The following is a 46,596-nucleotide window of genomic DNA, read 5'->3' as shown; positions in this document are numbered from 1 at the left end:
TTTCGATGTTCCCGTGGGCTCGTTTCAGGCAGACCAAAGCCGCAGTCAAGCTGCACACGATGATCGACTTGAGAGGCTCCATACCAGTGTTTATGAGCATTACCGACGGTAGCGTGCATGACGTGAACGTGCTCGACCAAATCGTTTTCGAGTCGGGAAGCATCTATGTCATGGATCGTGGATACGTCGATTTCGCACGGCTCTATCGCATCCATCAAGCCGGAGCGTTCTTCGTCACCCGTGCAAAGAGCAATATGGCTTTCTACGTCAGCGAGTCCCGCCCGGTCGACAAAGCCATTGGCTTGCGTTGCGACCAGAGCGCCGGCTTGAAGACTACCAAGAGCAAACGGGACTACCCCGAAAAACTCAGACGCATCCGCTTTGTCGATCTCGAAACAGGCAAGAGTCTGGTATTCATCACCAACCATTTCGGTCTTCCTGCCATCATGATCGCCCGCATCTATAAGAGTCGCTGGCACATCGAGTTGTTCTTCAAATGGATCAAGCAAAACCTCAGAATCAAAGCGTTCTACGGCACCTCCGTGAACGCGGTGAAGACCCAAATCTGGATCGCCATCTGCGTTTACCTCATGGTGGCCTGTCTCAATAAGATTCATGGATTCGGCGAAAACCTTAGCCGGATTTTGCAAGTTTTGAGCGTCAACGTATTTCAGAAAACACCTATCCATCAGCTGTTTATGGATTATTGCACAAATTTTGACGAACCTCAATTACCTAATCAATTGACATTCAACGAGTTCCTAACTGGACAGTAGTGAAAACAACATATAAATTATTGTGGATCATGAGTGGATGGGGAGGTTGTCACTACGACCCTTCAACCCGTCGGGACGTGGTTGAAGGAATCCTCCAAGAGTTATCAGAAGCTGGCCTACTGTCTGATCGAATTCATCGAAGGGCTGTTGAAGCTGTGGTGCACGATTATGATTCACATCCTTTTCGAAAGGACGTGAAGAATTGCTTAGAAGAGATGCCCCGAAAATTAGATCAGACTATTGGTAAAATCAACGGTTGCCCCTGGATTAGAGGGTAGGGACAAAGCTCTTTTTCAGGTGTAGTACAAAGCCGTCCTCGAAGATCGGCCTTTCCTGGAAGAGAATCGTCATAAAAAGCAAAGTTCATTCTCGAACCAGACGACACAAACAACCCATTGAATTCGCCCGAAATTTCTAAAAATCAACAGCGAACAGTGAACGCGATCCAATAGTTGGCGACATTTATCCGCCGCTTCCTGTGAAAAAATCATACGATGGAATCGATTCTCAACTTCCTTTTGCTGGCGGGCTTCTTGTTCGTGGTGCTGCTGTTCGTCGCTTATCTTTACGTTCGTAGCCATCAAGCAAAGGATCAGCGAACAGAGAATGGTGAAAAGAACTCCAAAGAGACGTCAGGTCCTCGCGATTGATTAGTAGGTTTGAATCAGCGCCAATCCAAGGGCGGATTATCGCTGAATTTAGTGTCTGCAAAGGCCTCTAAACTGTATTTTGGTCACCTGCAAAGTCCCGTACTACTTGGACGGGAGGGCAATCATCGGGCCGCTAGGGGAGAAGCCATCGTGCGCTCGACTTTCCGCTCACTAGCTCCCAATCTGTTCATCCATGGCTAGCACGGATACCCTTGATTTTTCGGACGCACTCGACTCCATCCACCGCATCCTCGCCCTGGCGGTGGAGAAGGGGGCCAGTGACATTCACCTCAAATCCAACAAAATTCCGATCATTCGGCAGCGGGGGGCGCTGATCGAACTGGAGGGGCAGTCTCCTCTGCGGCCCGAGATCATTCAGGTTTTCATCGAGCAGACGACCCAGGGAGTGTTTCGCGACCAATGGGAGCAGGAATTTCAGGTCGATTACGCGTACCGACTGGAGGATGTCGGACGATTCCGGGTCAATGGCTTTATGCAGCGGACGCTCCCGGGGATGGTTTTCCGGCTGGTCAACGAGAACCCACCGAGCTTGGAGGACCTGAACCACGATCCGGAATTGTTCCGGAAGCTTTGCAAGCTGAAGGATGGGATCATTTTGGTTTGCGGGGCGACCGGATCCGGAAAAAGTTCCACCTTGGCGGCCATGATCAACCTGATCAACCGGGAGGAGAATAAGCATATCGTTACCTTGGAGGATCCGATCGAGTACACCTACACCGACGACAAATCCCTGATCAACCAGCGTGAAATCGGGATCGATATCCAATCTTTCGACAGCGGACTGCGGGCGGTGCTGCGGCAGGATCCCGATATCATCCTCATTGGTGAAATGCGGGACAGATCTACTTTTGAGACCGCTCTGAGAGCCGCGGAAACCGGTCACTTGGTCCTCTCGACTCTTCACGCTGCCCATTCTCAGCAAGCGATTCGTCGTCTTTTCGAATTTTTCCCGTCGGACCAGCAGGAAATCATGAAGCGGCAGATCTCCGAGGCGGTCCGTTGCACGATCATTCAGAAACTTCTTCCCGATTTGAAAGGCGACGGTCGGATGCCGGCAAAAGAGGTCATGATGGTCGATCCTTCCGTTCGTAAACTCATCGAGCTAGGGCAGTTCGAGAAATTATTCTCGGCGATCGAGGCAGGGAAAGAAAACGGCTCCCATACCTTCAACTGGGACCTCTATCAGCTGGTCAAAGCCGGGTCGATTTCGAAGGAGACCGCCCTCGCGTTTTCTCCCAATCCGAAGCAACTGGAGATGAATTTGAAAGGAATCTTCTTGAGTTCGGGCGGCCTTGTCAGCTGAACAAGGGGATGGAAAAGTTGAGACCCGGTATTTTGTTCTCTGGACAGGGAGCCCAAAGCGTAGGCATGGGCAAAACCCTTCTGTCGGAGAATCCCAACGTGGGAAAGCGCCTCGAGCAGGCCGACTCCATTCTCGGATGGGAGCTTTCGAAGATCATGTTCGATGGTCCTACCGAAGCCCTGACCGAAACTCGCGTCTGCCAGCCCGCGCTCTTCGTGCACGGGATCATGGTCTTCGAACTCCTGATGTCCAAGGGCATCATTGACGGCCCAGCCGCCGTTTCCGGTCTTTCCCTCGGGGAAGTCACCGCGCTAACCGCCGGAGGGGCGATGGATTTCGAAACCGGGCTGCGTCTCGTCGCAGAACGCGGTCGTTTGATGCAGGAAGCCTGCGAAGCGACCAAGGGCAGCATGGCCAGCGTCATTGGCGGAACCCGCGAAGCGGTGGCCGATTTCGCCGAGGAGTGTGGCGTCGAGATGGCAAACCTCAATTGCCCCGGCCAGATCGTCATTTCCGGCGTGCAGGAAGGTATCGACAAAGCGGTGAGCCTCGGGCGCGAACGTGGATTCAAGCTCGTGAAAGAGCTCGTCGTTGCCGGTGCTTATCACAGCCGTCTCATGGAGTCCGCCCGCGACCAGTTTGCTCCGTACGTCATGGATGCCGCAATCGAAGCTCCGAAATGCCCATTTTACGCCAACGTGACCGGCGCCCGCATCGAATCTCCCGAGAAAATCCGTGAAGGACTCATCGCTCAGGTGGTCTCCTCGGTTCTCTTCGAAGACGACCTTCGCGCTCTGGCGGCTGATCAGGTAGGTCCTGTCGAACTCGTCGAGTGTGGCCCAGGAAAAATTATCGCCGGAATGATTCGTCGTGTTGACCGCTCCTGGTCCGTCCGCTCCTTCGCCGAAGCGGAAGACTTCGCCGTTCCCGCCGCTAGCTAAAGAAACACTTCTTCGCGGCCTCCCACTATTTTTTTATGCGTTCTACCGACACTATCCGCAATTTTTGCATCATCGCGCACGTTGACCACGGCAAGACGACGCTCTCTGATCGTCTGCTCGAGTTAACCAGCACCGTTGAGCTGCGGAATATGAAAGAGCAGCTCCTCGATTCCATGGATCTCGAGCGGGAGAGGGGAATCACGATCAAGAGCCATCCTGTGTCGATGATCTATCAGAAGGACAAGGAGGACTATCTCTTTAACCTCATCGACACTCCCGGGCACGTGGATTTCTCCTACGAGGTTTCCCGGAGCTTGGCGGCTTGCGAGGGGGCACTCTTGCTCATCGACGCAGCCCAGGGAATCGAGGCGCAGACGGTGGCCAACGCCCACTTGGCCGTGGCTCAGGGGCTGGAGGTGATCCCGGTGATCAACAAGGTCGACCTTCCCAGTGCCGAGCCGGAGCGGATTATGGAGCAGCTGGAGGACGTTCTCGCGATTCCCGCCGAAGAAGCGATTCTCGCCAGCGCGAAATCAGGGATCGGTCTTCCGGAAATCATCCGCGCGGTCATCGATCGGGTTCCTTCTCCGCGTTGGCTGGACGAGAAGGGGACACGGGCACTCGTTTTTGACTGCATCTACGACGCTTTCAAAGGGGTGATTTGCTACGTCCGGGTTTTCAGTGGGGAACTCAAGCAGGGGAGTAGCATTTCCTTCATGGGTTCGGATGTGAAAACCCAGATCAAGGAGGTCGGCCGATTCTCTCCACACATGGTCGCGGAAGACTCTTTGTCGGGCGGTAAAGTGGGATACATCGTTACCGGAATTCGCGACGTTGCCGATGTGAAGCTCGGGGACACCGTCACCCGCATGGATGACATGGCCGGAGAAATGCTCCCGGGGTACAAGGAAGTGCGTCCGATGGTCTTTTCCGGTATTTATCCGCTGGACACATCGGACTACGAAAAGCTCAAGGCCAGCGTGGCGAAGCTGCGACTGAATGACGCCGCGTTCGTCTACCAGAGTGAAAGCTCTGCCGCGCTTGGATTCGGGTTTCGCTGTGGCTTCCTCGGGCTCTTGCACATGGAGATCATCCAGGAGCGCCTTCGCCGCGAATACGACCTCGACATTATCTCCACCTATCCGAGTGTCATCTATCGGCTGCGCAAGACCGATGGCACCGAGATGGAGATCGATAATCCCGTCTTCTTCCCGGACGCTTCCGAGATCGAGTGGATTGAGGAGCCGATGATCAAGGCCACGGTTCATACGCCGAACGATTCGATTGGCGACATGCTTGCCTTGATTTCGGAGAAGCGGGGCATCTGCCAGCAGACGGAGACAATCGATACTTCCAGGGTCATGATTACCGCCCGGCTGCCTCTGAACGAAATCCTCGTCGACTTCAATGATCGCCTCAAGAGCCTGACCCATGGGTATGGGAGTATGGACTACGAGCCGGACGGCTATGAGCAGTCTGACCTGGTGCGGATGGAGATTCTCGTCAATGGCGAGCCCATTGAAGCATTCTCGTCCATTGTTCACCGCCAGAAAGCGGAAACGCGGGGGAGGGCGCTTTGCGGAAAATTGAAGGACCTGCTACCCAAGCAACTTTTCAAGGTCGCGATCCAGGCAGCGGTCAACGGCAAGTTCGTCGCCCGCGAAACCTTGAGCGCCATGCGCAAGGATGTGACCGCGAAGTGTTACGGCGGAGACATTTCCCGAAAGCGCAAACTTCTCGAAAAGCAAAAGGAAGGAAAGAAACGGATGAAGCAGATCGGCTCGGTAAGTATTCCGCAGGAAGCCTTCGTCCAGGTTCTTCGTAGCAGCCAAGACTAACTTCCCACAAACCAGCGACAACCATGTTCTCTCCAGGAAAGAAACTTCGCAAGCAGGCCGGCGAATACGCCGATATGGCCCGCAAGATTATCAATTACCGGAAGGATCAGTTGAGCGAGAAAGCGCTGGAGGAGCTTCACGCCGTTCATGATGAATCGGCCGCTCTTTCCCGTGACAAGTCGCTCTCTCTGGAGACTCTGGAAACCAAGTCCAGAGAATGGGAGCCAGTCCTCAAGCGTCATGGCGGAAAGATTTATCCAAAGACCTTCTGGAGTGACAATTTGGAGACCTTTCTGGTCGCCGCAATTGTCGTCCTGGGGATTCGTGCATTCTTCCTTCAGCCCTTCATCATTCCGACCAACTCGATGTATCCGACGTACAGCGGAATGTATCACCAGATCTATGACGATGAGGATTATCCGTCGATCTTGGCTAAACCATTTCGGTTTGCGCTGCTGGGAGCGAAGAACCATGAGGTAACCGCGGAAAGCAGTGGGGCGGTTCGCATTCCGCTGCTATACGAGGAGACGAGTGGTGGCATCCGCGCCCGTGCTCGCTATGAGGTGGTCGATGGACGCAAATGGTTGCTGGTTCCGACTAAATTGAAGCGCTATCCACTTTTCGTCGGCAATGAACCCTCGGCCTTCGACGTTCCTTTGGACTTCGACGCCGATTCGGTTCTTATCGATCGATTCTTCCCTTATGCGAAATCCTGGGGTGAAGTGATTGCCAAGGAACGGACGACCGGAAGGTTTCGCCGGGAAGACGCTCACCACGCTTGGATTGAGGTCCCCGCAGAGCAATTTAATGCAGGTGAGACGGTTCTGAACTTTGACGTCTTGAGCGGCGATGCGCTGTTTGTGGACCGATTTACATATCATTTCTTTCCACCGGAACCGGGTGATCCAATTGTCTTCCGGACCCAATCCATCGACTATCCGCCGCAGCCGCTAGGCGAGAAATATTACATCAAGCGCTTGGCGGGAACTGGCGGAGACACACTCGAAATCCATCCTCCGGCGCTCTTTATCAACGGGGCTCAGGCAGAGGGAAATATTGCCTTCGTCGACAACGCCAAGCAGATCGATGGCTACGATGGCTACATCAATGGCGGCCCCGGGATGCAGTATTTGAATCCAGGAACTTCTTACGAGATTCCTGAAGATCATTTCTTCGCACTCGGAGATAATTCCGACAACAGTCTCGACAGTCGATATTGGGGAAGCTTCGAAGAAGATGCCGTCATTGGAAGGGCATTCTTCATCTATTATCCTTTTACCAAGCGTTGGGGTCCGGCTCAGTAACGACTCATGCGGCGTCTACGAAATCGCACTCGAGGACAAACTTCTTACTACCACCTGATTAGTCGCACGGTCGACGGCGAGAAGCTGCTCGGCGACCCGGAAAAGGAGTTTTTCCTGGAGCTCATCACTCAGGTTGCGGATTTCTCCGGGATCCAGGTCATCGCTTATTCAGTGATGTCCGATCATTCCCATGTACTCGTCGAGGTGCCACCGATTGAAGGCGAATACTCGGATTCGGAAATCGTGGCCCGGTATCAGAAATTATACCCGGAGCCGACGAATGCATTGCCATACACGGTCGAGGAGCTGGCTGAGCTCCTGGAGGAGAATCAATCAGAGGGTCAGGCCATCCGGGCCCATCTTTCCCGTCGTATGGGCGATCCGTCTTATTTCATGAAATCGGTGAAGCAGCGGTTTACGAGCTGGTTCAATCAGAAATACGACCGATATGGGCCGGTCTGGGGAGATCGATTCACCAGTGTCCTAGTCGAAGGGAAATCTTGGCCGTTGCAGGTCGTCACGGCTTATATCGACCTGAATTCCGTCCGGATGGGCCTGGTTGAAGATCCGGGCCAATATCTGTATGCGGGGTATGCCCAGGCCAAGAACGGAAATCCTGAGGCTCAAGCAGGCTACCGGGCTCTGGGCGTCGATTTCGATGTCTACGAGAAATTGCTCGCCAGCTCGAAAGAAACGGACGAGGTGCTCAAAGACCGGGAACGGATGGCGCTCGTGCTTACCGAGGGGAATGCTGAGGTCTCAATTCAGACGGCTCTGCGATTCAAAATCCGGTACTTCAATGAGGGAAAGGTTCTGGGCTCGCCGGATTTCGTCGAGAATCATGCCAAGGCCTTTGCGAGGAATCCCAAGCGCGAACGAAAAGCTCATCCAATGCACGGCGCTGACTGGAAAGGGCTGACCGTCGGGACCGGATTGAGGATGAATTTGTTTAGCTGAGGAATGCGGTCCAAACCGTCCAGGTTTGGCCAGATCGCAGAAATCGGGAAATACGGCCATTTTCGAGGATTTCGTAAATTATTGAGGATCAGCGCAAAAATAAGAAATATGCGCACAATATACATTATGTCTAATTCTTTAAAATTGGATTCTGGGTCTTATCCTCTCTTCTGACGCGATCTCATCAATCTTAGCCCATCTTGGGGTTTTCAGCAGATCCCGCTTCTGTCCCGGGATTCGGTCGCGGCTATCCATCCTCGCGGTTGGTCACCGATTCCCGCACCCTATCCACCATTTCCGTCACTTGACCGACTTCGGATACTCACGAACCCAATGCGATCGATTTGGCGCAATTCGATTTCGATGAGATCGATATTCTCCCGGATGATCTCCACTTTTGCGGATCATCGCCGATTCTGCGCTTTACAAGAATCTCTCTCCCTTGAAACTGAGCGGATGAAGATCGTTCTAGCATATTCCGGAGGACTCGATACCTCCGTCCTCGTTCACTGGCTGAAAAACGAATATAATGCCGAAATCATTACTTTCGCTGCAGACGTCGGTCAGGAGGAAGAACTCGACGGTTTGGCGGAAAAAGCCAAGGCAACTGGAGCCTCGACCCACTACACGGTCGATTTGGTCGAGGAATTTGCCCGCGATTTCATTTACCCAATGTTCCGGGCCAACACCCTTTATGAGGGTCAATATTACTGCGGCACCTCGATTGCGCGCCCTCTAATCGGCAAAGCCCACATCGAAATCGCCCGTCAGGAAGGCGCTCAGGCCGTCGCACACGGAGCCACCGGCAAAGGAAACGACCAATGCCGTTTCGAGCTCACCTACGCGGCTCTCGCCCCGGATCTCCAGATCATTTCCCCTTGGCGGAATGAGAAATTCCGGAAGGCCTTCCCAGGTCGGACTGAGATGATCAATTACTGCCGGGACAACAACATCCCCGTCGAAGCTTCCTCGAAGAAGCCTTATTCGATGGACCGGAATCTCCTGCACATTTCCTACGAAGCTGGCATTCTCGAAGATCCGTGGTTCGACCCGACGACGGAAGACAACCGGGACATGTACAAGTTGACCACGGATCCGGAGCTTGCTCCCGATACCCCGCAATATCTTGAGCTTTCCTTCGAAAAAGGCGACTGTGTGGCCGTGGACGGCAAGGAAATGTCCCCTGCCGCGGTTCTCAAAGAGCTGAACCGGATCGCCGGGATTCATGGAATTGGGCGGGTCGACATTGTCGAAAACCGTTTTGTCGGCATGAAAAGCCGAGGAGTCTATGAAACTCCTGGTGGAACAATTCTTCTTCACGGCCGTCGTCAGGTCGAAAGCCTGACCCTCGACCGCGACCTCTGTCACCTTCGGGACACCTTGATGCCCCGCTATGCGGACCTCGTCTATTACGGTTTCTGGTACGCTCCCGAGCGCGAAGCCCTGCAGGCCTTCATCGACGAGAGCCAAAAGCCCGTAACCGGCACCGTGCGCCTGAAGCTCTACAAGGGCAGCATCACCACGGTCGGACGCAAGTCGCCCTACTCCCTCTATGACGCCGACGTGGCCTCGATGGAAGGTGTGGCCAGCGATTACAACCCTGACGACGCTTCCGGTTTCATCCGTCTCCAAGGACTGCGTCTCCGGGCCCGGGCAGCCGCTCAGGGCGGAGCGATTGTCGAAAGCGAGAGCAAGCTCTCGAAGGAATAAGGTCTCTCTTTTTCCGTTTTTTCCGGCGACGGCGGTGATGAGCGACCCTCATCGTCGCCGTCGCTCATTTTGAGCCCAAACCGCGATTTCCGTCTGTGACTTGCTCAAAGGAATTATTTCGATTGATTTTCTTTACTTGCAGTCCGTGACGGCCCCGGTATCGTCAGCGGTTTTTTTAGAGGACAATTCTACCGGAAAACCACTCCAAACAGGCAAACCAACTACCAAACACTTTCAGATAAAATGAGCGACATAACCAAATATCGGAACATCGGCATCTTCGCCCACGTGGACGCCGGAAAAACGACCACGACCGAGCGTATTCTTATGCTCACGGGCCGCATTCACAAAATGGGTGAAGTGCACGACGGTGCCGCCACGACTGACTTCATGGAACAGGAGCAGGAACGCGGGATCACGATTCAATCCGCTGCGACCACCTGTTTCTGGGATGACCACCGGTTCAACATCATCGATACTCCCGGGCACGTGGACTTCACCATTGAGGTGTACCGCTCCCTGAAGGTTCTCGACGGCGGGATCGGGGTTTTCTGCGGTTCGGGCGGGGTTGAGCCTCAATCCGAAACCAACTGGCGCTACGCCAACGACTCCAAGGTCGCTCGTTTGATCTACGTCAACAAGCTCGACCGTATCGGAGCCGATTTCTACCGCGTCGTTGACCAGGTCAAGAATGTCCTCGGAGCCACTCCTTTGGTGATGGTTCTCCCGATCGGCACCGAGAGCGACCTCAAGGGCGTCGTCGATCTTCTGACCCGCAAAGCTTGGGTTTGGGACGATTCCGGCAACCCGCTCAACTACGAAATTCAAGACGTTCCGGCCGACATGGTCGACAAGGTCGAAGAATACCGCGAAAAACTCATCGAAACCGCTGTTGAGCAGGACGATGAAGTTATGGAGCAGTATCTCGAAGGCAACGAGCCCGACATAGACACCATCAAGAAGTGCATCCGCAAGGGAACGATCAACCTTTCGTTCTTCCCGACTTTCTGCGGATCTTCGTTCAAGAACAAGGGCGTTCAGCTCGTGCTCAACGGTGTCGTCGATTACCTGCCGAACCCGACCGAAGTCCCACCACAGCCGGAAATCGACCTCGAAGGTAACGAAACTGGTGAATTTGCGATCGTCAAAGACGGTGAGCCTCTCCGCGCTCTTGCCTTTAAGATCATGGACGACAAGTACGGCGCCCTGACCTTCACCCGTATTTACTCGGGAACGATTTCGAAGGGCCAGTCCGTCCTCAACACCGCCACCGGCAAGACGGAGCGCATCGGCCGCATTATTGAAATGCACGCTGACGACCGCAACGAAGTCGAATCCGCTCAGGCCGGTGACATTGTCGCTCTTCTCGGGATGAAGTCCGTTCAGACCGGTCACACCCTCTGTGACCCGAATGATCCGGCGACTCTTGAGCCAATGATCTTCCCGGATCCCGTGATCTCGATCGCCGTTCAGGCCAACGACAAGAGCAACGCTGAGAAGCTCTCCGTCGCCCTCGGCAAGATGGTCGCTGAAGACCCATCCTTCCGCGTCGAAACGGACGAAGATTCCGGTGAAACCATTCTGAAGGGAATGGGTGAGCTTCACCTCGACATTAAGGTCGACATTCTTAAGCGCACACACGGCGTCGAAGTGACGGTCGGTGAGCCTCAGGTTGCCTACCGCGAGACGATCACCAAGCCAACGACCGATTCCTACACCCACAAGAAGCAATCGGGTGGTGCCGGTCAGTTCGCGAAGATCGACTACACCCTCGAGCCTCTCGAGCCCGGTGCAGGATTCGAATTCGAGTCCAAGGTTGTCGGTGGTAACGTTCCGCGTGAATTCTGGCCCGCAGTTGAAAAGGGCTTCAAGAGCTCGATCGAACGTGGTGTCTTGGCTGGATTCCCCTGCCTCGACTTCAAGGTCACTCTCAACGACGGTGCCTTTCACGCAGTCGACTCCTCGGCTGTGGCCTTCGAAACCGCTGCCCGCGCCGCTTACCGTCAGTCGGTGCCCAAGGCCGGTCCGGAAATCCTTGAGCCGATCATGAAGGTCGACGTCTTCTGTGGCGACGACAAGATGGGGGATGTCATTGGTGACTTGAACCGTCGCCGTGGAGTCATTCTCTCCCAGGAACCGAATTCAACCGGTGTTCGCATTAAGGCGGAGATTCCGCTCAGCGAAATGTTCGGTTACATCGGAGCCCTGCGGACGATGACCTCCGGTCGCGGTCAGTTCTCCATGGAGTTCTCGCACTACGCTTCGACTCCGAAGAACATCTCCGATCAGGTCATCAAGAAGGCCCAGGAGCTGGAAGCTGCTAAGAAGTAAGCGAGTTTCCGCGTTGCGACCGTTTTTCAGCCGGTTTTAGATCGTCTGCGAAATGCGCTCGTGGCCTCCTCTACAGCTACTGTTCGCCTTGGTTTTCCTCGGCGGATCGGTAATCGCTCTTTGCACCGTGATGGGCGGGAGAAATTCTCCCGCCCATTCGGCTGTACAGGCACCAGCGGATTCCACGGAATCCGCTCCTCTGCGAATTCAGTTGGTTCTGGAATCGACCGCTCCTTTATCCCTTGAATCCGTCCGATGGGGAGACGTGGATTTCGCCATAAAGGATACTGACTCAGACCTTTGGTTTTTCAATGAGAAGGTCCCAAAATTAGCACCGCTCCAGGTCGATGGAACGGTGTCCGCAGAAGAGCTGCCCATGGCGATCATGGTTGAATTGGACCTCCCAGGGCAGCCGACCCGGGAAATTCTCCGTTGGATCAATTCGACACAGTTTCAAGTGACGCTCTATCCGTCAAATCTGGAGGGACCTGAATGAAATCGACGGCTTCTGGCACCCTCACCGTCGACGACCTCCATGTTCACTTCAAGGAAATCTGTGCGGTCCGCGATGTCACTTTTGAGATTTCGACGGGGGAAACCGTTGCCATTGTAGGACGCAATGGAGCCGGGAAAAGCACCTTCCTCAAATCTCTGGCTGGATTGATTCCAGACGCAGCAGGAGTCGTCTTATGGAATGGATCTCCCCTGACGAAGCTGATGCGTCGCAAGCTGGTCGCCTACCTTCCGCAAAGGGAGGAAATCGATTGGAGTTTCCCAGTGACGGTCCGAGGACTCGTCGATATGGGACTCTACCCCTTGGTAGGCCCGTGGGGAAGGTTCACCCAAGCCCATCGCAATGCGACGGAAGAGGCCATGGCCAAAATGGGTCTGGAGGGCCTTGAAGACCGGCGCATCGGCGAACTCTCCGGTGGACAGCAACAACGCGCCTTCCTCGCCCGTGCGATCGTCGGCGGTGCACGGATTGTCTTGCTCGACGAGCCGTTCGCGGGTCTCGACACCAAGGCCTGCCGAAGACTCTCGCAGTTGATCCGATCCCTTGCCGAAAGCGGTTCCTTGGTACTCGCTTCACACCACGACCTAAAATCAATCCCCGAGACCTTCCAACACACTCTCCTTCTTCGCACCCGACAGCTCGCCTTTGGCTCGTCGGAAGAGGTTCTCACGCCTGAGAATATTAAGACGGCGTTTGAGTGAGGGGCGGTTCTTTTACTGGAGCCGCGGATCCTTTGAGAAGACGCGGGCTAAAGCACCGCGCTCCGGGCCATCGAGTTCGTTGTCAGTGGGAGCGCGGTGCTTCAGCCCGCGTCTAGTACCCATCGGCATCTCCTCCGAATCGGATCTTTTTAGTTGCTAAATTCGGAGCAATCAAAGCAGGATACACCCAGTGTACCAGCTGAAAACAAAGCGATTTTGGCGAGGTCAGCTGCCGCACTGGGAGGTCGAATCGGGCGTTTATTTCTTTACGATCCGTTGTGCAAACACCCTACCCCAATCGATTCTCATTCGCTTGGAGGAAATCAATTCGAATATTTCCGGGATCGAACCGAGCAGTGAGAATTTCCTCCAATGGCAACGGATCTATTTTCGGACAATTGAGAAATACAACGACAGCGGCTCTGGCTTTTGTCCGTTCAAGACGCCCGAGTGTGCAAAAGCGATTGTAACTGAACTGAGAGAACTCTCGAAACGAGGCTGGACCGTCAGCGAATACGTGGTGATGCCGAATCACCTTCACCTCCTCGTAGAAACCCACTGTGGCTCCGCAGCGATGTCCCAGGTGTGGACTCAATGGAAAGGGAGAACGGCATTCCACCTGAATCAAATCTTGCAGAGAAAAGGAGCATTCTGGCAACGGGAGTTCTTCGACCGCGTCTCGCGAAGTGAATCAGAAACGGAACGGATGGTTCGTTATATTCGGGAGAATCCGGTGAAGGCGGGACTCCCGAAAATGTGGCTGGAAGATCCGTGGGCGGGAAACTTGAAGGATTGGGACTGTTGAGGAAGGGCTTTTTAGGAGGAGCAAAGTAGTGAGAGCTTCCAGCTCTCTCCCTTCCAACGCAAATCGAGAGCAGGATGCTCTCGCTACTTTCTCTTTCCGCGCTGGAGCGGGCTCTACGCGAAACCCGATCACTCCACTGTGCTTCAGCCCGCGTCCACGATTCCCTCGCCTTCAGACAAAATCAATCCCCTCCTCCCCCATTTTGTTTGATTGTCGCCGCACCTGATTTTGCTCTATCGTTTCTTCCGATGATCAAACACATCGTATTTTGGAAATTTGCGGATTTGGCGGATGGACACTCCAAGGCGGAGAACATCGAGCGGGTCGAAAAGAGCCTTCTTGCCCTAAAAGACTCCATTCCGGAGCTCCTCGAAATTGAGGTGGGTCACGATTTTAACGGATCTCCCGCCGCATTCGATCTCAGCCTCTACACCGTTTTTGCCTCCAAGGAAGACCTCGACACCTACCAAGTTCACCCGGAGCACGAAAAGGTGAAGGCTTTGGTCGGCGCAGTTACGTCGGATCGGGGAGTTGTCGATTACGAGGTCTAGACGACCCATCATTTCCGGGCCACTCATTGCCCGCTGAGCTCATGGACACCGTGAAAATGGACATTCCCAGTGAACTGATTGCCAAGTACAATCGACCAGGTCCTCGCTACACTTCCTACCCGACGGCGATTCATTTCACCGAGGAAGCTTCACCAGAGAATTTGCTGGCCTCCACCCGAGAGTCTACCGGCCCGCTGTCGCTCTACTTCCACCTACCTTTCTGTGAGACGCTCTGTTGGTTTTGTGGGTGTAACACCATCATTACGAAGGATCACGGACGGGTCGGCGATTATCGGAAACTTCTTGAGCGCGAGATGGATCTCTTTGGCGAGATCATTCAGCCCGGCCGGACGGCCCACCAGCTTCACTTTGGCGGAGGGACTCCCAACTTCTTCCCGGCTGACGAAATTGCCCGACTCGGAGAGTCCATCCGGAACCGTTTTTCCTTTGCTGAGGACGCCGAATGCTCAGTGGAACTGGCTCCTGCTCACCTCAGTGAGGATCAGGTCAAAGCGTTTGCTTCCTTTGGGGTGAAACGAGCCTCCTTCGGGGTGCAGGATGTTGATCCGAAGGTGCAGAAGGCGATCCATCGAATCCAGCCGCACGAAATGAATGTCCGGACGATGGACTGGCTGCGAACGAACGGATTTCAATCGGTTAACGTTGATCTCATCTATGGCCTTCCCGGGCAAACCGTAGACTCCTTCCGGAAGACTCTCGAAACGGTCCTCGCCCTCAATCCGGACCGGTTTGCGATCTTCAACTACGCGCACGTGCCATGGATGAAGCCGGCACAACGGATGCTCGAGCGAGCGGGTCTCCCCACTGCTTGGGAAAAGATCGAAATGCTTCGGTTGATTGTCAGCTTCCTCACGGATCACGGCTATCGCTACGTCGGCATGGACCACTTTGCCAAGCCGGATGATGAACTCGTTCGCGCGCAGGAGGAGAAATCGCTTCAGCGTAATTTTCAGGGATACAGCACGAAGGCCGGGCTCGAGATTGCCGCCTTCGGCATCTCCTCGATCTCTCAGACCGACGATGCTTATCGTCAGAACACGAAAGACCTTCTCTCGTATCGACGCTCGTTGGATGAGGGGCAGCTTCCCATCGAGAAAGGCTGTGAGGTCACCCGAGACGACCGCATCCGCCGAGATGCGATCCACCGGATGATGTGTGATCTCGAAATTGATCGCAGCGCCTTCAATCAGGCCTGGGGAATCCAGTTCGACGACTTCTTTGCTGGTGGACTGGCCGGCCTCCAAGAACTGGAGTCCGATGGCCTTCTCGAGGACGACGGCGAAACGGTTGCCGTGACGGAAACCGGGCGCCTTTTCCTTCGCAACATCGCCATGTGTTTTGACGCTGATCGTGAAGAGAAAGAAGGTCGCTACTCCAAGACCGTATAGACTTCATGAATTCTCCCCAAGACCCTCGCACTGCTTTCCTAGAGAGCGCGTCCAAAGCTGGATGGGAGATTGTTTTTGAGGATGAAAACGGATTTCAGCTGAAAAGAGGGAAACGCTATTCGAGCCCCTACGCTTCCTGCGGGTTAATTCTCTTCATCTTGGGAATCGGAGTCGTGATCTTGATTTTTGGCTTCATCGATTACCTCTCACGTAAGGACGAGCTTGTCTACATTACGAAAGATAAAGCCTTTCACGGCAATGATGCCTTGGTCAGCGTCACGACTTCTCCCTAATCTTATTTTTAATTCCGATGCTTGGCAGCTCTGAACAAACCCATTGAGGCGTCATATGATCAGGAACTCCAATGCATGCGATCCGGTCGATCAAACGAGTTTATCGTGCAGGCGTCACCGGATCGATTTCCCGACGAGAAGTTAGGTTGATTCGATGTTTCTAAAGTTCGTAGTTGCCCTCCTTCTCGTTTTTGGCGCCTACATGGCTTGGCAGGAATTTGGTGACCCCTATGCGGATCCCGGGGAGTATTTGAATACGGAACCCGCGCAACGCCTTACGCTCGCTCCGCCGAAAACCGTTAGCGGATATAAGCTCTTCCCCGTCGCGTGGTATCAGTTGGATGCGAGAGTTGTTGCGGCAAAGCTATACGACGAAGAACTATCGCCCATCGATCTAGGTGTTGTCTGGGGCAAGATGGCAGAGGATCAGCACGCCAACCGGATGCATTTTACCCACGGGAACCGATGGCTGGATTACACCGGCAACAGTGGATTGGACCGCAACACAACGAATTGGAGTATCGCCAACGTTCACATCATTCCTGCCGACCCAAAGGTTCGAAAAATCGTTACGTCCGCCAAGCCAGGTGATTTCATCTCTTTGCAAGGAAGTCTCGTCCAAGCATTTGGTGACAAGGGCGCTTGGTCCTCGTCACTCTCCCGCAAGGATCAAGGAGACGGGGCCTGCGAGGTGCTCTACGTGACGAAGGCGACCTTTTTCGACCCCAAGACCTTGGCACCGGCTACCCCCAAAAAACAGCAAACGGTGAAAGAAAATTCTTGGAGTCAAAGAACACCGGAACGTTCCCCCTCTCCTTACATACACAGGCCGCGGCAACCGACCCCGCGTCCTGAATATCCCAAAGAATTTACGTTGGTCCGGGAACTCGAAATCCCCATCGATGCAGGCAGTGTATTGATTCCGGAGGGAAATGTGATCACACTTTTGGAGAAATCAGGGGATCGCTTTCGTGTCGAATATGCTAAGTTTGAATTCTGGATCACGCAGGATACTCTCTCTCCCGAACCTGACGCACCGTAGCGCCCCACTCCCATCGGTTTTCAAAAAAAAAGAACCACAACGATAAACGAATCGACTTTATTCCATCGCAACCTATTTAAATGCGCATCATTACACCAAATCGAATTGTCCTCGGAGGATGTTTTTTGGCTTTCGGTGCCTCGTTTTTGAATACGGGCTTTCTGCTCTCGGCAGGAGCCTCCGTGAGCCACCTTACTGGAGACATCGCAAGGATTGGATCGGGGCTCTCGCATGTCACCAACTCTGAAAACGATTTGCTCATCAAGGTCACGTTGGCCTCACTCGGTTTCATCTTGGGTGCGACCGCCTCTGGCTTTCTGCTGCATCATCCAACACTTGAGTTCAATCGGCCTTATGGGCGGACTCTCTCGGTATTGGGCCTCTTATTGATTGCTGGCCACTATCTACTTCCCCATGCCCCGCTGCTCTCGATCTTGATCGCGAGTGGGGTCTGCGGAGCTCAGAATGCTCTGGCCAATCGCTATCGAGGTGTCGCTCTGCGAACGACCCATTTGACAGGACTTTTTACCGATTTCGGAATCCATCTCGGGATGAAGTTGCGGGGCCATGACATCGCCGCGTGGAAACTCTTAATTCCCTTCTTCATCACGTTTGCGTTTCTTTCCGGGGCAATCCTTAGCAGCGCCCTGTATTTCCACGGGCGGGCTAATTGGATGCTGCTGGCCGGCCTCGGATATCTCGCAGGAGGGTGCTTTTGGAGTATCTACAAGAGAACCGGGAAAGGTCGGATAAATCCTCCCCAGAGTTATTGAGCCGGTCAGGAGAAGAGGTTTTTCTGAAAACCTTCCGGCATCGGGAGGCCAATAGTTTGCCAGCCCTTTGCGGTGAGCATCCGACCTTGAGCGGTGCGCTGGAGGTAGCCTTCCTGGATCAGGAAAGGTTCGTGGACATCCTCAAGGGTTTGGACTTCCTCCCCGACTCCGACAGCAAGGGACTTGAGACCAACGGGACCGCCTCGATAATTTTCGGCGATGAAACGCAGTAACCGCTTGTCCATTTCATCGAGGCCGTTGTTGTCGATCTCGAGCATCTCCAGAGCGGCGGCGGCCGTCTTTCGGTCGAGATGTCCTTCCGAGCGCTCCTGGGCGAAGTCGCGGGCGAAAAGGATGAGATTGTTGAGGATGCGCGGGGTGCCGCGGGCTCGTGAAGCGATTTCGAGTAACCCATCGGTCTCGGCTTCCATCTCAAGCAGCCGACAGGACCGTTGGGCAATGGTCAGCAGATCCTTGCGGTCATAGTATTCGAGACGGGACTGGAGGGTGAATCGATTGCGCAGCGGCGCGGTCAACAACCCGACCCGTGTGGTGGCTCCGACTAGACAAAACCGCGGCAGGGAGAGGCGCACCGTTCGGGCGTTCGGTCCCTGATCGATCAGGATGTCGATGTAGAAGTCCTCGATGGCGGTGTAGAGGTATTCCTCCACCGTTTTGGGAATGCGGTGGATTTCGTCGATGAAGAGAATCTCACCCTCCTCCAGGGAGGTGAGGACACCCGCCAGATCGCTGGGCTTATCGATAACCGGGCCGGAGATCACGCGGACCCCTACCCCCATCTCGGACCCAAGAATGTGGGCCAGCGTGGTCTTGCCCAATCCCGGGGGACCGCTCAGGAGAACATGGTTGAGCGAATCGCCGCGGGTCTTGGCCGCCCGGGCCATGACCTGCAGCCGCTCCACCGTCTTCCGCTGGCCAGTGAACGCTGAGAAATCTCCCGGACGCAGGCGGTTTGCCTGCTCCAAGGGTTCCTCGGTACTGGCCGAGCGGAGGTAATCGGCTCCATTCTGGCCCGGAATGTCCATTCCTGACTATGCGTCGCGCCGCTGCCTATTGGCAAGCTTCGCATTCTTCGCCATTCATCATGGCTTCGAGGCTGCAAGCGGCTTTCTCTTCGGCGGTGAATTCCTTCTTCCCTGCGTGGCCACGGACTTCCTTCTTCACGCTCACGGTTGCCTTTTCAATGTTGGAGGCACCGAGGGAGCGGAGGTAGTAAGTCGTCTTCAAGCCCTTGCGCCAAGCGGCCCGGTACATGTGAGACAGAGTCTTCAGGTCCGGCGAAGCGAGGAAGAGATTCACGGATTGAGACTGGTCGATCCACTTTTGGCGGCGGGCTGCAGCGTCGATGAAGGCCTGGTACGGAACTCCGAAGGCCGTCTTGAAGAGAGACTGGAGGTCGTCCGGCATGCCGTCGACTGAGGCGAGCTCACCGTCGAAGTACTTGAGTTGATCGCGAGTTTCCTTGTTCCAGAGTCCGCGGTCCTTGAGCGCCCGGACGAGAGCGCCGTTGAGCACGACGAAGTCACCGGAGAGGTTGCTCTTCACGAAGAGATTCTTGTAGGTCGGCTCGATGCAGGGAGAAGTTCCCATGATGTTCGAGATCGTCGCCGTCGGGGCGATGGCCAGAACGTTGCTGTTCCGCATGCCCTGTTTGGCGATCTTCTCACGCAATGGCTTCCAATCGAGACGGCCCCCATGAGGGATGTCGAGCTCGATGCCACGCTCTTCTTCGAGGAGCTTGAGGGTGTCCTGCGGGAGGAGGCCCCGGTCCCACTTCGAACCCTTGAAGGTCGAGTAGGTGCCCCGCTCTGCTGCGAGATCACTCGAAGCTTCGTAGGCGTAGAAGGCGATGGCCTCCATGAACTCGTCGTTGAATTCAATGGCCTCTTGGGATTCGAAGGGCTGGTTCCGCTTGAAGAGAGCATTCTGCAGCCCCATGATCCCGAGACCGATCGGACGGTGCCGGCGGTTGGAGGTCTCGGCGGCCTTCGTCGGATAGAAGTTGATGTCGATGACGTTGTCGAGGGCCCGGACCGCAGTGCGCACGGTATCGCGTAGTTTCTCGAGGTCGAGGTTGCCGTCGTCATCAAGATGGGAGTCTAGAACGACCGAGCCGAGGTTGCAGACGGCGGTCTCGTCCTCACTGGTGTTCAGTGTGATCTCGGTGCAAAGGTTGCTCGAGTGGATGACTCCGACGTGGTCCTGAGGGCTCCGGATGTTGCAAGGATCCTTGAAGGTGATCCAAGGGTGACCGGTTTCGAAGAGCATCTTGAGCATGCGCTTCCAGACTTCAATCGCCTCGACCTTCGTTCCGCTGATCTCTCCGGCCTCAGCCATCCGCTCATACTGGACGTAGCGTTCTTCGAATGCCTTGCCGTAGAGGTCGTGCAGTTCGGGAACTTCGTTGGACTGGAAAAAGGTCCAAGTGCCCCGCTCTTCCATGCGCTTCATGAAGAGGTCGGGAATCCAGTTTGCGGTGTTCATGTCGTGGGTGCGGCGACGGTCGTCTCCCACGTTCTTGCGCAATTCGATAAAGTCAAAAAGGTCGTTGTGCCAGGTCTCGAGATAGGCGCAACCGGATCCGCGACGCTTTCCGCCTTGGTTGACCGCGACCAATTGGTCGTTGTGGAGCTTGAGAAACGGGATGACTCCTTGGCTCTCGCCATTGGTTCCCTTGATGTAGCTTCCGGTTCCGCGAACGGAAGTCCAACTGCCACCGAGTCCACCAGCCCACTTCGAGAGGAAAGCGTTCTCAGCGATCCCCCGCATCATGATCGACTCAATGCTGTCATCGACCTTGTAGAGATAGCAGGAGGAGAGCTGAGAGTGCAGGGTACCGGAGTTGAACAGCGTCGGTGTCGAGGAGCAGAAGCGGCGGTTCTTATAGAGGCCGTAGAGCTCAATGATCCGAGGCTCACGGGAATCCTCTTCGCCGATGAAGAGACCCATCGCCACACGCATCCAGAAGAATTGCGGAGTTTCCAAACGGGCCTTCTTCGCGGCCTTTTTGTCGATGATCAGGTAGCGATCATAGAGCGTTTGCACGCCGAGATAATCGAAGTCCATGTCCGCCGAGGGATCGAGAGCCGCGCCGAGGGTTTCGACATCGTACTCGAGAAGCTTCGGGTTGAGGCGTTCGATCTCGACACCGCGTCTCAGGTAGCGGCGGAATGCCTTGACGTGAGCTTCCTTGAGGGCGGTGATCCCGTCCTTAACGATGTCCCACTGGAGAACTTCTTCGTAAATGTAGGTGAGGAGAATTCGGCCCGCAAAACGGGAGAAGTCGGCATCCCGCTCGATCATCGACTTGGCGTTGAGGATGATCGTCTTGCGGAGATCGGCTTCCTTCATTTCCGGATAAACCGAGCGGCGCAGTTCGGTTTCGATTTCCTCCGCATCGAGGCCGAGGTCCAATCCGATCATTCCAAATTCGATCCGCTTTTTGAGGTCGAGGCCGTCCCAGAAGAAGGAATCTCCGTCCTCCTTGCGGACGACGATCATCGCGTCCTGCTTTTCGTCAGTTGCCTCGGTGCTGTTTTCCTCCACACGCTGACGAGCGCGGTAGGCGCGGTACAGGATGTAGGCCTCAGCCACCTTGAAGTGTCCTTGGCGCATCAGTTCTTCCTGGACGATGTCCTGAACGTCTTCGATGTTCACAAACGCCTGACCCAGAGCGAGAATCCGCTCGGTGACCCCGCGGGAAACATCGACTGCGGAGTCGGAATCGAGCTCAAGCGAGAGAAAGGATTTGCGGACCGCGACTTCGATCTTGTTGCGGTTCCAAGGTACTACTTGCCCATTGCGACGGATGAGGCGAAGCCGTGCCAATTCGGGAGAAAACTCCTCATCCGAACCATTGCCGTGATCATCGTGGTGGACGATGCGGGAGAACACGAAACTCTTTGCCACATCGTGGGCTTCGAGCTCAATGAGGGCCTTCTCGACGAGAAGGGAAACATCGTTGGGCGAAAGTGCCAGTTTGCGACCGGCTGCAGACTGCAGCTGAAGGCGCTCTCCCACTTCCTTGGCAACAAGGGCGACAAAGTTCTTATTCTTGTCTGTGAAGATATCCTCTTCCTGGCGGGATAGGAGGAGATTGGTCAGAGCCTCCCCTACCCAATCGGCGATTTCGGCCAAATTGAAGTCACGGAGGTCGGCGCCATCCTGGATTTTGACGGCGGGACGCAAATCGCTATCGTCGGGCACGAGGGCGCGCCAGTCATAGCGAGGTTTTTCTTCAAGCGGAGCACGGGCGAAACGCTTGAGTTCTTTGTCTTCTTCGATGGTGATGCGGGAGATCATGGTCTGTGGAGGAGCGGGAGGGACGGATTAGAGTTCGTCGTCGTCGACGGCGGAGAGGGAAGAGGATTTTTGGTATTCGGTGACGCGGCCTTCGAAGAAGTTTTGCTCCTTCTGAATGTCCATCATTTCGGCGAGCCAAGGGAAAGGATTCTGAATGCCGGGATTGAGCGGGTCGAGGCCTACCCCTTCGAGGCGGCGGTCGGCAATGTAGTCGATGTACTGCAGGAATTCCTCAGAACTCAGGCCCAGAGCGTTCACCGGGAGGCAATCGCGGATGAACTCTTTCTCGAGATCGACCGCTTCAGTCATCAGATCGACCATCTCTTGCTTGAACTCTTTGGTCCAGACTTCCGGATTCTCGTCCACCAAGTCCATGAGCAGATTGCGGCAAAGCTCGATGTGGTTCGACTCATCGCGCAGTGTGTAGCGGAACATCTGCCCGATGCCGGGGAACTTGTTCTGGCGGTAGAGGCTGAGAATCATGCCGAAGAGCCCGTAGAACTGGGTTCCTTCCATGCACTGCCCGAAGACAAATAGGTTTTTCGCGAAGAGCTGCTTGTTTTCGATCTGGTGCAGGTCGAGGTCACGACGGAGACCGAGAGAGGTCTTGGTGACGAACTCGTTTTTCTTCCGAATGGTGTCGATCTGCTCGAACATGGCCTCGCACTCGTGCGGGTTCACTCCGAGGGAGCTAATCATGTACAGGAGGCTGTCGGCGTGGATATTCTCTTCGTGGGCGTGACGACCGAGAACCAGCTTCAGCTCGGGAGCGGTGACCAACTCGCGAACGACGTGAATGATGTTGTCCCCCACGATCCCCTCGGCGGCGGAGAAATAGCCGAGGCCCATCATGATAATCCAGCGATCAACTTCGGAGAGTTCACTTGAGGAACGCCATTGTTCGACGTCCTTCTGCATCGGAATATCTTCCGGCTCCCAATGGTTCGCCTTCATCGTCCGGTAGAGATCATAAGCCCAACTGTACTTCAACGGGAGGAGGTTGAAGGTCATGGTCTCGCGGCCGAGAATGATCTTCTTGGCTGCAAATGCTTCTTCTGCCTTGTCTTTATCGAGAACAAAGGTGCGATCGCCGATGGTGTAAGAGGATTCCATTTTGTGAGAGTATCTTGTCGTATTTTGCGGTTGGAAAGAAAAGGCGAAGGCTACCTTGCTGGGCCCCGCTGATTGCCGGCAGTTTCACTGCACACCGCCGGCGACCGCTGCGAAAAATACACATACGGACACTGATGGTGATTTCGAAGGAAAACGGCCAGAGTGTTATGAATCACAAGGATTCCTTATGGTCAGTCAAACACTAAATACAGGAAATCATTGGAGAATGACCCCAATATGTAGTGGTCGGCCATTTTAGAGCGAAAAAAATCGCTTGAATGGAAATGTCTTCGATTCGGGAACAAATCGGCCTCAAAAGGCAGTTTTGAAACCCGAAATCCACTATCTCCAAGTCGGACAATTTCGCAACCGCGCATCGCCCTGAAGGGCAAATTATTTCCTCCCCAAATCCATCGAATCAGACGAAGTACCCCATTCGAGGCGTCTTGTCGCCGAGTCCCTGAATTTTCAAAAAAATCACTCTTGAATTTCGATTTCGCCCCTTCGGGCAACTCGCCGCTCCAAAAGTGGGACAATTCGGGTCGATTCCTTGGTCGTCAGTCGCATGATTTCAGTCGGGGAAATCGTCGCCATAAAAACAGGCCCCAGACAGCGACCAGAACCCCTCCGCTTCCAATGGAAGCACCTCCCCTGCTTACAGGGGAGGAGTCTTAACCTCCGGTCCACATAATATCCCATCCATCACCACTCCAAAACTCCCCTCCTACGAGTAGGATATCCTTGCACAAGCCTATGGCTCAGGACGGTCTCGAAAGCGCAAGAACATGGGAGCGCGGAATTCACTCCGCCCCGTGTGCCACTCAGGCCTTTCGCCTTAGATTCTGAGGAAAACTTTTCATGCGCAGCCAATCTGACGGGGCGGAATGAATTCTGCGCTCCATTTTAGGCATACTCCAACAGGACAATTCGAAGATCTTACAGGAAAACGCTAGCCTAGGAATTTGTGCGTAAGGATATGCCTTGTAACAGGGGAGGAGTCTTTCTGTAATTTTCTGACTCCCCTCCTACGAAGTAGGAGGGGGGGGACCCCCGACTATGTCGGGGGTGGAGTGGCTCCCATTCCATACAACCTCTTAAACCAGTGCCATTCCGGTCGAAATCGCTGCGACCGACGATGACGAGGAGTGGAGAAAAATAATTTGGGAGGAAAACGAGTTCGAATTTCTTACGTTTCCTATTCCTTCGATTTTCTTCTCGAACGTTTCCAAGGCTACCGTGATGCTATCCGGCTTCGTATATGCTGCAGATTTCCGGACTATCCAAGGCCTTCGGGCCACAAACGCTTTTTGAAAACGTCTCCTTACGCCTTGAACAGGGAGAGCGGGTGGCGCTGGTCGGACCCAACGGAGCGGGAAAGACTACCCTATTCTCAATGATTCTCGGCGATGCCGAGCCTGACGAAGGAATCGTAGAGCTGGAGAAAAATGCCCGGGTCGGCCATTTGCCGCAGGAAACCGCACCCGTCGGCGATGAAACCGTTATCGAGATCGCCGCCGGAGTGACTCCGGAGCACGCCGATCTACGAAAAAAGATTGGAGATTTCGAGCGCGCCGGGGAGGAAAGCGACGCCTATTACGAAGCGGTAGCTCGCTACACCGAAATTGGTGGATTTGAGATCGAGCCCCGGGCCAAACGGATTCTAGCCGGTCTCTCCTTCCGGGAAAACGATCTCGACCAACCGGCCCGCACTCTGAGCGGAGGCTGGATCATGCGGGCGCATCTAGCCCGACTTCTGACGGCAGAGCCAGAATTGCTCATGCTCGACGAGCCGACCAATCACTTGGATCTGGAGTCGCTCCAGTGGTTTCAAAATCACCTGAAGGGATATCGAGGCTCTCTCCTCTTGATCAGTCACGACCGGGCTTTTCTCAATGACGTGATCAGCGGCATTCTTGAGGTCCGGCACCACCGGATCCATTCCTATAAAGGTAATTACGATGACTACCTGGAGGAAGCGGCTGCCCGCGATGCTCAGCAGTTAGCCGCTCACCGCTCGCAGGAGCGGAAAATCGCCCAACTGGAACGGTTTGTCGAAAGATTCGGGGCCAAGGCCACCAAGGCCGCCCAGGCGAAGTCCAAGCAAAAGCAGATCGATCGCATGGAGCGCATCGAGGCCCCGCAATCCGCAGAAAAGACCATCCACGTCAAATTTCCCCAGCCCTCCCCCAGCGGCCAAAAGGTGATCACCCTGGAAGAACTCCATTTCGCCTATGACACGAAGCCCATCTATCAAGGAATCGACCTCAACGTTCAAAAAGGAGAACGGATGGTGTTGGTCGGTCCGAACGGAGCTGGCAAGTCGACTCTCCTCAAGCTGCTTGCAGGGGTTCTCACACCCACCCAGGGGGAGCGTATTCTCGGGCACAATACGAAGGTCGGATACTTTTCTCAGAGCCGTATCGAGATGTTGGATCCGCAGCGTACCGTGCTCGAGGAAGTGCAGAGTATCCGGAAGCCGGTCGGAGAAGCGATGGCGCGGACGGTCCTCGGATCCTTCCTCTTCCGTGGCGAGGCCGTCTTTAAAAAGGTTTCTGTTCTCTCCGGCGGAGAAAAGAGTCGATTGGGGCTGGTGAAACTCCTGCTCGACCCGCCGAATCTTCTCCTCATGGACGAGCCGACGACCCACTTGGATATGGCGAGTATTGATGCCTTAATTCACGCTCTTCAGGATTATCAGGGAACGCTGGTCTTCATCAGTCACGACGTCTATTTCATCCGCCAGATGGCGCGCACGGTTCTACGGGTCAGCAGTGGGAAGTTGACTCCCTTTGCTGGCGACTATGACTATTATCTGCGAAAATCGGGAGCCGAGGGTGAGCGGGCCGGTCTCACTGACTCTGGAGAGATGCAGGATTTTCGTCCTGGAGCCGATTCTTACCGAAAAAAGAGTTCGGAAGCTCCCACGGATTCCAATTCTGGCTTTAAATCCAAAGATCAGAAACGGATTGAGGCCGAACAACGCAAAGCCCGCGCGAAGATTCGAGCTGAGGTCGAAAGGCTGGAACAGAAAATCTGCAAGTTGGAGGAGGAACAGTCACGTCTTTCGCACCAACTGGAGGATCCCCTTCTCTACGAATCCGACCCGGGCAAGGTGATGGAGCTCAATCGTGAGGTTGTCGCCAATAATGAGCGACTCGATGCCCTCAATGAGAAGTGGATGGAGGCAACCGAAAGATACGAAAAAGGATGACTCCCTGAGGAGCCATCCTTTGTGCAGCAATCGTTTTGATTTGCAGAACTATTTCTTCAAATCATCCGGATTGGCGACTCCGATGACCGCCATTCCCACGCGCGGACCGGCAGCGCCAGTTGGCTGAGAAGTCAGGTCGTCGGCTCCTTGGTGAACAATCAAACCACGACCAAGGATTGAATTGGCCCCCTGAATCGAAAGTTTGGTGTCGATGAATGAAAATTCAGCAACTCCGTCTTTGTTGGCAGTGATATTGCCGAGGTCGCCCACGTGGCGGTGCTTGGCGTCGGGCCCCGCGTGCGGCTGATGATGGGGATTGAAGTGGCCTCCAGCCGAAGTGCCGTCGGCTGCGGTGATGTCGCCGTACTGGTGAACATGGAAGCCATGATTTCCTGGAGAAAGTCCTTTAATCGTTCCCCATACCTTCAATCCATCAGCAGACTTTGCAAAATAGACGGTGCCAGAAGTATCATTACCGGCTGTTGGAGTTACTACCGCGACCAGCAACTTAACGTTTCCGGCATCACTATCCGAGGCGTCGCCATGGTTGTCATGGGAATCCGCACTCTCATCGGAAGTCGCCTCTTTGGAAGCGACTTCGCCGTCACTGTTATTGGCGAGGAGACCTTCGAGGTTCAACTTGCTGTGATGCTTAATCGATTGCGGCCCCGGGCCATTGACACCCGCGGTAGCAAAAGATGCCCCGAAGAGGCAGAGCACCGCGAGTAAGGAGGAGGTTATCAGTTTTGAGGAGTTCATGTTCGATAGGATATCCACGAAGGGCGAACCCTGTCAAATGAGGTGGGTGGAAAAAGGAGCGATGGAGGTCTCGGAACCCGCCAGATAATTTTTTGTCTTTTGGTGACGCTCGCTTCGCGATTCGGGGCTTTTATCTCGGCAAACGAACAATTCGCCGCCCTGCGTTTTTGATGGAGAAATAAAAAGCCCCCGGTTTCCCGGGGGCTTGAAAGAGTCAGCCATGGAAGAAAATTAGGCTGCGCTGACCTTCGGCAGTTGGCCGGGGACATCCACCGAGTGAACGTCTTTCCGCTTCACGCGACGCAGACGAGAGCGGCGACGCAGCATGCGGTCCAGCTTGTCCACCATCCGATCAATGGAATTGTACATATTTTCGGAGGCTTCTGTAGTAATGAGAGGCTTATCGTTGATTTCGATATGGCCTTTCGCAATCTGCTCGTCCTGTCCCGTCACATTCTTATTGTAGGATAATTCAACCCGTAGACGAATGATCTGCTCCTCGTGATCGAACAATTTCTCGACCTTACGATGGACTGCGTCTTTCATCGCATCGGTGAGTTCAATGTTGCGACCGGTGACAATGACATCATGTTGCTTCATGCGTATTCCTCTTGTTTTTTGGTTTCTTGTTGCGAAGGCATTTCCTGAGGAAACACCCAAAAATTCTCAGCGCCTAAAATGAAAAAATCCGTCTCAAACATTCTTCTGTCTGTCGATCGAATCGTCATTACCGGTGGTTCTTCTGGCATAGGCGCCGCTTTACTGCAGCAACTCGGAACGTTATCCCCAGATTTTAAATTTTGCAACCTTTCTCGGTCTTCTGCAGAAAATTCTTCGCTCTCCGATCGGCTTATTTCGATCCCCTGTGATCTCTCCGACGAGGAATCTTCTCAAAGGGCATTGGAGGAGTGTCGGGAATGGCTAAAGCGAGAAGATCGTGGAGGAAAAATCCTCTTAATTAATAATAGTGGCTTTGGCGGCTATGGGGTTTTTCCCGCCCCCTCGACTGAGCGAAACTTGTCGATGATCGACGTCAACGTTGCTGGCCCTCTCCGCGTCACCGGTTTTCTTGCTGAGGAGTTAAAAAAAAGTAAAGGGGCTGTCATCAATATTGCCTCGACGGCCTCCTTTCAGCCGACCCCGTATCTATCGACTTACGGCGCGACCAAAGCCTTTTTGATGCACTGGAGTTTGGGGCTGGCCCAAGAGTGGAAAGCTGACGGGGTCCAGGTCCTGTGTGTCTGTCCTGGTCCGACAGAAACCGCATTTTTCAAAGAAGCGGGATTTAAGGACGCACCCCTGAAAAAGGGCTCCGGCCAAACTGCAGATGAGGTCGCCGAAATCACCCTCAAAGCGTTCTCTAAAGGGAAGAGCCTGGTGACTTGTGGAGTGGCGAATAAAATCGTGGCAGCGGCAGCGGGAAAGCTTCCAAAAACTTGGGTTACCTGGATTGCCGCGACAATCATGCGTCGTCTCCGCCTCGAGCGATACCAAGACTAGTCGGCCGAGAATTTCGATGAAGCATCCCCTCCGTATTTTAACGGGCACCACCGCCTCTGGAAAGTCGGACATCGCCTTGGAGTGGGCTCGTTCAACCGGTGGCTGGATTCTCTCCTGCGACGCGCTATTGTTCTACCGAGGCGCGGATATCGGGACCGCAAAGCCGAGCCGAGCCGAGCGGGAGGAGATTCCTCATTACGGCATCGATCTCTGCGAGGCTCACACCGTTTTCGATCTTCCCCGGTACATTGAACACTCTTTAGAGGTGCTGCGGCAGGCTGAGTTACAGGATGTGCCTGTCCTCGTTGCTGGAGGGAGTGGTTTCTACGCGGCGGCCTTTCACGAGCCGCCTCCCGACCCCATCCTCGTCCCGGAAGAAATTCGCGATCAGGTCAAAAGCCTGGAACAGGAAGGGGGCACGAAGTCATTGAGGGACGCCCTTCTGAAAGTAGACCCCCATCCGGATATCGATCTTCTCAATCCCCGCCGGATTGTCCCGGCACTCGAACGTTGCCTGACCACCGGACTCACGACGAAGGAATTACGAGAAAGACATCGCTCGCTCCCCTGCCCCTTTGCGGATTGGGAGCGTTCTTGGTTTCAGGTCGATCGGGATCCGTCTATTCTCGACGAGCGGATCGCTCAGAGGACCCGCCAGATGCTTGATCAGGGATTAGTCGAAGAGGTGCGGGGGCTGCGCTCCGCCGGAATGGAAGAGAACCCCACCCTCGCCTCGGCGATCGGCTACCGTGAAACCCTTGATTTCTTGGACGGCACCCTCGCGGCAACGGAATTGGCCTCCAGCATTACCACCCATACTAAACGTCTTGCCGCCCGCCAGCGTCGCTGGATACGGAAACGCATGCCCGAAGGCCGGATGGTGGAGAGTGCGGCGGAGATTATCTAGGGCCGCGGAACAGAGGTGATTCGTGTAGCCCTCGCAGGAGGGACGCCCGAGCAGCTCCTCTTCCCTCAAGATTCTTCGAGAAGCTTCTGGAGGTCCTGAAGCGTAATGGCTGGGCTTTGCCAAGATTCACCCTCTGGCTTGCCGAGAAGCTGGTTCCCGTCAGCGTCAAGAACGACTAGGTAAGGGTTGCCACGAGCGGCGTATTGTCCGAGTCCGGAAGCCCGACGCTCATCAAATTTAACAGCGGGGAAGTTCATCGATCCCCATTCCATGTATTCCTTCATTGCATCGGCGGATCGATCGCTGCTCATGAAAACCAGTTGGAAGTTCGGGTACTTTTCAGAAGCTTCGTCATACCATTCTGAGAAGCCCGGTGTAAATTGACGACAGGGAGGGCACCAGTGAGCCGAGTAATAGACGGCGATGATGTCCTTCCCCTCCAAAGCGTTAGGCGCATCTACAAGCTCATCGCCCTGAAGCTTCACCAAATCTGGAGACAGCCGATCTTGAAGGGTTCCGGCCAAGGCCGAAGAAGCCACAGCACTGAGAATCAGAAGAGAATTCAGAATAGTTTTCATAGTCTTGAGGGGTTAAATGTGCAGGAAATCTGAAGAATAATCGCTACCATAAACCTACCCGTAGGACACCCGAAAAACAAAGGTATTCCCAAAATTCTCGAATGAGCGATCAATCACCGGCGCGAACGCCAGTGATATTTTTCGACCGCCTCAGTTCCCCGAAACTTCGACCAGCTTTTGTCTCACCTGAATATTCGAGGCATCTTCACTGGGGGTCTGTCCATGCAGGAAGAACTCCGCCTGAACGCTCGGTTGAAGAACTAGGCAAAAAGTGGAACCGCCGAAGTGAAACATTCCCAACTGCTGTCCCTTCTGAACCATTTCTCCTTCCTTTACGGTAAACTCACAGGATGAGACCTCGGACATCCCGATAAATAGGAGGGCAATGGTTCCAATATCGGGGTCATCGGATTCGATAAAGACATAGGCCCGAGCGGCGACGCTCGAAAGATATGGCATGGATTCCGCGGGAGTTGCCGGATAAAAGTCGTTTGCGGGAGAAGCCGCATAGAAGGTTCCCGGAATTTGTTTAATCTTGAGGATCTTTCCGGAGACCGGTGCATGCCAACGGTGGTAACTGGTCGCACTCAGAAACGCTTGATAAACGGTTCCGCCTACGAATGGCTCAATCATAGGATCGTTCTCGAACATCGTATTCAGCGAATATGGCTGCGATTTCAGCCAGAACTGATCCTGGCCCTTGACGGACTTCGACAAACGAAATGGTGCCGATTCGCAAGGGTTGACAATGACCTTCGAATTCTCGGGCTCTGCGATGGGTCGAACGCCCGGTCGCAGGGTCCGGGTAAAGAAGTTGTCCCACGAGGTAAATCCCCAGTGCGGCTGGGAAGGATCGCAAACAAAGGTTTCCTGGAAGCCACTCATCTCCTCAAGCGCACTCTTTCCGAACCATCCGATTTCGGGATCGTCGTTAAGCACCTCTGCAGAGTCAGTTGTCGTAAGATATTCTCCCCACTTTTTCAGCAATTTCCCCAGCGCTTCATTAACCCGACTGTCCAAAAAGGCGACCTGCCCGGAAGGTGTAGCCATCACCCAAGCCAGGGCATCATTCAAGGGGCAGCCGACTTGCGGAGAAGAGTTATAGGTGGGGCCGGAATGAACGGCGACATTCAGGTCATCGAGAAGCTCCTGATAGTTTTTGGGAGCCGGACGACCAGCCGGCGTCTTCTCAAATCGGGCTTCATCCGGGATTTCCTCAAACATCCGATTGAAGAGAATGTATATCTCTTGATTCTCCTCAATGAGGTCCGAAAGCGCCTGAATCTCAGGAGTCCAGGAACTGTGATCGTGATCGGAGTGGTAGGCGACTGCCGACGCACCAAATGAAAAGACCAATGCCGAGAAGCAGAGAGCGAATGAGAAGCTGGCATTTTTGAGTTTCATAGAACTAGAAGTATTCGGGTTGAGAAAACGAATTGTGGAAAACGTTGGTTTTAGGCTATCAGCAGCGTTCGTTTTGCCAATCAAATTTGCACTGCTTCTGGTGCTTTTATTGATCGTGTTCTATCAATCGAGCTTCCTGCCAGTGAGTCAGAAAGAATTCAAGATTTCGCGGAAGCTTCGACCCAGGGTTAGCCTATCGTCACTTCATTTGCTCTATAAATGGACTCCCATAAGCCAAGAATCTTCAGTTCCGAAAACCCGAATCGAGGAAACTTGCGACTGGGGAATTGACTCTGCGACCCGGAAGCCCTGATCTGGACGAAATGACCCGGGCCAACAGCACGCCGATCACCCTCGACTTTTCGAACATCGATGAGGACGCCATTCGCGGACTCATCAAGGAGCACAACCTTGCCCTCACGCCAGATGAGGCCCTCCAGATCCAGAATCGGATTCTGAAGCGCCCTCCCACCCTGGCCGAGTGCGTGCTCTGGTCGATTCAGGGTTCTGAGCACTGCTCCTACAAGAGTAGTCGCACTCACTTGAAACAGTTCGTCACCGACGGGCCCAATGTCATCCTCGGGCCCTCCGAGGACGCCGGAATCGTCGAAATCGCCCGCGACAAGGATGGGGTTCGCTACGGTCTGGCTGCCAGCCATGAGTCGCACAACCACCCTTCTCAAGTCGTTCCTTATGAAGGAGCTGCCACTGGAGTTGGGGGCAATGTCCGGGATGTTTGCTGCATGGGAGCCAAAGTGGTCGCCGTTGGCGATGGACTCCGTTTTGGCGATATTAAGTTGCCCAAGAGCAAGTGGATCCAAGAAGGCGTCGTCGCCGGTATCGCCGGATACGGGAATCCTCTGGGCATCCCCAATCTCTGCGGAGACGTCTATTTTGACCCGGGCTACAACGACAACTGCCTGGTCACAGTGATGACGCTCGGAGCCATCTCCGAAAAGGCGATCCTCCACTCTTACGCCCCCAAGAATGCGGACGGCTACGATTTGATCCTCGTTGGGAAGCCTACTGACAACAGTGGTTTCGGCGGAGCGAGCTTCGCGTCCGGGGAATTGGACGAAAAGGAGAAGGAAAAGAACAAGGGCGCTGTTCAGGAACCCAATGCTTTCCTCGAGCGTCATTTGCTCAAGGCTACTTACGCCCTTCACAAGATTTTGATTGAGCGCGGCGACATCGACCGCGTTGGCTTCAAGGATCTCGGTGCTGGCGGGATCGCCTGTGCCAGCGTCGAAATCGCCGATTCGGCGGGCTATGGCGCGGAAGTCGAAGTGGAAAAAGTTCACGTCGGCATGGAAGGTCTTCCACCCCACGTCATTCTCTGTTCCGAGACGCAGGAGCGTTTCATGTGGGCCGTGCCCCACGACCTGACAGACCTGATCCTCGAACACTACAATTCCACCTTTGCCCTGCCTGAGGTTTCGAACGGGGCAAAGGCCTCTGTGGTCGGTCGGATTCGCGAAGATGGTCTTTACCGCGTCACTTGGCATGGCGAAACTCTCGTCGAAGCCAAAGCCTCGGAAGTGACCAAGGGGATCGTTTACGATCGTGAATACGTCCTTCCGACTCCAAAGGATCCACCCATTCCGGAACCTTCGGTCGCGATCGAAGATCTAGGCAAAGACCTCCTTTCTCTTCTCGCTCATCCGAATATTTCTTCCCGGAAACCGATCTTCGAATCGTACGACAAGCAAGTTCAGGGAGCGACCCAAGTCGAAGCGGGTCGTGGAGATGCGGGTGTTTTCCGTCCTTTTGTTGATCCGGAATGGCCGGAAGAGATCCGGGAAACGGGCGCCGTTATCAGTCTGGATCAAAATCCCCGCCACAACCGGAGCGATTCGGAGCGTGGTGCGGCTTGGGCCGTCGTCGAATCCTATCGCAATGTCTCGGCCACTGGAGGACGTCCCGTCGCTTTCACCGACTGCCTCTGCTACGGCAATCCCGAAAAGCCAGAGCAAATGGGAGATTTCGTTGCCGGGATGCGTGGAGTTGCCGAAACCGCAAAATCCTTCCACCTGACCGAACATCCGGATTCACCGATTCCGATTATTGGTGGGAACGTCTCCCTCTATAATGAATCGCAAGGGCAGCCGATTCCCCCGAGCCCAATGATTGCCTGCCTCGGACGGATGCCCGATGCCTCGAAGGCCGTGCCCTTTGGATTTCAATCCACCGGAAACCGCGTCTACCACGTCGGCGAATTTTGCGATACGCTGGCAGGGTCCCTCTTTCTTGAACAAAAGGGGCTCGAATCGCCAAGGATCCCAGCTCCAGAACTGAAGGAAATCGAAACCACCGCGCAGACGATCGTTCAGGCCATTGAGGCCGGGCAGATCACTGCCTGTCACGACGTTTCCGATGGAGGTCTGCTGGTCGCCTTGGCCGAGTGTTCCATCGCCAATCGGATCGGCTTCTCCCTCTCCCGGGCCGATTTAATCGACAACGCGGCCGCCCTTTTCGGTGAATTCGGCGGATACGTAGCCGAAGTTTCCGAAGACCAAGCCGAAGCCTTCGAACAACTCTGCGCGGAACGCAAGGTGCCCTTGACCAAGCTCGGGATGACCGGAGGAGAACGGTTCCAGCTCGGCACCTCCTTGGATCTCTCCGTTTCTGAAATCAGCGAGACCTGGGAAAACGGTCTTCGCATCGAACTCGACTCTTAATTTATTCATCTGCCCACAAAGACATGGCCAAAACCGACTACAAATCCTCCGGCGTCGACATCGACGCTGGGAACGAAGCTGTTAACCGCATTGGACCCCTCGTTAAGACCACCTTCGGTCCCGAAGTCCTGACCGGTCTCGGTTCCTTCGGCTCGATGGTCGAGCTCGGGCCGACGCTGAAAAATTACACGAATCCGGTCCTCATTCAGAGTATCGACGGCGTGGGCACGAAAGTCTCCGTGGCCAAGATGGCCGGTAAGTATTACAACCTCGGGATCGATGTTGTCAGCGCCACGACCAACGACATTCTCGTCCACGGAGCGTCTCCAGTGACCTTCCTCGACTACATTGCCAACGAAAAGCTCGATCCGGCAGTCGTCGAAGAGATCGTATCCGGGATGGTGGAAAACTGCCGCGAGAATGGCATCGCCCTGGTCGGTGGGGAAACGGCAGAAATGCCTTCCACCTACCTCGCCGGAGAGCACGACATTGTCGGCTGCGTGACCGGACTCGTCGACAAGGATAAGATCATCAACGGGGCGGACATCTCTGTTGGCGACGCGGTGATCGCCCTGCCCTCTTCGGGGCTTCACACCAACGGTTTTTCGCTGGCTCGCAAAGTGTTCTTCGAGGTCGCCAAAATGACCACGGAAACCTATGTAGACGAGCTGGGTGAAACGGTCGGCGACGCCCTCCTCCGCCCTCACCTGAATTACCGCAAGCCCATCGACGCTTGGATCGCTGGAGGCGTGAAGATCAAGGGTCTCTCCCACATCACTGGAGGTGGCTTCCTGGAAAATATTCCGAGAATCCTCCCCGAAGGAACTTCCGTCGAAGTGGAAAAAGGCACTTGGCCCGGTCTTCCCGTTTTCTCCGTTATTGCCGATGCCGGTGAAGTCGAAGAGATGGAAATGTTCCGCACCTTCAATATGGGAATCGGCCTCGTGGCCGTCGTGCCGGAAGCAGAAGCCGAGAAGGCCCTCGAAACGATTCGAAGCATCGGCGGCAGTGCCTACCGCATCGGATCCGTCATCGAAGGTGACCGAAAAGTTCTTTTAAAATGAGCCAAGACAAGAAGCGAGTCGCCATCGTTCAATTTCCGGGAAGCAACTGCGAAGCAGAATCCGCAGCGGCCATCCGGCGCAACGGAATGCAACCGGAGGAGTTTCTCTGGAATCGGGATCCATCGGAGTTGGCGGATTTCGACGGATTTTTCATCGTCGGAGGATTTTCCTACGAAGACCGATCGCGTGCGGGCGTTCTTGCTTCCCTTGATCCGGTTCTTGAAACCGTAGCGGCCCAAGCCGACCTCGGGAAGCCGGTTCTGGGAATTTGCAATGGCGCCCAAGTTCTGGTCGAGAGTGGTCTCGTGCCGGGGCTCAAAGGTCGTCGCCCCGGTATGGCGCTCGCACCGAACCGCCGCCAGGTGGGCGACCACCTCCTCGGATCCGGTTTTTTCAACGATTGGTGCTACCTTCGCAGCGCCCTCGCTCCTGAGCGGACCGCTTTCACTCGCCATCTCAAGAAAGGCGACCGAATCCATATTCCTTTCGCCCACGCCGAAGGACGTTTTCTGGCCCCGCCAGAACTCCTTGAAGAGCTTCTCGCCAACGGTCAGGGAGCCTTCCAGTATTGCAGTTCGGACGGCACCGTAGATTCACACTTTCCCATTAATCCAAACGGATCTGCAGCAAGCCTGGCAGCCGTGACGAATCCGGCCGGAAACATCATGGCCATGATGCCCCACCCGGAACGGACGCCCGGCGGAGATGCCATCTTCTCCTCAATGCGGGAAGCCATGGAAACCCGTGCGACTACAGAAGCTGCAGAATTGACCTTTCAAATCGGGAAGGAAGAGATCGACAATTGCCAGACCAGCGACGGCAACGAGATTCTCCCGATTTCTCTGATTATCACCGATACCACCGCGAAATCCGTCGAGCAGGGATTAAAGCGCATGGGATTTTCGGTCACGGTCGAGAGACGTATTCTCTGGGAGATCGAAGGCGACAACCTCCCCGATAATTGGCAGAAGGAAATCGCCGAGACTGGTGAGCTGTTCAACAGCAACAAGGAGTTTGTAAACAATAGTCCGGTGGGTGATCCTTCGACCACGGCCGTTCTCCGGGTCACTCCCCGGGATGATCTGCGCGGCCGTCGCATTCTGGAGACTCTTCACCACCGTTTCCACTTATCCTATCCTCAAAAGTTGGGGTATTCTGTGGCTTGGATTTTGAAGTTTGAATCGATGGAAGCCCGGCAAAAACTGTTGCCACAGATCGTTTCGACCCACATCTTCCACAATCCGGTGGCCGACAAGGTCTGCGAGCGCTCTGAACTTCCCAGCTGAAGGAGAGGATAGCCATGCGTTTCTCGGAACTTGATTCTCACATTTCCCGTCTCTTGCGCGACGTCTTGGAGGAGTCGAACGCCTCCGTCCCCAAGAAGGTTGGGAAAGTACGAGACATTTATACCGGAAAGGATCGAATTGCCCTCGTATCCACGGACCGGCTCAGTGCATTCGATCGCTCGATCACCACGATCCCACTTAAGGGCCGTATTCTCAACTTGTTGAGCGCTTGGTGGTTTTCGGAGACCCGACACATCATCGACAACCATTTGATCGATATCCCCCACCCAAACGTTCTGATCGCGAAAAGCTGCAAGACCGTGCCAGTGGAGTTTGTCGTTCGGGGCTATATGACGGGATCGACCTCGACCTCCCTCTGGACCCATTACAAAAAAGGGGTACGCAAGTACTGCGGGAACGAGATTCCCGAAGGGCTCCGCAAGAACGACAAGCTCCCTGAACCTATTCTCACTCCGACAACCAAGGATGATGAGCACGACGAACCGCTCTCCGGAGCGGAAGCCGTATCTCGTGGCCTCTTGACCGAACAGGTCTGGGAACAAGCCTCGGCGGCGGCGCTCGCCCTTTTCAAATTCGGCTCAAAAGTGGCCGAAGACGCCGGTTACATTCTCGCTGATACCAAGTATGAAATGGGAATCGACGAGAGCGGAAATCTCATCCTCATTGACGAAATTCACACTCCCGATTCCAGCCGTTTCTGGAAAGCCGCCTCTCTCCCCGGACGCATCTCTCGCGGCGAAGAACCTGAAAGTGCGGATAAAGAATTTCTCCGTCTCTGGTACGCCGATCGCTGTGACCCCTACAAGGACGAAAATCTTCCCGAAGCCCCGAAAGAGTTGCGTCTAGAACTGACCCAGCGCTATTTCGGCATCTACTCGGCGCTGACCGGAGGGAAAGAGATCCCCTACGACTGGGAGGAAGATACGCAGAAGGCGATCGCGGAAGCCGTAGCCCGCGGCCTACGCGAGTAATTAGCGGTAGTCTATCCTCAATCAGGCTTTCTCTAAGGTCTAATTGATGGAATGTACCTTGTGTAGATGTGATCGAGTGCCGGGGCAGTCGTATACGGCAAGACTCCACCCCCGCAGACCCACTGGAAACTTCGGGAGGAATCGGAAGTCAAATTTACCCCTTGTGTCATCGAAATCGTAATCACACGAAAAAGCGGCATCCGCGATCCCGAGCGACATTCGGATCTGGGGGCAAGCCCCCGGACCACGGGGGGAAAGCGTGGTTGGATGGCTTGCCGTCCAATCTCCTCCTACGTCAGATTGGTGACCGCGGGAACAAACTTTTCGAAGGTTTTTTAATCGGCCGGGAAAGTTTTGGCGACATCCACTACCCCGAGCGACATTCGAGTCTGGGGGCAAGCCCCCGGACCACGGGGGAAAAGCGTGGTTGGATGGCTTGCCGTCCAATCTCCCCCACTGCGGACTAGTAACTTTATCCCCTCACGACTACATTCGATACGGGTAATCCTCGGCTCGTCGGCAGAGTCCGGCTTTCACCGGATTTTCCATCAAATAGGTCAGCCACTTTTGGTGTTCCTCCGGGCCCCTTATCCATCGATCATACCACGAGGATTGCCAGAACTGCCCTTCCCGGCCAATGGCGCGATTCACCGCACGAGCGCTGCGACTTTTGAATCGGCTCCAGGCTGTGCGGAAATCATTGATCGAACTGCATCGCAGAGGAGCTGTGACCAAATGCAGGTGATTCGGCATGATGATCCAGTGGTCGAACGACAATCCCTCCGAGTCATAGAGATCGAGAAATTCCATCATCGCCCTCGCCCCATCTCGGTCGGTGAAGGGACAGAATCCCTCGGCCCGGTCCAACGCCTGTTCGAGAATGGCGAAATGGCGGCGGTGGGATGCTTTCGCCTCGTCCGAGGCCGGATCAATCTGTCGGAGTGTGTCGCTGATTTCCCTGAGACGTTCTTTAGTAGATATCGGAAGAGAACCCTGGCAACGTAAAGTCACCGCATAACAGCCGCAGTCTACCACCCAATGCGGAAGGCTATCGTTATAAACACCCAGAAAACAGGAGCTCCAAGGTCCGCTCATCTCATTATTGATCCCTAAGAGGATCAGCAAAGTCAAACTCCCTTCGTGGTTAGATGGCTTGCCATCCAATCTCCTGCTGCGTCAGATTGGTGACTGCGAGACTAAATTTTCGAAGGTTTCGTATCGGCCGGGAAAGTTTTGGTGTTATCCGCTACCCCGAGCGGCATTCGGATCCGGGGGCGAGCCCCCAGACCACGGGGGAAAGCGTGGTTGGATGCATTGCCGTCCAATCTCCCATGACGACCTCGGTCGACCCGAATGACTCAAAACGGAAACCCGAAAGAGAACAGCAGAGTTCCTGCGGGATCGGTTGGGCGGCGGTGCAGGTTGTATCCGTATTCCAAACGCACGGGCCCGACGAAGGTCTGGTAATTGATCCCTGCACCAATCGAGTCGAGGTAGACGCCGTCTTCGATCACCATGCTGTTGGCGGAAATCGTCGTTGCGTCGTAGAAAACCACGAGGGCAAAATTCCCGACTACTCGCTGCTCCAATTCGATATTTCCAAGGATGTAGGTCTGGCCTCCGATCAGCTCCCCTTGGGAATCAATGGGGGCGGCTTCCCCGTATTTATATCCACGGACCGAGTTCTCCCCTCCGAGGAAAAAGCGTTCCGAGAAAGGGATGTTCTCAGAATCCTCTTTCCAGGAAAAGATGCCTCCGTATCGGAGGGCGACATGGAAAATCAGAGCATCGGTCAAGGGATGATGGTAGGCCGCTCCGAGTTCCACTTTTTCAAAATCGACGTTACCGCCGAGGAAATCACTGGCAGTCTTGGATGTCCCAGCTATCTGGTAACCGCGCGTGGGAAAGAGAGCATTGTCCAATCGATCCAGGGTGGCTTGGCCCTTGATGCTGGCAACGATGGCATTGTCTCGGGAATCGAAGGATTGGTTCCCGAAACGAATTGAACGCTGGCTTTCAAAGCCGTACTCCAAACCGGTGGTCAAGCCGTTGAGAAAGTCGGGATTGACCGTCCCCCCCACGGAGATTCCGGCCACTTCACGGTCAAAGGAAATTTCCTGGCGGTAGAGGTAGCCTCCTTGACTGAAAGCGGTCACATCGGTTCCGAAGATTTGCGGGATACTGTAGGTCCCTCGAACCGAGGTTGCCTTAAAACTTTGCTTTGCTTCGAGATCGATTCGGTGTGCTCGATGGAATGGATTGTTCAACTGCCAATGAACTCCAACTCTCGCCAACTCGTAACTCCCCCAGCCGGCGAGAAGACTCAGCTGCTCCCGAAGACCGGGGGTTATTTCATAGATCACATCCCGCTGACCCGATTCGTCCGGTGCACTCAAACTCAGGTTCACTTCGTCGAAGACACCGAGGGCCATCAATTTTCGACGCCCTTCCGATACTTGAAGAAAGTTCAACAACTCTCCGCTTTGAAGATCCGTTTGTCTTCGAAGAATAGTGTCCTTTACGTCGGGATCGCCAGTGAAGACGATATTTCGAATTGTGGCTTTCTCCCCTAGTTCGACTTTGAAAAGATAGTCCCGTTCAACAACCCCATCGTTTTCCTGCCCTTCTTCGGTAATTTCGGAGGTGACTTTGACATCCGGAAATCCTTTACGATAGGCCGCGTTGGAGAGGCCTTGGCGAACGTCTCTCAGCCAGTCCAGATTATCGACTGTATCCTCCAGAGTATGGGTCGATTTTTCAACGACCTTATCATCCTGATAAATAATCTCTTCGTAGGACTTGACCTTATACAACGGACCTTCGTCGATCTCCAGGGTGACCTGAACCGCGCCCGTCTTGTCATTCATTTTCACCTCTCGGTTCGTGACACGGGCATCCTGGTGTCCGAGACTATTCAACTGATTCAACAAGCGCCCAATCCGGTCGTTGAGATTATTGGGCGTAAAAGCACGGTCGCTTTTTTGAACGAACAGTGTCCCCGTGGGTATAAAATAACGACGGACTTCGTCTTCTGGAATGACTTCGACTCCCTTTACATCAACATTGTCGTAAAAATAGAGAACCCGCGGCTGGATCTGGTAAACCACACTCTCGGCTTCGAAATTAGCCGGGAGAACGACCGTGTAGGGGTGAGTCCAGGTGTAGGAAACTTCTCCCTCCGAAGTTTTCATCCGGCCGACGACATTTGGGCGCAAGTGGCCGGTTAATTTTACCTGCTCAAGGAGAATGAAGGCGGAGTCCTCCAGAAGCGCCGCATCGAGCTCCACAACCTCTTTTTTCGAAAATCCATGGAGAAATGAAAGTCGACTCTTCAACCGCATGTCGGAAAAGAGGCCCATTCCTTTCACTTTAATATTCTCTTGAGCGACAACCGGACAAGCAGCCAAAAGCAGTCCGATCCAGAAGAACCAGATCCGTCGTCGTAGGATAATTCGAACTGGATTCCTAGCGCTCAAGGAGGATTCGTACGAGATTCAAATTGTATGTGTCATAGCGGTCATACTCCCCTTCAATCGACCATAGGTCATTGATGCGATAGGTCACGTCCACCGTCGATCGACCGTTCTCCGTCACCTCTTGTCCGATCTCGACACTGAAACGATCGGCAAGCGTATCCTCCCCCGAACCTGGTCCGAGCAGTACTTGCCCCAGATAGAGTCCGATCGCTCCGGCTCCTCCCCCATCTAAAGAACCTGTGGCCAACAGTCGGACGATTTGCGCATTGCTCAACGTCGGGGTAGAGGTGAATTGAATCTGAGGCGAATCGGAAGAGCCCGATACGTTCATGCCGACAACGTAGCGACGATTTTGACCAACGGCATCCGCTTCGAGTTGCAAGAGATTCGGTTCGTCGGGAGTGATGAACGCTTCAAACGATTCGATCCTCATGCTAATCCCGGGAAACCGAACACTGCCACTGGTCGCGCGCACCGATCCCAGGAGCAACGGGTCCCCAAGAGTACGGGTCAGGCGAAGCGCGGCTGACAACTCCGTTGAAAAGATAGAGCTCCTTACGCGGAGGAAATCCTGTCCTTCAATCGTCAGATTCAAACGCCACTTCGAAAATGGATCAGCGTCCACGGAAAAATAGGGAGGGCTATTGCCGGGACCACTTTCGATGTTCGGCGAAAACGGATCGATGTTGATGAGAAAGGTACTATTTCGAAGATTTAGATCTCCCTTCAGTAGCGGCGTACGCTCGTCCTTCTGTTGAGCCAGAGTTAGATCCAAATCAGTTCGAATAATCATGTCCGTGGTGCGGGCAACCGGGACATTTTCTCCGCTGATCTTAAATTCGAACCATGGATCCATCCACTCATCGAAATGAACCGTCCCACTCGTCGTAACCCCTCCTCCGCCAAATGAGGCTCCGGCATCTTTCAGCACGACTTGCCGCCCCTCGAATTCGAGTGTCGCGTGAATATCATCCACGGGAGAAGAATAGAGTGTGGGCCGAATCGCAAAGCCCGTGATGTCCACCTCCCCTCGCATTTTGAGACCTGGATCAATCCCTACCGTTCCGGTGATTTTTCCTTGGGGTCGGAAAAGAATCGGTAGTCGATCCTTCCATACCGAAGCATCCCAATTCTTCAATTTCACATCCGCGCGGGTGCTCGAAAGAATCTTCAAGGCATCCAGGTTTTCTTCTTTCTGCAATTCCTCGAGGACGACCGGGAAGGGCAATTCAGCGTTGATGCCAATCCCTGAATCCCGCAGTTCGAGGACTCCCTGATTGAGAAGAATCTTTTCCTCGTTGATGACGAGTTCCAGTCCGAGTTTCCTCACCTGCGGGAAATCATCCCCCACCCACTCTTTCTCCAGGTCGATCGAGTCGAGATCCAGGGAAAGGTGAACTTGCGGTTTTTCGACGGATCCGGCGACCTTCAACTCGATTTCACCGCCTTCGAGACGAGGCCCTCCCCACTCTTGAATCAATTCCTGCAGTTCGGGGCTCCATTTTCCTGCAATTGAGCCACTCATCTCGCCGGAGGATAAGACTCTCAAAAATGGCTCGGACTTTTTGCTCCCGTCGCGCGCGGCCGAGGAGTCTTCCGCTGATCGATCATCCTCGGCGGAGGGTTCTGGATGGGTCAGAGCCCAAGGATTCAAAACAATCGGGACAGTCAATTTTCCTTCGACTAACGGAGTGTTTCCGTAAGAGGCGTCCAATTCTTCCAAATTAATCCCCGACTTATCCAATCGTGCCTGAAGACGAGCGGACACCAAGGAACTTTGGGGATTATCACGCCAACCCGCTTTCACGACTGCACTTCCAACCAATACGGGTTCAAATTCTTCGACTTGGAGGGAAACCGTGTCCACGGACACCACTGGCAGAACGGTTTCGGGAGAAAGCCAACCGGAAAGGTCGCTCGCGTACAAGCCCGAGATTTCGACGGTTCCTTTCATCGGTGGATGCCACAGCAATCCTAATTTTCGTTCCTCCCCACTGAGAAGAATTTGTCCAACCTCCAAACCTTTCCAAGGCAGTTGGTCCACCTTACCCAAATCGAGTCGGATCTCTGCCGGATTCTGTAATTCTAAGAAGGTCTCCCGTTTCTGCCTCCAGGTCAGTGTGTGGAGTTGGCCAGAGAGGACCTGCCCCGTCCGTTCCCAGGCGGTTAAAAGCTCTACGTCTTCGTCCTCGGCGGCGACTTTCAGATGAGCGATGATTCGGTCGGCTCCGACACCTTCCCAATCCACCGAGAGATCGAGAGGTTTCAAACTCGGCTGGGTAAACTGGCCGACCTGCAGGGTCCCTTCGTGCTGAAGTTGAGTCCACGGGCCTGCAACTTCTCCCTCAAAACGCACCGGTCCTTCGATTCCCGTTTCGATCCCAGCCAGTGCTTCCAGATCATCCGCTTGGAGATTGGCATTGGCTTCGAAAGAGAGAACTTTTTCCTCCAAATTAGCGGTCCCCATTATCTCGGCCATACTCCCCTTAGGAAGGGTTGCCCGGAGAGATTCGATTCGCACGACCGGAAATTCCAGTGAACCCACGACATCCACTGATCCCAGCAAATGGCCATCTGCCGCGAGATCCTCTCCCCCCATCGAGAAGTGTAATGGAGAATTCCCTCCGGGAACAAAATTGGCCTCGAGAGAGCCCAGAATCTTCCCCGTTGCCGGATAATAATTTTGTCCACTGAGGTCAGCCGATGCGACGAATTCAAATGGAGCCTCCGACTGCAGGGTTTCCAGATTGACGCGAGCTGGCTCCCCGAGGTTGAGATGGACCCAGCTTCCATTTACTTGAAATGTCTGGAGCTCAAGCTGTTTCAGATCCCCTTCGAGCGAAAGATCTACCGTCAGTTTTTCCTTCGCGACTCCCGCTCGCATCGATGTTTTGAGATCATAACCCGAGCCATCCCAGTCGAGCTGAAGAGATTCAATGATGAGCGGATCCAGATCCGGTGGCAAAGCTTCAATTCCTTTCGGAATCTCGAGGGACTCAACATTCAGAGCGGTCGTCGTAGGCAGCCATTTTTCTGATTTCCATTCTACCAAGAAAGCTCCCTCGCCTTTTTCGCGCACGATTTTCCCTTTTAATTGAGGATTCTCGGAGTTCGCCTCGAAATCTGCCTGAAGCGTCAAATTCCAATCATCGACCTCTGTTTTTAGATTCCACTGACGGTTGGCAGGAAGTTCCGCATGGAGTTGTAGATCGGGAAGGTCTCCACGGGGCGCGGTACTCAGCTCAAAAACCCCACCTCGGAAGGAGGTTGCCGAGACGATGAAGGGTTCGGACTCTTCCTGGATCGACAGGGTAAACTTTTCCAGCCAAACCGGCGGCAGCCAACGCTCTGCAAGCTCGAGGCCCTTATGGACGTTGTGGAAAACCGCTTCCGGCCCTGGAGCCGGGTCGTCTGATTTTTCAGCAGGAGGAGACTCCCAGAGTTGCACCGAAAGATCCTCCAATCGAATTTCACCAGCTTTTTCCGGACGCCGACGTAATCCGTGCCAGAGCCAAGGTAGAGGCATGGGAGTTCGCAGTTCAGCTAGGCCCACCTCCATGCTAGGGTTTTGGTAATGGATCCCGCGGAGGACCAAATCGCCCTTCTCGCCCCGACTCGCCGAATCCACCTCAATCTCGGCGATTCCCAATAAACGGGGAGCCGCCCAAGGAAGCCAGTACGCGCTGGTGCCCAGGAGCAATAGCAGTCCCAGGAGGAGGACTAACGTCGCCCCGATGAAAATTAGCGCAATTCGCTTCACAAGAAGAGTAAGGGGCACACCATACGTGAAATTTGAGAAAATGGTAGGGCTGCCATCAATCAAATCGAAAGGAAAAAAATCGTTCCCGGCAAGTGGCGAAAAGTCGCTGTGAAAAAGTTATCCTCCGAAGCGCATTCTCCGGACAAGATGTGTCCTCAGTGAGCATACCTCCCGTTCCCGATTGACTTTAGTCATTCGGCCGAAACGGCTTATCGCCTTTGCGTGGTTGAAAGGTTTCAGCGATGCAGAAAGCACGCTTTAGTGTGGGTGGGATTTTAGCCGAATGAATCGCACGACTAAAGTCATGCGAGAACGGGAGAGATGAGAGTCGAAATTTGAGGGACCTATCTCAACCGAATCCCAGCTATCCTAAAAATCTTTCCAAATCGAATTCGGAAGACAGAGCTCCGTCTTCTACCTGAGCCCCTCAGCCCGATAGAGCCTCAGTTCCCCGGAACGCTTCTCGTCTTCAATACGGCCCAGAGTCCGATCCCCAATCCAGCTAAAGCCAAGAAGACTCCCGCGCCCATTGAGACTTCGTCTGAGATAATCATGACCCCAAATCCATAGAGAACATAGACGAGTGATATCCCAAGCGGAAGCAGAATGCCCCAGCGAGGAATTGCCGCCACTCGGAACTGGTTCAACAGGAGCAGAACCAGTCCAATGACCCCAATAACCACAATCAGCCAGATTGGCAGTTCGACGCCCAAAGTAATGTTTCCATTGAGCCCATTGACCGAAAAGCTCATGCCACTCATGGACGGGAAATGGCCCGGCATCTGGGGAAATCCGTCCGGCATCCGAGGAGTGCTGATCGTTACGTTGTGAAGGGTCATCCAGCGAATCGGAATCGAGCAAATTAGCAGAATGATTCCGACAACCAGGGCAATGGGGGCATTGTTCTTTTGCATAGAAGATGGGTTTCAGGATTGAGCTCCGCCGGTATCATCACTCAGGCCTGCTCCCAATTCGAGGCAATTCTCCGGTGGTTTACGAAATAAGAAGGTCGAATGAGCGAGTGTATCCTCGCTGACTTCTGAAGGAGACAGAAATTATGGCATCGAAATGAGTCGGGAGACTCCATGGTTTCTCGCTCGGAGAACCTACCGAGAAAGACTCACCGTTATTTCCCGGCGAAGGGTCTCACCTTACACAATCCCCCAAACCCTTACAATAGCCCGATCGACAGCACTCCAACGATCATTCAGATCTCTGCCCTTTTGCTTTCGGAAGATTGCTACTATCCACCTCAAAAATAAGGTTCATCGTCGATTGGCGGGAAAGAAGTAGCAAAGAAGCGGAATCGAAGTTAACTGATGTTGTAACTACACTAACATCAATCACTTCAAAACCGCTTCAACATGAAGTCTGTACTATGTTCCCTGTTTTGGGAAGGCTACACTTTGTATAAACACAAGCATCTGGGAAAAGGGCATTTGTTGTTCATCCTAGAGGCCCTAAACGATCCGGTCTGTGGAGGTTGTGGGCAGAGTTGCCGGAGGATTCACGACCAGTCGCTGCGCCGTATTCGCGACTGTGATCTGTTGGATCAGCGGTTAAGTCTGGAGTTGAGTGTCCGTCGGGTTCGCTGCGGGCGCTGCGGGACGAAGACCGAACGCATTG

General features: G+C 54.3%; 37 protein-coding genes. 26 read left to right on the top strand and 11 right to left on the bottom strand.

Annotated features, from left to right (window positions below; translation table 11 throughout):
• The 18 genes from H5P30_RS11920 to H5P30_RS11835 all read left to right on the top strand — a co-directional run.
• Positions 1 to 776, top strand: a 776-nt coding sequence (locus H5P30_RS11920) for an IS4 family transposase (protein ID WP_185691384.1), incomplete at its 5' end; no start/stop codon positions are given.
• Positions 777 to 809: 33 nt separating this feature from the next.
• Complete coding sequence (locus H5P30_RS11915) at positions 810 to 974, top strand: hypothetical protein (protein ID WP_185693167.1); 165 nt, start codon at positions 810 to 812, stop codon at positions 972 to 974.
• A 296-nt stretch (positions 975 to 1,270) separates the two neighbouring features.
• Positions 1,271 to 1,426, top strand: a complete 156-nt coding sequence (locus H5P30_RS11910) for a hypothetical protein (RefSeq protein WP_185693166.1) — start codon at positions 1,271 to 1,273, stop codon at positions 1,424 to 1,426.
• Between the two features lie 193 nt (positions 1,427 to 1,619).
• Positions 1,620 to 2,750 carry a type IV pilus twitching motility protein PilT gene (locus H5P30_RS11905; protein WP_185693165.1) on the top strand — a complete coding sequence of 377 codons (1,131 nt, stop codon included), beginning with the start codon at positions 1,620 to 1,622 and terminating at the stop codon, positions 2,748 to 2,750.
• Positions 2,751 to 2,758: 8 nt separating this feature from the next.
• A complete protein-coding gene (locus H5P30_RS11900) occupies positions 2,759 to 3,691 on the top strand; it encodes an ACP S-malonyltransferase (RefSeq protein ID WP_221774355.1) in 933 nt (310 codons plus the stop codon).
• Between the two features lie 35 nt (positions 3,692 to 3,726).
• Complete coding sequence (gene lepA, locus H5P30_RS11895; RefSeq protein WP_185693164.1) at positions 3,727 to 5,529, top strand: translation elongation factor 4; 1,803 nt, start codon at positions 3,727 to 3,729, stop codon at positions 5,527 to 5,529.
• A 23-nt stretch (positions 5,530 to 5,552) separates the two neighbouring features.
• On the top strand, positions 5,553 to 6,833 hold the full coding sequence (lepB, locus tag H5P30_RS11890; RefSeq protein WP_185693163.1) for a signal peptidase I: 1,281 nt from the start codon (positions 5,553 to 5,555) through the stop codon (positions 6,831 to 6,833).
• A gap of 6 nt (positions 6,834 to 6,839) precedes the next feature.
• Positions 6,840 to 7,790, top strand: coding sequence for a transposase (locus H5P30_RS11885; RefSeq protein ID WP_185693162.1), 951 nt, complete (start codon positions 6,840 to 6,842; stop codon positions 7,788 to 7,790).
• A 456-nt stretch (positions 7,791 to 8,246) separates the two neighbouring features.
• A complete protein-coding gene (locus H5P30_RS11880) occupies positions 8,247 to 9,500 on the top strand; it encodes an argininosuccinate synthase (protein WP_185693161.1) in 1,254 nt (417 codons plus the stop codon).
• A 243-nt stretch (positions 9,501 to 9,743) separates the two neighbouring features.
• Positions 9,744 to 11,831: an elongation factor G gene (fusA, locus tag H5P30_RS11875; protein WP_185693160.1), complete on the top strand. Its 2,088-nt coding sequence runs from the start codon at positions 9,744 to 9,746 to the stop codon at positions 11,829 to 11,831.
• Positions 11,832 to 11,883: 52 nt separating this feature from the next.
• A complete protein-coding gene (locus H5P30_RS11870; RefSeq protein ID WP_185693159.1) occupies positions 11,884 to 12,327 on the top strand; it encodes a hypothetical protein in 444 nt (147 codons plus the stop codon).
• Positions 12,324 to 13,046, top strand: coding sequence for a metal ABC transporter ATP-binding protein (locus H5P30_RS11865; protein ID WP_185693158.1), 723 nt, complete (start codon positions 12,324 to 12,326; stop codon positions 13,044 to 13,046). Before H5P30_RS11870 ends, H5P30_RS11865 begins: the two co-directional genes overlap by 4 nt.
• A gap of 190 nt (positions 13,047 to 13,236) precedes the next feature.
• Positions 13,237 to 13,851, top strand: coding sequence for an REP-associated tyrosine transposase (locus tag H5P30_RS11860; RefSeq protein WP_185693157.1), 615 nt, complete (start codon positions 13,237 to 13,239; stop codon positions 13,849 to 13,851).
• A gap of 248 nt (positions 13,852 to 14,099) precedes the next feature.
• A complete protein-coding gene (locus tag H5P30_RS11855) occupies positions 14,100 to 14,402 on the top strand; it encodes a Dabb family protein (RefSeq protein ID WP_185693156.1) in 303 nt (100 codons plus the stop codon).
• A 41-nt stretch (positions 14,403 to 14,443) separates the two neighbouring features.
• The gene (gene hemN, locus H5P30_RS11850) at positions 14,444 to 15,811 is read left to right on the top strand and encodes an oxygen-independent coproporphyrinogen III oxidase (protein ID WP_185693155.1); all 1,368 of its coding nucleotides are present in this window, start codon (positions 14,444 to 14,446) and stop codon (positions 15,809 to 15,811) included.
• 5 nt (positions 15,812 to 15,816) lie between these two features.
• Complete coding sequence (locus tag H5P30_RS11845) at positions 15,817 to 16,104, top strand: hypothetical protein (RefSeq protein WP_185693154.1); 288 nt, start codon at positions 15,817 to 15,819, stop codon at positions 16,102 to 16,104.
• 154 nt (positions 16,105 to 16,258) lie between these two features.
• Positions 16,259 to 17,146 (top strand): hypothetical protein, encoded by an 888-nt coding sequence (locus H5P30_RS11840; protein ID WP_185693153.1) that lies wholly within the window; start codon positions 16,259 to 16,261, stop codon positions 17,144 to 17,146.
• 80 nt (positions 17,147 to 17,226) lie between these two features.
• Positions 17,227 to 17,919 carry a YoaK family protein gene (locus tag H5P30_RS11835; RefSeq protein ID WP_185693152.1) on the top strand — a complete coding sequence of 231 codons (693 nt, stop codon included), beginning with the start codon at positions 17,227 to 17,229 and terminating at the stop codon, positions 17,917 to 17,919.
• Between the two features lie 5 nt (positions 17,920 to 17,924).
• Here H5P30_RS11835 and ruvB read toward each other — a convergent pair whose 3' ends face one another.
• Genes ruvB through H5P30_RS11820 form a run of 3 tightly spaced genes read right to left on the bottom strand, consistent with a single transcriptional unit; the run spans position 17,925 to position 23,355 of the window.
• On the bottom strand, positions 17,925 to 18,965 hold the full coding sequence (ruvB, locus tag H5P30_RS11830) for a Holliday junction branch migration DNA helicase RuvB (RefSeq protein WP_185693151.1): 1,041 nt from the start codon (positions 18,963 to 18,965) through the stop codon (positions 17,925 to 17,927).
• A gap of 25 nt (positions 18,966 to 18,990) precedes the next feature.
• Positions 18,991 to 22,242, bottom strand: coding sequence for a ribonucleoside-diphosphate reductase subunit alpha (locus tag H5P30_RS11825; protein WP_185693150.1), 3,252 nt, complete (start codon positions 22,240 to 22,242; stop codon positions 18,991 to 18,993).
• 27 nt (positions 22,243 to 22,269) lie between these two features.
• Entirely contained in the window at positions 22,270 to 23,355 is a 1,086-nt protein-coding gene (locus H5P30_RS11820) for a ribonucleotide-diphosphate reductase subunit beta (RefSeq protein WP_185693149.1), read from the bottom strand.
• 1,258 nt (positions 23,356 to 24,613) lie between these two features.
• Here H5P30_RS11820 and H5P30_RS11815 point away from each other — a divergent pair.
• Positions 24,614 to 26,566, top strand: a complete 1,953-nt coding sequence (locus tag H5P30_RS11815; RefSeq protein ID WP_185693148.1) for an ABC-F family ATP-binding cassette domain-containing protein — start codon at positions 24,614 to 24,616, stop codon at positions 26,564 to 26,566.
• 48 nt (positions 26,567 to 26,614) lie between these two features.
• Here H5P30_RS11815 and H5P30_RS11810 read toward each other — a convergent pair whose 3' ends face one another.
• Together H5P30_RS11810 and hpf are read right to left on the bottom strand one after the other, a co-directional pair.
• Complete coding sequence (locus H5P30_RS11810) at positions 26,615 to 27,325, bottom strand: superoxide dismutase family protein (protein WP_185693147.1); 711 nt, start codon at positions 27,323 to 27,325, stop codon at positions 26,615 to 26,617.
• Positions 27,326 to 27,556: 231 nt separating this feature from the next.
• Positions 27,557 to 27,925 carry a ribosome hibernation-promoting factor, HPF/YfiA family gene (gene hpf, locus H5P30_RS11805; RefSeq protein ID WP_185693146.1) on the bottom strand — a complete coding sequence of 123 codons (369 nt, stop codon included), beginning with the start codon at positions 27,923 to 27,925 and terminating at the stop codon, positions 27,557 to 27,559.
• Positions 27,926 to 28,003: 78 nt separating this feature from the next.
• On the opposite strand from hpf, the gene H5P30_RS11800 reads away from it, so the two are divergent.
• Together H5P30_RS11800 and miaA are read left to right on the top strand one after the other, a co-directional pair.
• Positions 28,004 to 28,825 (top strand): SDR family NAD(P)-dependent oxidoreductase, encoded by an 822-nt coding sequence (locus H5P30_RS11800; protein WP_185693145.1) that lies wholly within the window; start codon positions 28,004 to 28,006, stop codon positions 28,823 to 28,825.
• A gap of 16 nt (positions 28,826 to 28,841) precedes the next feature.
• Positions 28,842 to 29,732 (top strand): tRNA (adenosine(37)-N6)-dimethylallyltransferase MiaA, encoded by an 891-nt coding sequence (gene miaA, locus H5P30_RS11795; protein ID WP_185693144.1) that lies wholly within the window; start codon positions 28,842 to 28,844, stop codon positions 29,730 to 29,732.
• A 65-nt stretch (positions 29,733 to 29,797) separates the two neighbouring features.
• Here the strand turns inward: miaA and H5P30_RS11790 are convergent, their stop codons facing one another.
• Together H5P30_RS11790 and H5P30_RS11785 are read right to left on the bottom strand one after the other, a co-directional pair.
• Entirely contained in the window at positions 29,798 to 30,310 is a 513-nt protein-coding gene (locus H5P30_RS11790; protein WP_185693143.1) for a thioredoxin-like domain-containing protein, read from the bottom strand.
• Positions 30,311 to 30,460: 150 nt separating this feature from the next.
• Positions 30,461 to 31,714 (bottom strand): phosphatidylserine decarboxylase family protein, encoded by a 1,254-nt coding sequence (locus H5P30_RS11785; protein WP_185693142.1) that lies wholly within the window; start codon positions 31,712 to 31,714, stop codon positions 30,461 to 30,463.
• Positions 31,715 to 32,001: 287 nt separating this feature from the next.
• On the opposite strand from H5P30_RS11785, the gene purL reads away from it, so the two are divergent.
• Genes purL through H5P30_RS11765 form a run of 4 tightly spaced genes read left to right on the top strand, consistent with a single transcriptional unit; the run spans position 32,002 to position 37,734 of the window.
• A complete protein-coding gene (gene purL, locus H5P30_RS11780; protein WP_221774354.1) occupies positions 32,002 to 34,392 on the top strand; it encodes a phosphoribosylformylglycinamidine synthase subunit PurL in 2,391 nt (796 codons plus the stop codon).
• A gap of 23 nt (positions 34,393 to 34,415) precedes the next feature.
• Positions 34,416 to 35,456, top strand: coding sequence for a phosphoribosylformylglycinamidine cyclo-ligase (gene purM, locus H5P30_RS11775; RefSeq protein WP_185693141.1), 1,041 nt, complete (start codon positions 34,416 to 34,418; stop codon positions 35,454 to 35,456).
• Entirely contained in the window at positions 35,453 to 36,742 is a 1,290-nt protein-coding gene (gene purQ, locus H5P30_RS11770; RefSeq protein WP_185693140.1) for a phosphoribosylformylglycinamidine synthase I, read from the top strand. The genes purM and purQ overlap by 4 nt, the downstream gene beginning before the upstream one ends.
• Positions 36,743 to 36,756: 14 nt before the next feature.
• Positions 36,757 to 37,734 carry a phosphoribosylaminoimidazolesuccinocarboxamide synthase gene (locus H5P30_RS11765; protein WP_185693139.1) on the top strand — a complete coding sequence of 326 codons (978 nt, stop codon included), beginning with the start codon at positions 36,757 to 36,759 and terminating at the stop codon, positions 37,732 to 37,734.
• Between the two features lie 486 nt (positions 37,735 to 38,220).
• Here H5P30_RS11765 and H5P30_RS11760 read toward each other — a convergent pair whose 3' ends face one another.
• From H5P30_RS11760 to H5P30_RS11745, 4 genes are all read right to left on the bottom strand, one after another.
• Positions 38,221 to 38,859 carry an REP-associated tyrosine transposase gene (locus H5P30_RS11760; RefSeq protein ID WP_185693138.1) on the bottom strand — a complete coding sequence of 213 codons (639 nt, stop codon included), beginning with the start codon at positions 38,857 to 38,859 and terminating at the stop codon, positions 38,221 to 38,223.
• Between the two features lie 233 nt (positions 38,860 to 39,092).
• Positions 39,093 to 41,210, bottom strand: coding sequence for a BamA/OMP85 family outer membrane protein (locus H5P30_RS11755; protein ID WP_185693137.1), 2,118 nt, complete (start codon positions 41,208 to 41,210; stop codon positions 39,093 to 39,095).
• Entirely contained in the window at positions 41,200 to 44,970 is a 3,771-nt protein-coding gene (locus H5P30_RS22500) for a translocation/assembly module TamB domain-containing protein (protein ID WP_185693136.1), read from the bottom strand. Before H5P30_RS22500 ends, H5P30_RS11755 begins: the two co-directional genes overlap by 11 nt.
• Before the next feature lie 443 nt (positions 44,971 to 45,413).
• Positions 45,414 to 45,884, bottom strand: a complete 471-nt coding sequence (locus tag H5P30_RS11745) for a hypothetical protein (protein WP_185693135.1) — start codon at positions 45,882 to 45,884, stop codon at positions 45,414 to 45,416.
• A 450-nt stretch (positions 45,885 to 46,334) separates the two neighbouring features.
• Between H5P30_RS11745 and H5P30_RS11740 the strand changes: the two genes are divergently transcribed.
• A partial coding sequence (locus tag H5P30_RS11740; RefSeq protein WP_185691151.1) for a transposase family protein occupies positions 46,335 to 46,596 on the top strand: 262 nt, incomplete at its 3' end.

Source organism: Puniceicoccus vermicola (genome assembly GCF_014230055.1).
Lineage (GTDB): Bacteria > Verrucomicrobiota > Verrucomicrobiia > Opitutales > Puniceicoccaceae > Puniceicoccus > Puniceicoccus vermicola.
This window is presented reverse-complemented; position numbering and strand designations above follow the sequence as displayed.

Bases quoted from the DNA above. Each gene is read 5' to 3' on its own strand.
- H5P30_RS11865 (WP_185693158.1), top strand. From the start codon at position 12,324: ATGAAATCGACGGCTTCTGGCACCCTCACCGTCGACGACCTCCATGTT.
- H5P30_RS11905 (WP_185693165.1), top strand. From the start codon at position 1,620: ATGGCTAGCACGGATACCCTTGATTTTTCGGACGCACTCGACTCCATC.
- H5P30_RS11870 (WP_185693159.1), top strand. From the start codon at position 11,884: ATGCGCTCGTGGCCTCCTCTACAGCTACTGTTCGCCTTGGTTTTCCTC.
- H5P30_RS11825 (WP_185693150.1), bottom strand. From the start codon at position 22,242: ATGATCTCCCGCATCACCATCGAAGAAGACAAAGAACTCAAGCGTTTC.
- H5P30_RS11880 (WP_185693161.1), top strand. From the start codon at position 8,247: ATGAAGATCGTTCTAGCATATTCCGGAGGACTCGATACCTCCGTCCTC.
- fusA (WP_185693160.1), top strand. From the start codon at position 9,744: ATGAGCGACATAACCAAATATCGGAACATCGGCATCTTCGCCCACGTG.
- lepB (WP_185693163.1), top strand. From the start codon at position 5,553: ATGTTCTCTCCAGGAAAGAAACTTCGCAAGCAGGCCGGCGAATACGCC.
- H5P30_RS11765 (WP_185693139.1), top strand. From the start codon at position 36,757: ATGCGTTTCTCGGAACTTGATTCTCACATTTCCCGTCTCTTGCGCGAC.
- purM (WP_185693141.1), top strand. From the start codon at position 34,416: ATGGCCAAAACCGACTACAAATCCTCCGGCGTCGACATCGACGCTGGG.
- H5P30_RS11745 (WP_185693135.1), bottom strand. From the start codon at position 45,884: ATGCAAAAGAACAATGCCCCCATTGCCCTGGTTGTCGGAATCATTCTG.
- H5P30_RS11885 (WP_185693162.1), top strand. From the start codon at position 6,840: ATGCGGCGTCTACGAAATCGCACTCGAGGACAAACTTCTTACTACCAC.
- lepA (WP_185693164.1), top strand. From the start codon at position 3,727: ATGCGTTCTACCGACACTATCCGCAATTTTTGCATCATCGCGCACGTT.
- H5P30_RS11815 (WP_185693148.1), top strand. From the start codon at position 24,614: ATGCTGCAGATTTCCGGACTATCCAAGGCCTTCGGGCCACAAACGCTT.
- H5P30_RS11800 (WP_185693145.1), top strand. From the start codon at position 28,004: ATGAAAAAATCCGTCTCAAACATTCTTCTGTCTGTCGATCGAATCGTC.
- ruvB (WP_185693151.1), bottom strand. From the start codon at position 18,965: ATGGACATTCCGGGCCAGAATGGAGCCGATTACCTCCGCTCGGCCAGT.
- hpf (WP_185693146.1), bottom strand. From the start codon at position 27,925: ATGAAGCAACATGATGTCATTGTCACCGGTCGCAACATTGAACTCACC.
- purQ (WP_185693140.1), top strand. From the start codon at position 35,453: ATGAGCCAAGACAAGAAGCGAGTCGCCATCGTTCAATTTCCGGGAAGC.
- H5P30_RS11785 (WP_185693142.1), bottom strand. From the start codon at position 31,714: ATGAAACTCAAAAATGCCAGCTTCTCATTCGCTCTCTGCTTCTCGGCA.
- H5P30_RS11820 (WP_185693149.1), bottom strand. From the start codon at position 23,355: ATGGAATCCTCTTACACCATCGGCGATCGCACCTTTGTTCTCGATAAA.
- H5P30_RS11900 (WP_221774355.1), top strand. From the start codon at position 2,759: ATGGAAAAGTTGAGACCCGGTATTTTGTTCTCTGGACAGGGAGCCCAA.
- H5P30_RS11810 (WP_185693147.1), bottom strand. From the start codon at position 27,325: ATGAACTCCTCAAAACTGATAACCTCCTCCTTACTCGCGGTGCTCTGC.
- H5P30_RS11835 (WP_185693152.1), top strand. From the start codon at position 17,227: ATGCGCATCATTACACCAAATCGAATTGTCCTCGGAGGATGTTTTTTG.
- H5P30_RS11845 (WP_185693154.1), top strand. From the start codon at position 15,817: ATGAATTCTCCCCAAGACCCTCGCACTGCTTTCCTAGAGAGCGCGTCC.
- miaA (WP_185693144.1), top strand. From the start codon at position 28,842: ATGAAGCATCCCCTCCGTATTTTAACGGGCACCACCGCCTCTGGAAAG.
- H5P30_RS11910 (WP_185693166.1), top strand. From the start codon at position 1,271: ATGGAATCGATTCTCAACTTCCTTTTGCTGGCGGGCTTCTTGTTCGTG.
- hemN (WP_185693155.1), top strand. From the start codon at position 14,444: ATGGACACCGTGAAAATGGACATTCCCAGTGAACTGATTGCCAAGTAC.
- H5P30_RS11840 (WP_185693153.1), top strand. From the start codon at position 16,259: ATGTTTCTAAAGTTCGTAGTTGCCCTCCTTCTCGTTTTTGGCGCCTAC.
- H5P30_RS11790 (WP_185693143.1), bottom strand. From the start codon at position 30,310: ATGAAAACTATTCTGAATTCTCTTCTGATTCTCAGTGCTGTGGCTTCT.
- H5P30_RS11855 (WP_185693156.1), top strand. From the start codon at position 14,100: ATGATCAAACACATCGTATTTTGGAAATTTGCGGATTTGGCGGATGGA.